This is a genomic window from Paenibacillus sp. FSL H7-0331, assembly GCF_001956045.1.
Genome location: NZ_MRTH01000026.1, coordinates 1 through 57,671 on the forward strand (window position 1 = coordinate 1; position 57,671 = coordinate 57,671).

The window sequence follows — 57,671 nt, forward strand, 5'->3', positions numbered from 1 at the left end:
CCTTTGATAAAAGGCATAAACGCTCATCTCCTTTTATATAGAGATTCGACAAAGACCATTCATTTCCATGCCAACAACAAAGATTTATGAGTAATTGTTAGACAGTCTGACGTATCCTGCTTTCTTTAGGCCGACAAGAGTCTTTCATACCTGTCCCTCAGTTTTATTGGATATCATTTCTATTTATTTCACTTCTTTATGTTTATATATTTTACCTTGATTTAAATCCGTAGCACTCGGTCCTATTTGAACCCATGTCCCTACACCTCTATCTGTATATATGTACACATTATTGGGTTCATCTTTAAATACGACATTTATCGCGTATTTAGGCATTTTTCCATAGTGCCCTTCAATGCTTACGATATCGGAATCCTTATACTGTTTTTCATTAATGAGATAATTCTTCAGGTCCTTTTCTAGTCTATTAACTTGAAATTCAATATAACCGTAAATGCTTAGGGACAATACTAGAATAATAGATAATATACAAATTATTACATTTTTCACATTTTTCACCCTTTTTTAGTTGATTTTTACTAATATTTGGATTATATTACTATTATATCAAAATAAAGGAGAGATGATAGTAGAGATGATAACTAGATTTTCACGACTGTTAGTAATTGCTTTAGCATTAATTATTTTCATTGTCCCCATGTCAGCACAGGCAGCACCAACAAATGAAGCGCCCATTTACCCTAATTTCGTCCCTAATAACAACCCTGAGTTCAGTATCAGTGGCACAAGCAGTATCAGCGCCTCGCCTGTAATGCATGTGGGGGACGTTCTTTACTCAAGTAAAACTTTTGGAGGTTCAACACAAATTGTAGGACATGTTGGGATAGTAGGTCCCGATTATCTTATTTATCACGTAACGCCGGGTGCCAATGGAGGAATTGGTGATACTTTAGAGACCTATATGAACAGGCATGGAGCAGGTGAAACAATTCAAGTTTATAAATACAAAAATGCTTCCGGAGAAAACGCTGCAGCCTGGGCGAAATATAATTATTCTTATGCAAAATCATATGGTATTGAATTTGCAAAATTAAGTGTAATGGATCCGAACTATTGCTCCAAATTTCTCTGGCAAGCATTTTTTTATGGTGAAGGATACGATATGACAGGGAAAAGTCTGAATCCTAGCACTACCACAATTATATATCCTTCCAGTTTCACAGGCAGTGTATATTTTTATTATCAAGGCTCGTTTACGGTATAATCAAATAATTTACTTAAACCCACTCAATTATGAGTGGGTTATTATATTTCATAATAGATCTATGTCCCTCACTCCTTCATTTTAATCAGCAATCCTTGCACGTACTCACCCATCATAATACTGATCCTCGATCTCACTACATCGCGCATAACAGAAAACGGATACTCATAGCCGCGGCAAATATATTTATAGTGCAAGTCATCATCCATGCGGTTATCTTCGAAGACCTTGATTTGTCTGGACCTGAGCTCATTTTTATTTTTGACCATTTCGGCATGAATTCGATTCATTAGGATCTGTGCTGCAGCAATGTAATACCTGCGCAACATGTTGGTGGATAGTTCGAATTCCTTGCCGTTCTTCTCTATCATGGTAAGCATCATGGGCAGCAGCAGCGAGTTGAGTATCATTTCCTGTTCTTCTTCGGTGGGTTTTTGTACAGTCGTCACGCTATCACTCTCCCTGCTGCCGGTTGTACCGCGAGTATGTTGTAGATCCTGAATACCCGCAGCGCTTTCCTTTGCAGGCAATAGGCATTCACATTACCTGATTTGACGGACCTGACTTCGATAAGCCGCTGAGTGATTAGTCCTTCCGCACCTAAGTAAATGATCTCAATAGTTTTGCCGATGTGCTTTATGATTTCCTTTTCCAAAGCAAACACCTCCAAATTATACGAACATATATTCTTATTATATCCATGATAAGCGAACGTATATCCCCATTTCAAGAGGTATTTTTTAGGTCGTTTCTTCAATGTAATTGAATACAGATGAAAATACCCACCAGCAATAGCTAGTGGGTTACAATTTTACTGTGCTGCCATCATTTCCATTTCAGAAATACCGAAATAATTTCCATTTCCATGATTGTCTATTAAATATATTCTCCAATATTTGAAACTATTTGTAGGAGTCCAGGCAAACTCTTGAATCGATGAGTTTGGTAATGCTATTCCTGTATACTGATCTATCCATGATGTGTTATCTGATGACGCTTGTACTTTAAAGTTTTTCATTCCTACACGGTAGTTATCAAATATAGCTGCTTGATAACGCAATTTCGCAATAGCCTTTTCGCTGCCAAAATCAACCTTAATCCATTCATTAGTAAGATGGCCTGAGCTTGTAAAGTATGCATTGACATCATTACCAGCATTCCACACATTATTAAATGCTTTTTCAGGACCTTGTGTGCTCCAATTGGTACTGCTGGAGAATGCAGAGGAAGGCAATCCATCAGTCAAGTCAACAGAATAAGTCTGAGCTAATGTTTTAGCATTAGGGCTATTCGATATGACTGAAATATTAGGAATTTCATCACTTGTTTTAATTGCAAAATAATAAGTTGTATTTGGGTTTAATCCTGTGATCTCCATAGATTGATTGTTACCAGCAATAGCAGGAGCAGGCTCACCACTTACTTGTGTTGCGATTGCCCAATTGGCTTCAGTTATGGGCGAGGTACTGTAACGAATATCGTAGTAAGTAGCCGTTCCTACCGTTCCATCGTTACCTGGAGCAGTCCAGTTTAAAGTGATAGAAGTTAAAGTCGGGCTTCCAGCAGTCAGGTTCATCACGGCAGCGGGCGCAGTTGTGTCAGCAGGCGGACGAGATGTACCCAGGTCATCTTTAACAATGACTCTCTCCGTACCATGCTTACTATCTACCCAACCTCTCGCTAGAATAGTAGAAGTTCCAGATTCGGATACTAATTTTCCTGAATACACTCGTTCCGAACAACTCTGCTGGCTTCCATAATTAATATGATACAATCCCGCTGCATTCTTAGTAAGGGTAGAGATGGTACCCGGTGTCACTGTAGATTCGATCCCATCATACGAAGTTCCGGTTGATGTAAATTCTGTTCCATCCTTTTTATATAAGTGCAAAGTAACATTAGCCGAGGTATCCTTTGTATTAACAAATTCAAAAGAAAACTCAATGGGGTTATTTGGACCGCAGTATGTATTCATGGGAACTTGAAAAGTTAATTCAGTTTGTATTGCCGCTTCAGCACCTACAACTGTGAATGGTAACGATGTACCAACTAAGCTTAACAAAACTAGTGATTTTGTTATTATTGATTTCACTATAATTGCTCCTTTAATGTGCATATATTTGGGATGTAATACTTATGGTGCCGGGGTATACTCATTAACTTCATATAATTCGATCTTATTAAATGCGATATTATCCTTGCGTGTTAGGAAGCTCGCTTTGTTGAACGATTTATTGATCGTATAGACTTCTGCCCCAGTCCCAGCTGCTCGTGCAGCATACCAGGTTGTGAAGCTGTTTACTTCGGTCATGGATAGATCGTATTCTTTTTCAAGACCGCTGACGAGGGTAATAACCAGTAAGGCCCTGTTGCCTGTAGGTGGCGTTACTGTTCCTTGTGGTGTAGCTGAAGCTTCATTTGAATTACCGCTCTCTCCACCTGCATTTAAGGCTGTAACCACGTAATAATAGGTTGTGCCGTTAGTAACGGTAGTATCTGTGTAAGGAGAAGCGTAAACGTTGCTGGCAACCGTTGTGTAAGGGCCACCGGCAGTTGTGGAACGTTTGATGTTATATCCAGTGGCTCCACTAACAGTGGGCCATGAAAGAACGATTTTAGCATTTTCTGAAGCAGCTACTAAACTTGGATTTTGAGGCAGTGGGTTAGATCCAACCACACCAGGGAACACATCAAATTCATTGAAAATGTTCGTCGTTGAATTTACGCAAACAACCTTTCTTACTCCAGTTTTGACCGTAGATATATTATGTTGTACACCATCTCCTGTAGCAGTAAAAGTTGTCCCAATTTGTGTACCATTAGCATCAAAAAATCTTAAGGAACACCTGCTATTGTCGTCCTTATATTTGTAAGAAGAGATTGTTTGATCACTTTGAAATTCGTACCATGTGTATCTGCCGAATCCTCCAGTAACTGAAGTTGATTCATTGTTATCTGTAAGAAGCATTGTTGTGCTATCTATTGTTGTAGGAACAGATGTTGTGTTTGATAAATTGGTTATATTCATTGGCTTTCCATCCAGCAAACCACCAGGATAGGCAAAAACAGATGAAAATGGGACAATCAAAAATAATACTGCGGCGAGCAAAAAAACAGATAAAAAGCTTTTCAAGAAAATCTCTCCCTTATCTACCAAATTTTTATTAATTCAACATTTGATAGATTACAAGATATTCCATGGATTGTCTAAACTTATAATCCCAATTATTGTAATTATAGGCTTGTAAACGGTAATGAATTTGTAAAGTCATGGAAACGAAAAAAGCCTCAGTCCCGAAGGAAGAGAGCTTTTCCTTTATTTCTCATTCAATTCTAATTAAAACATTAGTTAAAATCTTCGGAATCATAGGAAGAAATCTTATCAAATATCACGACTTCATGCCTAGCTAAGAATGGACCTTTTTTCAACGGATTTTCAAATGTGTAACGAGCTGGACCCGTACCAGCGGATTTTGCATCATGCCAAGCAACGAAAGCATTATAGTCAGCTGCAGAGAGGATAAACTCCTCTACCTTGCCGTCTGTTAAGGTAATACTTAAAGCAGTTCCAGCAGTCACTTCTGCTACTTCAGTAGGTGTTCCGCTGCCGCTAATACTATACTCATCGTAATTGAATTTTAAAATCTTGTCGAAGATCAGGCTGTTTTTTCGAGCTAAGAAAGAGCCTTTCAGGTGTTGATTCGTAAATGAATATTTTGCTGGTCCTGTACCTGCTGCTTTGGCGTCAAACCAAGCAAGGAACGTGGTTAACTCCGTTTGGCTGAGGTTGTATTCAAATGTATCGCCATTCGTCATTGTTGTAGTAAGTATTATTCTGCTTGTTCCCATGGGAGTAGCTGAAGCTTCGTTTGAGTTTCCACTCTCACCACTCGCGTCGAGAGCTGTTACTACGTAGTAGTAAGTTATGCCGTTGGTGACTGCAGTGTCGGTGTAGGGCGAACCATAAACGTTATTGGCAACTGTGGTATAAGGCCCGCTTGGTGTCGTCGAACGCTTGATATTGTAGCCGGTAGCTCCGGTTACTGTAGGCCATGTAAGGTTGACTTGGGCATTACCAGCTACTGCTATTAGATTTATAGGAGCATCGGGTGCTGGAACTACAGGTGCTGTGGGTTTTGCAGAAGCTTCGTTTGAGCTGGCGCCTTCTCCTGCGTTATTAACGGCTGAAATTACATAATAATAGGTAGTACCGTTGGTAACAGTTGTGTCGGTATATGGCGATCCCGCAACATTACTTGCAACTGTGGTATAGGGACCGCCTGCTGTTGTAGAACGTTTTACGTTGTAGCCGGTAGCTCCAGTTACATTTGTCCAAGATAAGTCGATTTGTGCATTGCTTGGTGCTGCACTTAACCCTAAAGGCACGGAAGGTATTTGAACAACATTCGAAACATACCACTCTCTTAATGTTCCTGAAGTATTTACATGAGTGGCTACAATTTTTACGTTTGGTACATTTATTGAATGATATGAAGGATCATTTGCAGCAATTGTATATGTAAATAACCTTGTATTACTAGTTCCATCATAAAAAGCTAAAGTTACAGCTTGTGAAGCATAGTATCTTATACTGGTTATTGTGGTCGGTGTGTTACTCACTTTAACGTAATACCAATACGTAGAGCTGATATTATTTGTTGTGGAATCGTTGCCGTCAACATCAGTTTTCCCAGCTGAAATTAAATTACTATATGTCACCGAATAGGGGGTATCTGGTGTTTCAATAATTCCATAGTAGGAATCAATCAGTATATTCCCTGGAATGGGTGCAGCAAAAACAGATGAAACAGGAACCAATAAACATGTAATTATTGCAAAAATTAGAACTGAAAAATACTTCAAACAAATCTCTCCCTTATATTCCAATTTATTATGTATAAGACAAATAGTAGATTACAATATATTCCATGGATTGTCTAAACTTATAATCCCATTTAATGTAATTAAAGGATTGAAAGCGGTGATGATTCTGTAATGTCATGAAAAACAAAAAAAGCCCTCAATTCGAAGGAGCGAGGGCTTTGCTGTATTTTATGGAGCAGGTGTATACTCATTAACTTCGTATAGCTCAATCTTATTAAATGCGATATTATCCTTACGCGTTAGAAAGCTGGCTTTGTTGAACGATTTATTGATCGTGTAGACCTCAGGTCCAGTCCCAGCAGCGCGAGCAGCGTACCAGGTTGTGAAGCTGTTTACTTCGGTTATTGATAGATCGTATTCTTTTTCAAGGCCACTAACAAGGGTGATAACAAGTAGTGCCCTGTTGCCTGTAGGTGGTGTTACTGTTCCTTGAGGCGTAGCTGATGCCTCGTTTGAATTCCCACTCTCTCCGCTTGAGTTCAAGGCTGTGACTACGTAGTAGTATTTAGTTCCGTTTGTAACTGTGGTGTCCGTGTACGGCGAACCGTAGACGTTGCTGGCTATTGTGGTGTAAGGACCACCTGCCGTTGTGGAGCGCTTGATGTTGTAGCCTGTTGCTCCGTCAACTGTTGTCCAATTTAGTGTTACTTGAGCGTTACCAGCGGTTGCTGCGAGGTTTATTGGAGCCACAGGTACTGTTAATGAAGGTGTATATTCATATACAGTGGGGCTATACGTATTCCCAGTCCCGTTATATCCACTTATTACATACAATTTACCATTAACACTAACAGTTGCTTGAAAGCCTTTAACCTCAGGCATATTTGCTTTATTAGTCCAAGTATCTAATAGAGGATCGTATTCATATAGTGTGGAAGTTCCTGAAGCTCCTCCAGCCACATAAATTTTCCCATTCATTGCAGTCGCAGAAGCAGTAAGATATGTTAAAGAATTGATTGGAAGGCTAGCTTTCGTTGAGTAAGTATCTGTGACAGGGTCATAAGCTATAACTTCGTTTGTTGAACTAGCTGATGGCCCCTTTGCACCACCGATAAGGTATATTTTCCCATTAACTACCGCCGTGCCAAAATGATATCTTGCTGTCGACAAATCCGTTTTTGTCGTCCAAGTGTCAGTTGAAGTATCGTAAACTTCAACCTTTATTCCTCCTGTAGTACTATATTGAGTTGTACCGCCGATAGCATAAATTTTCCCGCCAACCTCTGCCAATCCAAGTGAATGCCTTCCTGTCGGCATATTTGTCTTTACCGTCCAGTTATCTGTGGAGGGGTCGTAGACTTGGACACGATTACTAAATCCTAATTCGTTAACTCCTGATTGTCCGCCTATTACATAAATCTTCCCATTAACTGTCAGCGCATTGGTATATGAAGCTGAGTAAGGCATATTTTTTTTCGAAGCCCATGTGTTCAGAACAGGGTCAAACATGTAAGTTAAAGTTGAATATGTAATAGCTGGTGCTGTACCAAATTGCCCACCCATTACGTATACTTTCCCATCAAATCCAGAACCTAATAAATGTCCACTTGCTGTTGGTATATCTGCTTTCTGAACCCATACATCTCCAGCCGCAAATGCTGGCACCACCATCGAAAGTGCCATAAACACCATCAAAACCAACATAGTCAATAACTTAATTCTTCTCAAACAAATCTCTCCCTTAATTTCCATATTTTTATGTATCCAACATTTGATAGATTACAATATATTCCATGGTATGTCTAAACTTTTATTCCCTTTTATTGTAATTTTAGGTTTGTGAACGGTAATGGCTTTGTAAAGTCATGGAAATGGAAAAAGCCCTCAATCCCGAAGGATTGAGGGCTTTGCTATGTCTTGTGCAGAATAGTATTACAAAGTGCTCACATTTACCACATTGCTCTTAATCGATGTATTACCTGATGCATCTATTGCTTTAATAGTGAATGTATAGTTCGTGTTAGGCTCTAAATTATCTACAACAAAAGTAGTTGATTCCGTGCTGCCTATCACAACGTCTCCTTTATAAATTTCATAAGTTACAACACCTTCTGCAGAGGGATTTGCGTTCCATGAAAGTCTTGTGCTAGATGCCGTAATTTCAGAAGTAACCAAGTTAAAAGGAGCACTCGGTGAGAGCAGGTCCAGATTCGGTATTTTTACTGGAACGTTTTTAATGGGAGTAGGTTGTCCACAAGTAGTAGCAGCCGTCCCCCCCCAACAATAGACAGATCCATCGGATTTTAAAGCAACATTTTTATTATTGCTTGCAGCGACTATAATAATATCTGACAGATAGCCCTCTCCCAAGGCTCCTTTAACTTGTAAAGGATACATCGCCATCGAAACCGTTGATCCAGCACCTAGTTGACCATTAGCGTTATATCCCCATGACCATACAGTACCATCAGATTTCACAATAAGTGAATGGCTAGAACTAGCTGCAATGCCAACTACATCTGAGAGATTTCCAACTCCATTTACACCTTTTACTTGAACTGGCGTCGAGCTTCTAATAATAGTTCCATCTCCAAGGGTATAGAAACTATTATTTCCCCAGGCATAGACAGTACCATCACTTTTCAACGCCATTGAATGATCACCACCGGCGGAAATTGCGACTACATCTGTAAGATAGCCAATGCCACCTACATTTTTTACCTGTGCCGGTCGGCTTTTCCCTTGGTTGTTACTGCCAATTGGAGAACCATCTCCGAGTTGGCCCTCCCAATAATCCCCCCAAGACCATACCGTTCCGTCTTGTTTTAAAGCTAGCACATGTTTGGAACCAACAGCTATCGCTACTACATCAGTTAAAAAGCCTATACCGCCTGCTCCTTGGACTTGAATGGGATTATAACGATTCGGAGATACAGCACCCAACTGACCGGTCAAATTCTGTCCCCATGTCCAGACAGTCCCATCTGACTTTAAAGCGGCGTTAAAGTATACTGACGAATCAATTGCGGCAACTCCGTCTAGGTAACCTACCCCTCCAGGACCTACAACCTGAACGGGTGTATTTCTTGTAATAGTCGTTCCGTCTCCCAGTTCACCGAAAAGATTTTGTCCCCATGCCCATACAGTTCCATCAGATTTCACTACGGCATTTTGCAAAAATCCTCCAGAAACTGATTTTATATCCGTTAGATATCCAATACCTCCAGTTCCTTTAACTTGAGTAATCGCACTGTTTCCCCCTGTCCAGACTGTTCCATTTGGTTTCAAAACAATGAATGAATCTCCCCCAGCGTCAATCAAATTAACCTTGATTTTAGAAGTTGGCGTGGCAGATGCTTCATTTGAGTAACCACTTTCTCCTCTCTCGTTAAGTCCTGTCACTATGTAATAATAGGTAATACCGTTTGTAACAGTCGTATCGATATAAGGCGAGCCGTAAACGTTGCTTGCAACTGTTGTGTACGGTCCTCCGGATATTGTAGAACGTTTGATGTTATAGCCTGTTGCTCCGGATGTTGGTGCCCAGGAAAGATCAATTTTTGCATCGCCTCCAACTGCTGTCAAAGCCGGAGTGCTCGGTTGCAATTTTTCCATCATACCAAGTTCATGGACAGTAACTTTAACATTAGTATTCAGTGAACCGTTATTTGCTGATATGTTTATTCTGTATATTTTGTAAGGGGTATTATTGTCAAAAACAAAGCTCTTCTCTTCGTCTTCAGTCCAGCTTGTAATATTAGATTGGGTATCTAAAACAACCCAGTTAGTCCCATTATTAGAACCTTCAAATGTCCAATCCTTAGGATTCATTCCATTATTATAGCCATTAGCTACTGTTTTCCCGTAAGATATTACATATTTAGAGATTGTTTTCTGCGCGGGAAACTCGTAAGCAAGCCAACCTGTCGCTGTAGGTGCACCCCATGCTTCATAACCTTTTTCTGAATTAACATAATAATTTTTGTTTCCATCAAATCCTTTCCACGTGGGGGTACTTGAATAAGCGCTACTTGAAGTCACTTTTCCAGATGGTGTTGTAGCAGAAGTCATTACAGGAATAAGATTTTCTGAATACTTATCTTCTGCAGATGCGGAAGAAATTATGGAAACCATACTCACCATCATCAAAGCAAAAAATAAAACCAACATTTTCTTCAAACAAACCTCTCCCTTATCTTCCAATTTATTATGTATAAGACAAATAGTAGATTATAATATATTCCATGGATTGTCCAAACTTATATTTCCTTTTATTGTAATTAAAGTTTATAAGAGGTGATGGTTTTGTAAAGTCTTAGAAACGAAAGAAGCTCTCAATCCCGAGGGAAGAGAGCCTTTCCTTTATTTCTTATTCTATTCTAATTTAGGTATTAGTTAAAATCTTCGGAATCATAGGAAGAAATCTTATCAAAAATCACGACTTCATGCCGGGCTAAGAAAGGACCTTTTTTCAACGGATTCTCAAATGTGTAACGTGCTGGACCCGTACCACCGGATTTTGCATCATGCCAAGCAACGAAAGCATTATAATCAGCTGCAGACAGGATAAACTCCTCTACCTTGCCGTCTGTTAGAGTAATGCTCAAAGCAGTACCTGCAGTAATTTCAGCTACTTCAGTAGGTGTTCCACTGCCGCTAATGCTGTACTCATCGTAATTAAATTTTAAGATTTTATCGAAGATCAGACTGTTTTTACGAGCTAAGAAAGAACCTTTCAGGTGCTGATTTGTAAATGTATATTTCGCCGGACCTGTGCCTGTTGCTTTAGTATCATACCAATTGAGGAAAGCAGTTAACTCCGTTTGGCTAATGTTATATTCAAAAGTATCTCCATTAGTCATGGTAGTTGTAAGAATAACTCTACTTGATGGGCCAATAGGAGTTGCTGAGGCTTCGTTTGAATTACCACTCTCTCCACCATCATTGACGGCTGTAACTACATAATAGTAGGTTGTACCGGTAGTGACTGTTGCATCCGTATAAGGTGAGCCGTAAACGTTGCTGGCAACTGTTGTGTATGGTCCTCCAGCTGTTGTGGAACGCTTGATATTGTATCCAGTTGCTCCGGTTACGGCAGACCAAGATAGATATACCTGTGTATCTCCTCCTGCAGCGATCAAATTTGTTATTGTGGGTATTGAAGGTACGGCCTCCATCATCTCTAATTCGTGAATATCTAAATTGACGTTCTTTCCTGTTGAACCATTGTGTTCAATGATATTAATTCTGTATTTTTTATAAGCGGTACTGTTATCAAATGTAAATATCTTTGAATCTCCTGTGACCCATTGGGTTATATTGCTACGTGAATCTAATATTGTCCAATTAGAATTATCATTCGTTCCTTCAAACGTCCATTTTTTTGGTGCATCACCAGCATATGTAAGGTTAGAATAAGTACCGAAATCCAGTACATATTTCACAATAGTTTTTGGTGTAGGAAACTCGTAAGCCAGCCAGCCTGACGATGAGTATGTACCCCATGCCCTATAGCTCGTGCCGTCCCAATATGCTTTTTTACCATCAAAAGCTTTCCATGCAGGTAATCCTGAATACTCATCACTAGCAGTCGCTATACCACCTGAGGAATTATTGGTTGTCATAACTGGGATAATATTCGCAGTATATTGATCTGAAGGGGTTTGAGGAAATGCATAAGCTTTATTGGAATCTCCACTTTCACTTGCTGAATTTATTGCAGTAACAACATAATAATACTCCACGCCATTGAGTATAGAAGAATCTAAATAAAAATTCGAATTCACACCAGCAGAAATTTTAGCATACATTCCATTGATTGTATTTGACCTATAGATATTATATCCCGTTGTGCCTGTTATCAAATTCCATGATAAAACTGCCTGATTATTACCCGAAGTTGCTACCAAGTTTGTCGGGACAGTTGGCGCGATATTTGTTAAGTTAAACAAATGGTTAGATAATCCCGATGCAAATGTATAAGTTGCAAATTGATCCCACTTTACATCACTTCTCAATGGATCGCTATTAGAAGTTAGACTGTACAACACAACATCTTTAGCAGCATATGATCCTTGGCTATCATTATATATTTTGACCGAGTCAAAAACTTGTTTACTTTTGATGATAACATATTTAGGATAGGTGCCCGCAAAATCGGCCCCTCTTCCCGAAGGATATCCCAATGTGGTTCCATCAATCAACTTATCAGGCTGCCAGATTAAAGCTGTATCCATAACTGAATTACTTACAATAGACAAATTTGCTTTATCAATTTTAGCTCCTGCATAATAAAATTCCACTTCAGATATCTGAGTATCATTTACATCATAGCCAGACAACATTTCTAATTTAAAATAAAAATTATTTCCTTGAGCAAATATGCTTGATGCCCCAAGTATTGTTAACAATACAAATGCAAATAAACTTAAAATATACCTCTTCAAACAGATCCCTCCCTTAAATACCATTTTTTTATGTATCTAGCAATTGATAGATTACAGATTACAATATATTCCATGGATTGTCTAAACATTAAAAACCATATATTGTAATTATAGGTTTGAAAACGGTAATGATTTTGTAGAGTTAGGATAGCGAAAAAGCCCTCGATCCCGAAGGAAGAGGGCTTAGCTTGAGGTTATGGAGTAGGTTTATATTTTGTTAGTCTCAAAAGTTAACTACAAATTAGGTGCATAATTGGTGTTGAGCAGCATTTGCTTAACAATAAAGATAAGGTCATCATTGTTTACATACTCGTCGCCAGCTTGATCAGCCGTATATATGGCTGGATTGGCGTTTGAGGCGAGCTGACCATAATAGTATCCGTCAATTGCTAAATCCAAAAGCGTATACTCTCCGCTTCTATTCACGTCCTGGTTCTCGACGGTGACTGTATCCTCTCCGCATAAAGGGTCTCCTAAGTCAAATTCGTGATCAATGTCTGCAATTCGACATTTGAGTGCGTCTACTTTGCCAACCCCTACTGCCTTAGCCCGAAGCTTAAGCTTTACAAATGTCTTCTCGCCTGTAATTCCATAGTTCACACCTTGACTCGCAATGATAAATCGAAGGGTGCCGTTTTGATCTGTCGGTTGATTGTAGACTTGATAGCCGGTGACCGACTCGAATCCCAGATAATCAAACTTTGTATTATCGTACTTCACCGTAAAGTCTTCTGCATAAATATTTGCCACATTCTTCAGTTCAACATTGGCTGTAAATTCTTGGCCAACTTTCACCTTTTCTTCCGTAATCACAATATTCAATGTTGGTTCAAGGGCTTGTGGTGTTAATGAAACTTCGTTGGAATTGACACTCGATCCACCTGCATTGGAAGCGGACACTACATAATAGTAGGTTGTACCGTTGACTACTGAAGTGTCAGTATAGGTCGAGTATACATTCGAATATACGCTGCTCGTTATTGTTGTGTACGGGCCAGTTGGAGTTGTCGAGCGTTTAACATCATAGCTTGTAGCCCCTGAGGAAGCTGTCCAAGTCAACGTATTTTGAGCATTGCCAGATTGAGCTGTGAGTATGGGTGTTGTTGGTGCTGCTGGCAATGGCGCTTGCGGTGTAACTGCTACTTGATTAGAATTTGCGCTCTCTCCAGCAGCATTTATTGCCGACACGACATAATAGTAAGTAGTTCCATTGACTACAGAAATGTCCGAATATGTAGCTGTTGCAGTGCTGCTTGAAATCGTGGTGTAGGGTCCACCATTGGTCGTTGATCTTTTAATGTTATATCCCGTTGCCATTGCCGAGATGCTCCATGACAAGCTGACTTGTGAGTTACCAGCTTGTCCAGTTAGGTTGATTGGTGTCGCTGGTAGTGGTGCTTGTGGCGTAGCAGAGACTTGAGTAGAGTTGGTGCTTTCGCCGGCCGCATTGACTGCAGAAACTACGTAATAGTAGGTTATGCCGTTCGTAACGGTTGTATCGGTATAGGATAATCCTGCAACGCTGCTGGCAATTGTGGAGTAAGGACCACCTGCTGTAATGGAGCGTTTAATGTTGTAGCCAGTTGCCCCCATAACGGAATTCCAATTAAGATTGACTTGCGAATTTCCTGTGGTTGTTGTTACACCTATTGGAATCTCCGGATAATCTGTTGTTCCATATAATTGAATTTCAAATAGTGTAAACGCTCCACTATTCTGTTCAACCGTTATTCTTTTCACCCCTTTTACAGCTTTCGGTAGCGTGATTAATGAACCATCTTGTGTCCCAACCGTACTACCATAAATCTGGGCTAATGAGCTATCGTACAACTTAATGTATCCTCCTGCGCCACCAGAAGTCTTAATCCTAATTTTATCAACTTGAACCGTTCCAGGGAAGTCTACTTTCCAATAAGCCAGTGAAGATCCGAAAGACTGAAAAGTCGACTCATTATTATCATTCGGAGCACCTGAAATAGAACTTTCATAATAACCAATTTTTCCGGATAGAAGCCCCCCAGAATAATCTGATGCCGCAAAAACAGAAGAAATTGGAACCATTAAAATAAAAATTACTGTAAACAACAAAAAGGACAAACACTTCTTCAAACAAATCTCTCCCTTATCTTCCAATTTATTATGTATAAGACAAATAATAGATTACAAGGTATTTCATAGATTGTCTAAATTTATATTTCCTTTTATTGTAATTTAAGGGTTGAAAACGGTAACTATTTTGTAAAGTATTGGAAACTAAAAAAAAGCCTTCGATCCCGAAGGAAGAAGGCTATCCGTTATATTGATCTTTCAATTCTAATTAAGACATTAGTTAAAATCTTCGGAATCATAGGAAGAAATCTTATCAAATATCACGACTTCGTGCCTGGCTATGAAAGGCCCTTTTTTCAGTGGGTTTTCAAATGTGTAACGTGCTGGACCCGTACCAGCGGATTTTGCATCATGCCAAGCAACGAAAGCATTATAGTCAGCCGCAGATAGGATAAACTCCTCTACCTTACCGTCTGTTAAGGTAATACTTAAAGCAGTTCCAGCAGTCACTTCTGCTACTTCAGTAGGTGTTCCGATGCCGCTAACACTATACTCATCGTATTTGAATTTTATAATCTTGTCGAAGATTAGGCTGTTTTTGCGAGCTAAGAAAGAACCCTTCAAGTGCTGATTCGTAAATGTATACTTGACCGGACCTGCGACTGCTGCTTTGGTATCATACCAGTTAAGGAAAGTGGTTAATTCCGTTTTACTAAGGTTGTATTCAAACGTATCACCATTAGTCATGGTCGTTGTTAGAATGACTCTTTTTGATCCCATAGGAGTGGCTGATGCTTCGTTAGAGATAACACTTTCTCCAAATGCATTTAAGGCTGTAACCACATAGTAGTAAGTGGTACCATTTGTAACCGAGGTGTCAGAATATGGCGACACGTAGACATTACTAGCAACGGTGCTATAAGGGCCACCTGCTGTCGTGGAACGCTTTAGGCTATAACCAGTTGCTCCTGTTACAGTTCCCCAAGACAGTTCTATACCTCCATCTAATGCTTGCGCAGCTAAATTCAATGGAACTGAAGGCAATGCTGTAATTCCTGTGAAAGGAAGTATTTGTCCAGTACTACTAATATCTATGGTGTCAACGTAAAGAGTGCTGCTAGTAGTAGTAATTTCTACGCTGTGCCTACCATCATACATGGAACTGTCGACATAACTTACTCCATAGGTTGCCGTATTGTTTCCACTGAAACTCCCTTTATCTATATTGTCTATTTTTAAGTTGTAACTGTTTCCTGAGGCTAACCAAGTTCGAATATTTAATTTAGTTCCTGTAAAATCGAATTTCATTTTCGTTCCACTTGCTCCATAAGTTGAATCCGAGTTAATTCTACCTGCATACGTACCTGTGGAAGTAAGAGTTCAAGGCTGTAAAAGGGGGATTAAAAGGCAATGTCGGAAGAATTGAACAAAGAAATACTTGTTGAACTTAAGAAAATAAACCAAAAATTAGATACAATTAACGAGCAAAGAGGAATATCAACTCCTCTTAAATTTATTGCAGTAATAATTGGGTTTATAATTATTGGACCCTTAATTTTATGGTTAATTGGGGTTATTAGCAGTTTTTTCAAATAAGCAAAGTTCTTTTCCAAGCGATTGATTCATGCCCCATGCAAAGGAAAAACCCTCAATCTAAGGAAAGAGGGTTTTAGTCATGTTCATATTAATTACACTTAGTTATAATTCCATTAGGTGAAACGACAAAAGAATTTAACCATAAATACGGTCAAAAAAAACCACCAACAGCAGCTGTCAGCGGTTCAACGATTTCTAAGAAAGCCCGAATAAGGAATACGAATAAAAAATAAATAAAGTGCTGTATGATATATACGAAATCGTGGCCAAGCTTTCTATCTAAAGAGCTAGCTTAATCCTTTTTCTTGTTCGGATTCAATTCTTCCATCAGGTTGGACATATTGTAATTGGACTCGAATGCAACACTCGTGCACAGCTTGTTTTGGCGCATGGCAAATTCGAACGAAATTTCACCGTGCGTCCAGCGTTTGAGCTTTAACGATTCCATTGCGGTATGCCGAAATGTTTGAAGCTCCTCCTCCGACAATCCCAGCTCCATCTTCTGCATTTGGTTCCCCTTGCTCTCTAAAGGGAACGCCCTAACTCCAAATTTCCCAATAACATTGTTGCGAATTTGGACAAAGACCGTTCCTGAAGTGAGAAGAGCCAACTCCTCCTTAATTTCCCGAAACACGATATCAATCTGCCTTGCCAAAGTCACATTTTCTAAAATCATTAACATCCTCCTACCTAATCGGTGTTGTCAGCGTGGTGCTGCAGTCCTATTATATGAAGGATTCACGAATTAATCAACAATATTTTACATTTATACATTTATTACCCACATGTCGTCAGCATACAACAAAAACCGACAAATATCCCCCTCTTGACTCCTACCCAATCTCCCTTACCCGTCATAAACATCGGCATTTAGCTCGATAATATTGCAATCCGGATCCAATATATAGATCTGCGGGAACCCTGCTTTGGCATGAGGGCGAGCATCACAGGGAATCCCCTTCTCCTCCAACCACTTTCTTGTGCCCTCATAGCTGCTGACACGCAAGGCCAAATGCCCATCTCTTGAGTCTATTTTCCCATCCCGCAGCGTTTGTCCTTGATGAACAATCAGGTGCAGCTGCTGCCCGCCATCTGCAACCGCAAACCATGCCCCCTCAAAATCAAACGGCGGCCGTTCCAGCTCCTTCAGACCGAGAACCTCTGTATAAAAAGCTTTCGAGCGCTCCAAATCACGGATAACAAGGCTAACATGATGTATTCCTTCATAGGCAATCATTTCATCGTCTCCTCTTCACTTAGCATTTACTTGCTTTACGTTACTATATCGATTATTATCACAATTTGGCAACCTTCAAATACGACAAAAGAACTATTTTCGACAGTTACCTCTGTTTTTTACGCTGGAATTGATTTGAAGTATAGACCCTGTTACTTTTGGATGATATAATTTGCTCGTAAGTAAGATATTAACATCTGAAGGAGATATGCTAATGAATTGGTTACAGGGCTTATCGTTTAAAAAGAAACTTCAGTTCGGCTGCTACCTGCTGGTGGCTGTTTACTCCATTGCACTTCTGATCATTAGCTTGGAATCACAAAAAAGCTTAATTATGGGTGTTATCTTCTTAATTGTAATGATCGGGCTAAGCTTTCCTTTTATCAACTGGTTTGAGAGAACGCTTACAGAACCGATTAACAACATCTCACGCGTCGCACTCAGCATCTCCAAAGGCGATTTCTCCCAAAAGGTAGAAGTACAGTCCGATGATGCGCTCGGTGAGCTTGGAACTGCTTTTAATAAAATGATGGAACGACTTCGCGAAATTTTACAGGATACCGGTAGTATGTCGAAGCATGTATTCGATTCCAGCCGAGATATTTTTTTCAAAAATGAAAACTTGAAAAATATCCTTGAGCAAGTTGCTGTTTCTTCCAATGAACTGGCTTCCGGTGCCAACCAAATATCCGAAGAAATATCTGATATTTCCGTATCCACCAAAGAAATTGAAAATAAGGTAACTACCTTTACCGCTTCCACCCACGAAATGAATTCAAGGTCCGGGCATATGTTAGCCTTGGTCCAGAATGGTCTGCAGGCCGTTGAAACGCAAAGCGCAGGCATGAAACGCAACGTTGAAGCTACCGCGAATGTGTCAAGAACGATCGACCAGCTGGCCGAACAAGCTAATGGAATTTCCCAGATTACACGGACTATTTCCGAAATTGCCGAGCAAACCAACCTGTTGTCCTTGAATGCATCCATCGAAGCAGCTCGTGCGGGTGAGCATGGCAAAGGGTTTGCTGTCGTTGCACAGGAGGTTCGTAAGCTCGCCGAAGAATCCACTACGTCCACCAAAGAAGTATTCCATCTCGTCAAATCGATCGAGGGCGGCATCCACCAAGCACTCACGCACATTGCACAAAATGAGGAAATTGTTAACAAACAAACTCAACTGATCACGGAAACCGAAAAAATATTTGCCGACATCGTTAGCAGTGTCACCTTTATTTCCGAGCAGATTGCCACCTTTGCGGATGACAGCCAGATGATGCTGGACAGCGCACAACGCATATCCGGCACAATGGAAAGCATTTCCGCCATTACCCAGCAATCCGCTGCCGGAACGGAGGAAGTATCTGCCTCGATGAACGAGCAAATTGTTGCTGTTCAAGAGATCGTAGACAAGTCGGAGCAAATGACCAAGCTGGTCTCTAAATTACAGCAAACGATGCAGCTCTTCAAGCTGTAGCCTGCCTGATTGTTACTCATTTAAACCCTACATATCTACTGACCGTGGCATCCATACCAAGAAGGTTAAGCCTTTACAGGCTTGACTTGCAATTAGCCTATAGATCGTTCCAATAAATGCCGGAGTGACGCACAATATGGTGCAGACACCCCGGCTTTTTGTATTTATTCTGTCAGCTTCAGAAATTCACGCACATCCTGAACAGATAAATCCATTGCATTTTGCCAAAAATCTGCTTGTCGCAGATCGACGCCAAGGTGTTTCTCCGCAAGCTCCTCCACGGTCATTCTCCCGGTATCACGCAGCAATGCCACATATTTATCCTCAAAGGCAGCCCCTTGACGAACCGCTTCCGCATAAATGCCTGCACTAAACATATAGCCAAAGGTATATGGGAAGTTATAAAACGGCACCTCGGTAATATAAAAATGCAGCTTGGACGCCCAAAAATGCGGATGATATTCCGCGAGTGAATCCCTGTAGCCCTGCTTTTGCGCTTCCACCATAAGCTCATTAAGCCGCTCAACGCTGACCAAGCCCTTACTGCGTTCCTCATAAAACTTCGTTTCAAATAGAAAACGCGCATGAATATTCATATAAAAGGCTACCGAGCGTTGAATTTTGTCCTCAAGTAGAGTTAGACGCTCTTCAGCGTTAACGGCGCTTTTCATAGCTGCATCAGACACAATCAACTCAGCAAACGTTGAAGCCGTCTCCGCCACATTCATCGCATAATCCTGCGCCAGCGCCGGCAAATCATTCATCACATGCTGATGATAGCCATGACCCAGCTCATGCGCCAGAGTGGATACATTGGAAGCTGTGCCCGCATACGTCATGAAAATCCGCGTTTGCTCGGCAATCGGGAAGGAGGTGCAGAATCCACCCGGTCTTTTGCCCGGCCGATCCTCGGCTTCGATCCATCCCTTGTCAAAGGCCTGGGCCGAGAAGTCAGCCAGCTTTGGGCTAAAGCGTCGAAATTGATCCACGATCAGCTGCGCACCTTCGTCATAAGTGAAATGCTTGCTGCCTTGACCAACAGGAGCCTCTACATCGTACCAGCTCAGTCGCTCTACACCCAGCAGCTTCGCCTTGCGCTGTAAATATTCGACAAACACATCCTTGCTCTTATCAATCACGCCCCACATGGCATCCAGTGTCTTCTTGGACATCCGGTTGATGGACAGAGGTTCTTTATGTATACCTTCCCAGCCGCGGCGCTCATACAGCTTCAATCGGAATCCAGCCAAATGATTCAGGGCATCGGCGCAATAGTCGGCATGCTCGCCCCATTGCTTCTCCCAGAGACCGAATAACTGCTGACGTACGACACGATCTGGATGATGCATTTTATTCGCCGCCTGACCGGCAGAGAGCTCCAGAATATCCCCGTTTTCTTCGAACTTGATGCGAAATTTACTTACCGTTGTGTTATAGGCTTCGCCCCAGCCATGATAACCGTCAATAGCCAGATCATTGATCAGTGCTTCCTGCTCAGGAGGCAGCTTCTCTGCTGCAAGTGCTCGGCGTTCTGTCAACGGATAGACGATTTCCTTAAGCTCTGGACTCGACAGCAGCCTTTCCCAATCCACCTCGCTGATCTCTGCCAAATACTGATCGAATCGCGTCATGACAGAAGCATAGGTCGCATACGACGTTTTCACACGATCGGCCAAGCCAATAGCAGCCTTATCCGCCTGATTCTCGGCAGCAAGGCAAGCTACAAAAGAGTCGGACTCCCGCAATTTCTTGGCAATGGATTGCAGAAGGTCCAGAATCGGCAGCAATGCTGTTGTATCCACAGGTGTCGGTAAGGACTTTAATCCATCCAACTGAGCCTCTAATTGGGTAATCTCGGTACGCATTCCCTCCAAGAAAGCCAAGAAAGCCGTTGAACTGCTGCCTCCACTGAAAAATGTTTCCAAATCCCATGTTTGCTGTAACGGTTTCAACATATGAGCATCGCACCTTTCCTAATAAATGAAGTATCTTTACCATTAAACCATATTTATGGCTGTAGCCAAAATAGTCCGTCCCCAGATTTTGGTTGAATTGTTACGTACGTTATGTTTAAATGATGACTATAGATCTATTGACAGGAGTTGACCGCAGCATGAAACCTTTACAGATCTCTGCCGAAACGGCGCAAAAACTTGCCAAACAGTTAAATATCCCGTTGGAGCACCTGATGCATATGCCACAGCATATTTTATTGCAAAAGATGGCCGAGCTTGCCAAGCAAATACCAGATCCAGCATCTGATTCAGAAGCAGCAGACAGCAAGAAGCAGGAACCTCATTCATGATTCCTTTTCTCAATACTTGGCCTTATGAGTTGATCCAGCAGGATGTATACTTTCAAGACTGTCCGCTTTGTGGTAAATCCAATGTATTACTGCCATTCAAAAGAAAAGACCTTCCCGAACTCATCAGCGGCGTCAAAAAACTTCTGGTGCTCCCCTGCTGCCTGAACAAGCTCATGATTGTGGGAGCCGATCGTGACTATTTACTTGCTAACCAACCTTTAAGAAATCAACGCTGACAAGCCCCTCAAAGCGATTGCCGGCTCTGTTCAGGAGTGTAAATAAGCATGAACCCTATCGCCTTTACCGATGCTTGCGTACTGATTGCTTTAAGCTATGCCGCTTTAAAATTAAAGCATCGTCTATTTATGGAGCGCTATGAGCTGTGGAGCGCTCCATTGTTAACAGGGTTGGCCTGCATTATTATTATGCTTCAACCCCATTTTGGCGATCCTTTTGCGGCTGTTCTGTATTGTATCCCGATTATTATGGCAGGTCTTCGCTTTGGTTGGATGATCGCATTGCTTTCTACCCTGCCACCAGCTATTTTCCTGCTCATGAGTGAACCTTTCGAAGAAAGCAGCTTTCTTCGAATCCTGCAGGAATTGTTGGCTCCAGCCCTTGTGAGTTCATGGTTTCACAAAAAAGAGAGCGCTTCCGCTTATGCTGAAATTCCTTTTATGGACGGTCTCAAGATTTGCGGAATTCTCGGTCTGACCCGGTTTCTGTTTGGCGGCTACCTATATACGAATACGCATATCGTTGACTATTTCAGTCAGCTGCTGCCGCTTCTGCTGTTCGCACTCGTGATTATTGTGTTGATCGCTATGTACAACGATGATAATCGGACTTGGGTGCTTCAGCACCGATTGGAGATTCAAGCCAATCAGGATAGATTAACAGGGCTCCCCAATCTGCGCAGCTTTATGAATATCGCTCAAAATACAGCCAGACGTCGACCACTTTCCATCATGATGATCGATATTGATAATTTCAAACGTTTTAATGATACATACGGGCATTTGCAGGGCGATCTCCTGTTGTGCGAGGTTGGACAGCTATTAAGCTCCATTATTCATGAGCATGACTACGCCGCCCGTTATGGGGGTGAGGAGTTTATCGTCTTAAGCCATATCACCGATAACGCTCAGCTGTCCGCTTATGCCCATAAGCTGTGTCATGCTGTCTCTGCACATCAATCTCACAGCCAGGAAGGAATAGGCGTTACGATTTCCATCGGGGTTTCGGTTTCTTTCAATCCGCAGGCAGATCTGCTGCGAATTATTTCCGAAGCCGATGAAGCACTATATGCTTCCAAGCATGACGGCAAAAACCGCTTTACACTGCATCCCTCGATCATGGGCATCACAACAAAAAACGCTTAGTGTCAGGGTTTCCATAATAGACCCGAGCACAAAGCGTTTTTTGATAAAATTATAGTTTACAGCGGTTACGATTAATCCAAACTTCCAAGCTCGGCAAGCTCGACCTTATCAGCCAGCATGTCCTCTCTTGTAACAATCCACTGCTCACGGGATGCACGGATCATACCTGCATCATTAATCCGTTTATCGTTGATAACTCTTCCAAACCATTTGACAGCTTCACCATAATGCTTCATTCTACGATTTAATTCTCCAATCAAATACATAAGCCGGGCATTATTCAACTCGCCAGTTTCAGTCTCCAGTACACTCGTGTAGGCATCCAGCGCGAATTGTAAAAAACGTTTCTCCTGCTGCTCATCGTTTTTATAACGGTACAGCCAGGCAATATGATGGAGCAATCCTGCAATTACACGTCCCTTTTCATTACGCAACTGCGCACATACCAAGGCCAGCTTGTACGTATACATTGCATCCTCCCAGCTGCGCTCCGTACCATAGTCCTTGTAAGCCCAATTATGGACAATTCGCTCCTCTACAGCCTGACGCTGCTCGGCAGTAAATTTCGTGATCGAATTCTCCGTACTGGCGTAACCGCAAAAAGGACAAACCCTGACGACGTAATAGTCGGGATTCGTATCTTTGTAATGAATACAAAAATCGGTATCCGTTTTGGTCGCCTTTTTAAAACTCGGCCTTACTCTTGATGTCTGGAAGGAGTTCTCACAATAAGCACAATCCACCTTGACCTGAAATAAAGGTTCAACCATAAACACACTTCCTTTTATGCATTCGTATTTATAAAATGGTGGGCAGGCCCGTTCAGCCTCTCCAGCATAAATTTCTGTAACTCCGGTTTTATTCCCGTTTGTTCCATCGCCTGCTTCATACAGCCAAGCCAGGCCTCAGCCCGCTGCGGCGTGATTTCAAAAGGCAGGTGCCGGGCACGCATCATAGGATGACCGTATTGATCCGAATACAGCGGCGGCCCCCCGAAAAATTGTGTCAAAAACAAAATCTGTTTTTCCATAACCGGTTCAATATGGGCAGGAAACAAAGGCCCAATTAAAGGATTCGCCTGTACCAACGGATAAAAGGCTTCCACAAGACGGCGAATGGTCGCCTCTCCTCCGATGGCTTGATATGGGGTCATGGATTGTTGTGAATCCTGTTGTTCAGACATAGCGCTTCTCACCTATCTATTTGGTGTCATTATATACAAACAAAAAAAGATGCTAATGCCCAGGCAATTAGCATCCGTTACCTAAGAAGGAACCGCTGCATAAGTAGGCTAGCTTTCCAAATCCTCTTCGTTGGAAGCCATTAAGGTTTCCTTGATTACAAAAGTAAACGCACATACGAGAATTCCAGCGATAATGCTCATCATGAGAATCAGCTCCCAATCTCATAGTAGTACAATTGTACCATATTTTTTTTGAAAATTCAGCAATTTAGCTGACTGTTGTATTTTTTTTATGATAGTTTGTCCCCATATTACAGGCATGTCTACCTATTGGGCTACATATGGATAAGAGATGCAGCCTCATAAGCGGGAGGGTTATTAAATGAAGGTTAACAATTTCGCGTTCACTTACGGGATTGGCTTAATGGCAGTTGGCTTATTGGTCTCCATGCTCTTCTTTCCAGCACAAGCTCTTCACGCCTCTCTGAAAGGTTTATCGATATGGTGGGATATTTTGTTTCCAGCATTATTTCCTTTTCTTGTAGTTTCCGAAATGATGCTTGGCCTGGGCATCGTCCATTTCTTTGGAATGCTGCTGGACCCGATCATGCGTCCCGTGTTTCGTATTCCTGGGACAGGCGGTTTTGTGATGGCTATGGGCTTCGCCGCCGGTTATCCGGTCGCTGCCAAGCTCACCTCACAGCTATGGGAACAACGGTTGGTTAATCGTGAAGAGGGGGAACGGCTTGTGGCATTCACAACCACCTCTGATCCCATCTTCCTGATCGGAGCCGTTTCCGTCGGATTTTTCCATGATGTGAGCCTTGCCGTTATTTTGGCAACCGCTCATTACGGTACTGCTATCCTCGTTGGCTTCATGATGAGGTTTCACGGAGGTTCAGCTTCCAAGAAGGTAACGGAACCAGCACCTCAAACTGCCAGCCATACATCGACTCGCCTCTTAACCCGCGCCTTTAAAGCGATGCATCGGGCGAGATTGCTTGATGGAAGGAGTCTTGGCGAGATGCTGAGGCAGGCTGTTCAATCATCTCTACAGTTGGTGATGGTGATTGGTGGTCTCGTGGTGTTTTTTGCTGTCGTCATAGAAATTATGACCTCCATACAGGTGATGCCGATTGTATATAAGGGGATTGATGTTGTGCTTCAATTATTTGGTGTGCCAACCGCACTTTCCGAAGCGGTAGCTGGAGGTATATTCGAGGTCACACTTGGAGCCAAGGCAGCCGGTAGTGCTCCCGCACCGATCAGTTTAATGCACAAAGCGGCTATCGCCGCGTTTATCCTTTCTTGGGCAGGACTATCTGTGCATGCGCAAATCATCTCGATTCTGCATCACACGAATCTGCGCTATTTTCCATTCGTTATGGCAAGACTTATACATGGGCTATTGGCCGCCACTGCCGTAATTCTGTTATGGGAGCCCATGCAGTCGTACCGTGGAGCCACGGCCCTCTCGCTGCCTGTGATGAGTTTATCGACCTCATTACCAACCAAGCCCAGTTCTGTGCTAACATGGATAACAGCAGCGTGTATAGGTGTGCTTTTGGGCCTGCTCATGTTTTATGCTTTGCATCTTGCGGTTAAACAATGTATGAAGTGGTTAAAATGACCAATAAAATTAAAATTTCGGGAAGGTAGGCTAAACGATGAATACCAAGAATCCTTATTCAACTATCGGGTTGCCGCTGGAAATCGAGCGTTTAAGCGAGCTTGCTTATAATTTGTGGTTTAGCTGGAACGATGAGGCCAAGGCCCTATTTTCCCTTATTGATCCCAAGCGATGGGAACAGACTCTGCATAATCCCGTACGCCTGCTGTTGGAAACCGATTCCGAGGTTTGGAGCGCTTTAAGTAAGGACGGTCCTTTTCTTGAGCAATATGAGCGCGTTTGTCAGCAGTGGGATGCTTACCTCAGTGATACCACCTGGTTTCAAAAAAGCTACCCCGAGCATCTCCAGCACCGTATCGCTTACTTTTCCGCCGAGTTCGGTTTTCATGAATCCTTGCAGATTTACTCCGGTGGTCTTGGCATATTGGCTGGAGACCATTGTAAATCGGCAAGTGATCTGGGTATTCCGTTAGTCGGCGTTGGACTTCTATATAAACGCGGTTACTTTATGCAAAAAATCAATCAGAATGGCCAGCAGCAGGCTGAACAGATCGTCTATGATTTTAACCATCTGCCCATCCTTCCCGTATCCAATAACAATGGAGAACAGCTCGTTATCACCATTTCTATTGCTGATCGTACGGTCCATCTTCGAATCTGGCAAGCCCGGATTGGACGCAATTCCGTGTATTTACTCGATTCTGATGTGGAAGGCAACAGTCCCTGGGATCGTGAATTAACTGCTCAGCTGTATGGCGGCGACCAGGATATTCGCATTGCGCAGGAGCTGCTGCTCGGTATGGGTGGTGTTAAGGCACTTCGGGCGCTTGAGCTGCCAACAGCGGTTTATCATATTAATGAGGGCCACGCGGCCTTTCAGGCTTTTGAAAGAATCCGCGAGCAGCTCGAAAATGGCGTTCCCTTCCATATTGCTCTGGAGGTTATTCGCTCCAGCTCCATTTTCACAACGCATACACCTGTTCCTGCTGGCCACGATGCGTTCACCCAAAGTATGGTTGAATATTATTGCAGCAGCTTGTTGAATCGTTGGAACGCCCACAGGCATGAATTCCTGCAGCTCGGCATGGACGAAGCCAAGCAGCTGTTCAACATGACACACCTGGCTCTGAATACAGCCGCATTGCGCAATGGTGTTAGTAAGCTGCACGGTGAAGTATCACGGGATATGTTCCGATCGTTTCACAACAACATTGGCGTTCAGGAGGTACCGATCCATCATATTACCAATGGTGTCCACATGCCGACCTGGCTCGCTCCAGAGCTGAAGGAGCTGTACAGCCGGTTTCTGCCTGGAAGATGGCTGGAGGATCAAACGAGCGGCAACCTCTGGAAGTCATTGGAGCTAATTCCTGCCGAGTCCTTGTGGGAGACTCATGTGGCGCTCAAGGAGCGTATGATCCGGTTTGCCCGCAGCAATCTCCGTGAACAGTTTACTAGAAACGGCCAACCTGCCGAGATCATTGAAGGTGTACATAGCTATCTATCTGCACGAGCGCTAACTATCGGCTTCGCACGCCGGTTTGCCACATACAAGCGGGCCAATCTTATATTTAGCGATTTGGATCGTTTGGACAGGCTGGTCAATGATCCCGAACGTCCGGTGCAATTTCTGTTTGCAGGTAAAGCCCACCCTGCTGATCAGCCTGGCCAGGACATGATTCGCGACATTTATCGCGTGTCCCAAATGAATCGTTTTCGCGGCAAAATTATTTTGCTTGAAAATTACGATATGAATATGGCCCGTCATCTGGTTCAAGGTGTAGATGTTTGGCTCAACAATCCGCGCCGTCCTTACGAAGCAAGCGGCACCAGCGGTCAGAAAGCAGCCATGAACGGTGTCATCAACTTCAGTATTCTGGATGGTTGGTGGGAAGAAGGCTATAACGGCACCAATGGCTGGAGCATCGAAGGTAATAATGAGGCGGATTGGCATACTCAGGAGCTTGAGAACACCGAATCCATCTACCGTCAGCTTGAGCAGGAAATTGTTCCTCTCTACTACAATGAAGGCAAGCTGCCTACGCAATGGGTAGACCGGATGAAGCAATCCATTCAGTCCCTTGCTCCTGTATACAATACCGACCGCATGGTGATGGATTATACCAACAAAGCTTACATGCCTTCTCTAAAGAGAACATTGCAATTTTTGGATAATGACTATGATCTGGTCACCAAAGTCGCGGATTATAAAAGGTTTATCATTTCCAATTGGCACCATGTCCGATTTATTGAAATTCGTGATGATGTCAATGGACAATCTGCCGAATTCGCTGCCAAAGCCTCCAATGACAAGAAACAGGGATTGAAGGAAGTGACTGCAACCCTCTCGTTCGGACCCATTTGGTATAAGGATACGGTCGTTGAAATTGTTTACTATGAGCAGCGCGGCGAGGATTGGTATCCCGTTGTGATTCAGATGGAGCCGAGTCGGGAGCTCGATAACCGTGTTGTCCAGTTTAAGGCTGTCATTGCTTCCCATCTGCAGCATCTGACCCACTACACCATAAGGATCAGGCCGATCAGCCCAAGCTTTGTCAGCTCCTTTGAACTGCCATTGGTCACAACGACTTAATTAGCCTGACGCAACTCCTTCATCTTCACCCGCTTCGCCCTTCAATCGGCATTTAGCTGCTGATCTGAGGGGCGTTTGTACTTTCGTCGCTTGCCGCCATTGTGTTATCCGTCAATATTGATTATGATGGAATTATCGTTTCACAAATAACTGATTAATGGTGATTGAATGAATTGGGATCAAGCTTTAGCGCTGGAAATCGTTGTCCCCAAGATGAGCATAAGTCTTATTATCGTAGGTAAGACCAAGGAAGGCCTGCCCTTCTGCTATGAGGACAATTTCACTTTGCAACAAGTCAATGCTGAGCAGATGGTCACCACTATAGAGTTTCATACCTGGAACCCGCTAGAACAGCTGCAGGATATTGGTTTTATCGAAATCTCGTTCCGTGAACGAGGTATTTTGTATTACGCTTTTGTTGAACTGCTCCACCAATCCGTAAGCCAAGCTGTATGCTCACTAACCTTATCCGTCCCTCATGAATTCCGTACCTTTCAGAATCGCAGAGCTAACCGAATTCAGCTTGATGCCCGCACTCCTCTGACCTGTAGAGTGATCGGAGTACGCAAAACCGCTTCCTATCAAGGCGAAGCCTTTTCCGGATTTATTCACGATATCTCCGCAGTTGGACTTTCTTTTGTAACCAATACGCGAATATTTTATCCTTTGTTTCTTGAGCTTAGCTTTGAACTACCTGATGATCCACATTCCTATGTACTGCACGGTGAAATCGTCAGGGTATCCAATTATGCCCATGACTCCTATCGGTTTGCTGTTGAATTCCGCGATATCCCTGAGGCCACAGCACAGCTCATTAATGAATATTGCTCACGAGCCCAGCTGTAAAAGGCTTGTCCCTTGGACAAGCCCATAGAATATGTAGGACATGCTTACGATGTGGGCTTTCCATTCGGAAAGCCCTTAGGAAATGCTTACGATGATGGCTTTCCATTCGGAAAGCCCTTAGGGTATGCTTACGATGTTGGCTTTCCATTCGGAAAGCCCTTAGGAGGAAATGATTTGAAATATAATGTTATACATCGCGGTGATGATATATCGTTCCGCCTCATGCAGACGTTCCATCAGCTGGTCGAGAAATACGACCTTGTTCATGAAGAGGAGAATCCTGATCTGGTGCTCTCTATCGGAGGCGACGGTACCCTTCTCCACGCTTTTCATCAATATAAGGATCAATTGGAAACGACCGCATTTGTAGGTATTCATACCGGCAGGCTTGGTTTTTTTGCGGATTGGAAGCCGGATGAAGTCGAATTATTAGCCGAGCTGATTGGCGAAAGTGCGGAGCAAAACGATCTTCGTATCGTCAAATATCCGTTGGTAGAAATTCAGATTACGACTCCTCTCGGAATCGAAACGCAGCTGGCGCTGAATGAATTCACGTTGAAGGGCATTGACGCTACGCTGACCGCTCAGCTGCATATCAATGACGAACCGTTGGAAACCTTCCGTGGCGACGGTATCTGTATTTCGACCCCAGCAGGCAGCACGGCGTATAATAAAAGCTTGGGCGGGGCTATTGTCCACCCTTCTCTGGATGCTATTCAGATTGCCGAGATCGCGTCGATCAACAACCGTGTGTATCGTACTCTGGGGTCTGCCATTATTTTGCCTAAGCATCATCACTGCGATATTTACCCTCGGGCGAGCCAAAACATACTACTTTCACTCGATCATGTGTATACCCAGCGTAATGATATTTTATCGATCAGAAGCATGGTAGCGGCAGGCAAAAAGGTTAAGTTCGCGCGTTTTCGTCCATTCCCCTTTTGGAGCCGTGTCCGTGAAGCGTTCATTGGCTACGAATCAGTTCAATAAACTGGTTACAACAACTCATAACTCCGCTATTTTTTGTGAAGTGTCCGATAATGGTGCGGGGTTATGCCCTCATGCTTTTTGAACAGGCGAATAAAGGTCGTTCTGCTATAAATGCCAACCTTTTGCGAGATGTCGCTGATCGTCCAATTCGTTGACAGCAGCAACTCCTTGGCTTTGGTCATGCGGAATTGACTAATGTATGTCGAGAGATGAACGCCTGTTTTCTCATGGAAAGCCCGCGAAATATATTTCGTGGAAACCCCCATTTCATTAGCTATTTTCTCCAAATATAAATCATGATGATAATTGTCCTCAATATAGTGCTTGATCATTGCAGCGAGCGAACTGGATTTTCCCTGCTCCTGATCCTCGGTATACTCAATTACGTTTTCAAAAAAATGAAGCAGCAGCCGTTTCTTTTCTTCAACTCCCAAATAAAGGTCAGACTTTTTATCCAGTGCCGCGTGCTCCTGCTCCGTAATCAAATCGTGTGCATTCAAACCGTTTTCCCCCAGAAAGCGGCATCCGGTATAGTAAATAGCCGATAAAAGTGAAGATACAGCGGCATGTGAAACGTTCAATCTGTTCTTGTGAAGAAGGTCATCGATTTTGTTCGTCAGGCTTTCAAGATTCCGCGTCTTCAGGCAGTTGATGATCATGTTCTCATCAATAAAGGAGTACGCATACTGCGTAACCGCAGGCGGCAGCTGCTGCGCATCGATCATTTGAAAATCCTTCTGCGGGTCCGCTGCTTCCAAGGCATGCACCGCATCCGTATAAGATTTGACCAGCCCCTGCATCCCGGTATGGACGGTTCCTATGCCAATATGAATATAGCAATACTGCGAGTCATAACGAAACGTATCCAGCAGCTGCTTCAGCCCGTCCTTGACCTGCTGCAGACTGTCCTCCATGTCCCGCACATTGATGGCACAAGTGTACAGACACTCCCGCTCCTCCAAAATATAGGCGTTCACATGCGGCTGGATCAGCCCCCATACGATCTTCTTAAGCTTATCCAAAATAATCAGCCGTTCCGTATCCTGAATATCATCATAAAAAGCCGGCTTCAGTCCGAATTGGATGTAACAGCACATGTATGCCGGATGAATGAATTGAACCTGCTCAGCCAGCATTTTATGGAGCTCCTTCTCATTGATTGCTGTACTGCCCTGTACATAATTCAGCAGCGATTGATCCAGGTATTCCGTGGACTTGAGCTCAAGCTCATTTTTGAATTTGTGGTTATATTCGATCAATTGATGAATGCCTCTGCCGATCTGCTCAAACTCGTTGGCCGTCCCCGCTCTGCCTGTCGGTTCTTCTGCGAGCTCACTTTTGCTCATTAAAATATCACGGATGCGTTGAATCGGGTTGTACAGGTTAAAGGTGAAAATGAAGGAAAACAAAATGCCCACCACAACAAGAACGAGACAGATCGTCACAATTAAAGTTACAAAATAGTTGATCTGCTCCTTAAAATCGGATACCGGGGTGATCGCGTAATAGTTCCAGCCGTAGCTTTCAGACTTGATATAATTGACAATATAATGCGTGCTGCCCAGCTTGAATTCACCATACTTGGCGTTGCCGGAGCCGAAATAACCGTTGAGCTCGCTAAGCATACCGGAGTCCTGCATGCTTTTGTCACTGCTTAGAATGACATTGCCGTTATGGTCGCTCAGGATAAACGAGGTTGAAGGCGTGACAGCATGGTTCAGAATCGTCCTCTGCAGCATATCGACCGAAAGCGTCGTGACCAGAATCGCTTTATGACCGTTGACCGTATTCATAAAAACGAGCGGAATTACGCTTGTATGTACACCATTATTGAGCTTCACCTCGGAAACCTGAAGAATCTCAATCGATTTCTCTGTGAGCAGCTTTTGCTTCCAGAATTGCTTATTGTACTGCTGAAAGGAATACCCCTTATCAAAATAATAATCAAAATCATCCAGACCTGCTGCGGTGTACACCTTCTGATTGTCCGCGAACAAAAACAGATTAACACTCAGGGCACTAAGGTTACCGGCGATTTTGGAAAGTGTGTCCGGGATTTCGGCAATGCGTACTCTTTCCTGCAAATTGTATTCATCGTAAGGCAGCAGCAGCGGCCTTTTTTCATAAAAGAAGTTAATGCTGGTTTCCTGAATGGTACGCATATAAATTTCGATCGTATTGGCCGAGGACTGTAAATTCATTTGCACCTTTTGAGTAAATTCATCCTGTAAGCGGTTACTGACATTGATATAAAAAACTGCTCCAATAATAATAATCGGGAGCAGCAAGGAGAGAAAATACAACAGAATGCGAAAAAATAATCGGTTTAATCTGGGCATACGTCTAGTCATCCATCGCATTCGTATCTTCCTCTCCCGCTGCCAAGCAGCCATTCATGATGATTCATATCCGTCAAGCTTATACTAATGCATCCCAAGTACGAATGTAAATGCTTAAAGCTGAGCCGGCTGACGAATGATCCAGATTTCGGCAACGTTCAAACGCTTGAACCCTCTCACGCGCTGGAACGTCAATTTAATTTGTCCGTCGGCTAACGCCTCCTGCGGGATGGATGACTCATGAATCGTCACCATGCCTTCCCGGACATGAATATCCTCCTGAATAACATAACGGTCGTTGACCGTCAAACGTACCCAGCAATCCCGGGACAGCTCGGCGTCTACCGTATCACCCACATAGGCGACTTTGACGGTATAGGCGGAATCCGGGTCCAGATGCTGATAGGTGGCATGAATAGGGGTATCCGCCAGCGCATTCACATGCTGTGCCCAGGCAAGCGGTACGCCGCCCAACGCGCGCTTTTTCTCTTCGTTCATCCTCAGCAAATAAATCGATGGCGCAACCCGTGGTGAGTGCAAATATCCGGGGTCCTCATAACCGCCCATACCCGGATCTACCCGACCTGCACTGCGGTAAGATCCCAAATTGTCGTAGCTGCCGCCGGGACCCGGATTCGTCCGACTCAAGGCCTGACGGATATGAAGCAGCCTTGCCTGCTCATCAGCCAGCCCACGTACCAGCCTGAACTGTGTACGCAGCCAATTGGCATCATTCAGCGGGGCATCGATCGTATCCATGAATGCTCCCCGATCAACCGCAATTGCATAATGACGTTCAACAGTAAGCTGGGAGCCGATATTGGCGAACAGCTCATCAGCGAGCTCGCAGCAGCGCTGCTTGTAGCCTTGAGCAACCGGAGCCGTATTGGCCTGCTCAAGAACCCGCTCGGCTTGCTCCACGGCATTCAAACTGCCCAGTCTGCCAGCGTCGCGCAGCAGATCCTTGGCCTTATGCTCCAGCTCCGTTTCATAAATGAGCCGCCGCTTAACGTAGGCATCATAATAGGCGCGGATCAAGCCCATTTGAAAGCGGTACTGGTTCAGTACCTGTGGCCCTCCCTCCTGCTCCATCTGCATCCACTGCTGTAAGGTCACTTCCACCTGGTCATTGATAATGAGCGGTCCGACCCAATTCTGCTCCAAAGCGAGCAGTCCCTGAGCCACGCCCTCGGCAACCTCGTTGCCAATGAACAGACGGGCAAAGTCGCGAAGTGTTTCAATCACAGGTGTGTCCGGATTCCAGTCCTGGTCGCTCCACACAAATTTGTTCACATCATCGTTAATCCCTTCCGAGTACGATATGTTGCCATCGGCGTATGCAGCAAACTGGTTATGGATATGCTTCTCTGCCAAGGGGCGCGGGTTATACGATTCTCGGGCCGCTGTCATCGCCAGTGCCAAATCCCAATCCGCGACCGGGTACTGGCAGTGGTAATTATGCGTAATATCCTCATAACGGCGAATCTGGTATTTCTGTGGGATCCGTTCCCGGTATACGGGCAGCAGCTCATCGATATGCGGTCCGTACACAACGCCGCCAAGCCATTCAGGCTCTTGATTTACCTGCTCATAAAAGGCCTCAAGCCAAGGTCTTGGCTCATATTTCATCACCTGCGGAGATAGCCATATGCGCGCCTGCGGATGGTAGCGCTGCAGCAGCTCCGATAGTTCCCCAGACCATTCGAACAGCGGAACCGGATGCATTCCGCCCGGATCACTGCCGGGAATCATCACAGCATCGATCCGCGAAAGCTTGCTGAAGATCTCCTCCCGCTCCGCCAACTCCCCTCTGCGAACCTCGGGATCTGAATAATCCTCAGCCATATTGGGATACCAGATCCACACATTCAGGCCATAGGAATCAATAATCGCTGACAGCTGAATCATCATCTGGAGCGGGTCTACCTTCATCAACGGACCTGTCGCATCATCATCGGTGCGCGGCGGTAAAATTTCAATACTGTTCGCTCCGAACAACGCCAGCTCACGAATATACTGTTCATACTGTTCGACGCTCCAAGCGTCATAAGCGTTCGTCTTCGGGCGATAGCCAAGCTGGTGGCCGCGGATCGGAAAGCTTGGGGAGCTCACCATGTGCGTCTGGACGCTCATGCCAATCGATTGCTCGCTCATCACGGCTTTACGCAGAAACCTCCCTACGCCGTACAGAACCCCACGGGCGTCCTTGCCGATGATATACACGATCGTCGTTCCAGCTTGTGCTGCGACATGTACAATGAAGCCTTCAGGCTGTAGACTGCCGATATCCGCCTCCAGCTCACTCCTATGCAGGATAAGGCTATCCAGAGCTGCTGCTGTGCCCGCGATAATCAGCGGCTGCTGTTGCTGCTGAGGCTCGGACGGCAAGCTGTCCAGCTGTGTCCAGGACACTCCTGTTCGCTTCGCGACCTCCTCAATCAGTACCTGTATCGCTTTGGCTTCAGCTCCGCGGGCTGCCGAGGAAGCAACAACGCGAGCTGCGGATAATTCAATAACCGCTTTCATTTATATCCCCTGCTTTTCCTATTGGATTTATATAATTGGGTGCCTTTTATTGCTATGGATTGCTCTTTTTATAACGATCATTGGCCTCATTGTAGATTTTCTCGATCTCGCTCGCACCGCTGTCCTTCAGCTTCTGTGCGAAGCTGTCGAATTCGCTCATTGGGCGTGCTCCCATCACGAACTTGTCAATCTCCTGATTAACGATTGTATCCACCTTGGAGAGAATCGTTTTCAGCTTGTCAATTTCGGAATCGGTAAATGGTGGTGGGGCAACCTCGGATACATAGCCATTTTTCGTCGTAATCATCTCGCTCCATCTGACAAGATCAGGTGATGACATGGTCGCCATCGGATGCTCATCAACATTTAAGGTAAACGTTTGGAAGCCAATTCCGAGCGCATTTTGCATGTTGCGGAAAGGGTCCTTGGCATTGGCAAATTGCTTCATAATACTGTCCATAATGACCGGCTTGCCGCCCTCCAGCTTGAAGTGCTCACCCTCGATACCGTAATTGGTAATCAAAGTGCCTTCATCGCTATACATCCAATCGAGGAATTTCACCGCTGCCTGTGGATTTTTAATTTTGGCATTAATTGTAAAGTGGTGCAGCCAATCCTTTTTGTACATAATATTTCGGGTTTGACCTAAATCATTTTTGAGCGGCAGAAGCAGCTCGAATTGCGCCTTCGGACTAACTGGCTTCAATGATGCATTGAACTGATCGCCAAAGCTGTTATTGTCATAATAGAACAAGGCTCTTCCCGAGCTGAGCTTTTCCTTCATATTGTCAACGGTATTGACGGCGTAATCCGGATCCAGCAGCTTTTCCTTGTACAGCTTATTGAGATATTCGAGCGGTGCCTTAAACTCTGGGCGGGACGGTCCATATACATATTTTCCGCCTTCGACATTCGGATCATAATAAATTTTGAAGCCCGAGCCCATGCCAAAACCCATTGAGGTCAGCAGATTCGCTGCACCCTCACGATTCGTAAAAGGAATTTTATCCGGGTACGCCTCTTTTAATTTTTTAAGCACCTTGTATAGATCGTCGAAGGTTTTGGGAACCTCCAGATTTTGCTCCTTCAAGAGATCCATCCGAATCATCGGAGCCTGCGCCAACTGCAGCTTCCATTGGCCGAGCAGTGGGAACCCGTAGAGCTTGCCGTTGACCTCGCCTTTGCCAATCTCCTTATTTTCCTTCATCAGCCGTTTGATGTTGGGAGCATAATCCAGGTAATCCGAAATCGGCAGAAACATCCCGTTTTTGGCCGCTTCGTTAAAGTACGGCTTCCCGTTAGGAATACGGGTGATGTCAGGCAGGTTATTGGTGGCGATCAGCGTCTGGGCTTTCTGGTCATAATTGGCACTTGGCACTGGCTCCAGCTCGATTTTGACATTCGTTTTATCGAATATATGCTTGAACACTGGCGCATCCTTGACGATTTGTGGTGAGGAATCCACAGTCATTACCTTGAACGTGATCGGCTCCGCCAGCAGCTTGCCGCCAGCCTTTTCCCCACCTGTTCCGGCCGGCGTATTGCCGTTTGCCTGTTTGCCGCCCTGATTGGATGAGCAAGCCGCCGCCCCTAATAGCGTGATACAAAGGCAGGACATCAACATGATTTTCTTTTTGGATTGAAGCTTATTGGATTGCATAAGAACCCCTCCTGATTAATGGTCAAAACCTTCTGTGAAACCGCCAGCAGCTGTCTGCTGCTATCCTTTGAGCGACCCGACCATCGCCCCTTGCACAAAATATTTTTGTATAAACGGATATACCATTATAATTGGAAGAATGGTAACGATGATGACCGCATATTTCATATTCGTCTGGATGGTCGTCAAATCACGGGCCGGATCATTGTTGCCCACACTGCCATCAATCAGCATGCTGCGCATAATAATCTGTACCGGATACAGCTCACTGTCAAACAAATAGATCATCGCCGGGAAAAAGCTGTTCCAATGCCACACCGCATAAAACATCGTCATGGTCGCAATCACCGGCATGGATAATGGTAGCACAATCCGTACAAACACCAGTAAATCATTTGCCCCGTCTATAAAAGCGGATTCATGAATCTCATTGGGGATATTTTGAAAAAAGGTTCTCATGATGATCATATACCATACGTTGATCGCCGGGGGAATCACGATCGCCCAAATGCTGTTGGTCATATTCAAGGTGTTCACAACCAGATACGATGGAATCATCCCACCGTGAAATAGCATCGTGATGATGATCAATAGTGTGAACAGGCCTCTTCCATAGAGCTTGCTGCGCGATAGCGGGTAGGCGCATAGAGCCGTCGCTGCGACATTGATCAGCGTTCCAACCGACGTATACAGCAGGGTATTGCCGTAGGAACGAATAATCGATTTGTCGGAAAGAATCATTTTGTAGGCTTCCAGATTGAAGCCGATCGGAAACCATTTCACCTCTCCCCTGATCACATTCATCCCGTTGCTGACCGATACGACTGCCATGTAATAGATCGGGTAGAGAAAAACCAGAATCATGGCCAGCAGCAGCGCATAGATGACGCAATCGAACAGCAGTGAGCCTGCCGAAAGCTGCTTGAGACCACTCTTCCTGAAGGGTGACAATCCCGCTTTCCCGCCATGCGCCGAATTTGTATTTACCATAAGCTTGTTTCACTCACCTTTCGGGCAAACCGGTTGGCCAGCACGACGAAGCACAGCGCTATCACCGATTGGAACAGCTCAACCGCCGTTGCATAGCTAAAATCATTGCCTAGCAGCCCTCTTCTGTACACATAAGTCGAGATCACATCCGCGGTTTCATAGGTCGGACCTGTGTACAGTAGCAATATTTTCTCATATCCAATCGACATTACGTTGCCGAGATTAAGCAGGAACATGACAGTAATGACGGAAGCAATTCCAGGCAGCGTAATATGGCGGATTTGCTGTATACGGCTGGCTCCGTCCATAGTGGCCGCTTCATAAAGCTGAGGGTCCACGGCAGTTAACGCAGCCAGATATATAATCGAGCCCCAGCCAATACCTTGCCATATTTCAGAGCCAATATAGATGCTACGGAACCAGTTGGCATCCATCAGGAATGAATACGGCTCCAGACCAACAAGCCCGATAAGACGATTGATCATCCCTTCGTTGGATAGAAAGTTGATCACCATCCCGCACACGACCACTGTGGACAGAAAATGCGGCAGGTAGCTGACGGTCTGGGCAAACTTCTTGAACAGTCCGATTCTTGCCTCATTCAACAGCAGTGCCAGTAGAATCGGAGTCGGGAAATAAAAGACCATCATCCATACATTCAGCAGCACCGTATTGCGTACCAGCTTCCAAAAGTATGGATCCGACATAAAATCGCGAAAATGCAGCAGTCCGACCCACTCGCTTCCAAACACCCCCTTGACGAAATTATAGTTTTCAAAAGCAATCAATAAACCAAACATCGAGCCGTACTTGAAAACGATAAAATATACGGCCGGCAGCAGCAGCATTGCATATAAATACTTGCCTTGCCCGATCAGCTTCAGCCGATCCATAATCAGAGCCGAAACTGTTTTTCTGCCTGACTTGTTAACCTTAACCGTCTCTGATAATGCTTTTCCCGCCACTTGTCTTTCCTCCTTTGTCCTTGTTGTGGTGCGGCTGTGCTTTTATACTAACAGCCGTCTGCACCGCTCTGATACATCCAATCCATGCCCAAAAGTTTCATTTTTCTACCCTGTTCCGACTGTTTCAAAAATCCACCTTGTTTCGATTATCGCCCTTGCAGCAGAGGGCGAAATCTGAAACAGTCTGGAAAACTGGACGATTGACGCCACAAGAACACGAACCTACAATCAAGCTATCTTCCGAAGGAGGTTTACTTTTATGAACGCTGTGGAACTGCAAGAGGCTCTGTCCCGTGGAACACGGGTATACGGTACCCTGATTACCTCGAGTTCCCCCAAGCTACCGGGGCACATTGGCAGTCTGGGTATGGATTTTGTATTTATCGATACCGAGCATATCAGTATCGACCGGCATGAGCTGTCATGGATGTGCCAGGCTTATAAAGCGCTCGGTCTTGCTCCGATCGTACGCATTCCCTCTCCTGATCCCTACGCTGCGACGATGGTGCTGGATGGAGGTGCCAACGGCGTTATTGTTCCTTATGTGGAAACGGTAGAACAGGTCCAAGCCTTGCGCGGCGCTGTCAAATACCGTCCGCTGCGTGGGCAAAAGCTGGAAAACATCCTCAATGGAACCGAAGCCTGCGATGGGGAACTGGAACGATATATTCAGGATTACAACAAGCATAACCTGTTGATCATTAATATTGAGAGCAAGCCCGCCATGGAGGCTCTGGACGACATTCTTCAGGTACCGGATATCGATGCGGTTCTGATCGGTCCTCATGACCTGTCCTGCAATCTGAATGTGCCGGAGCAATATGACAATCCTGTTTTCCTGAAGGCGGTCGAAGAGATTATCGACAAGGCACGAAGCCGTGGAATTGGAGCAGGTATTCATTACTGGATCGGAACGGAGCGCCAAATCGAATGGGCCAAACGTGGGTTGAACCTGATCATTCAAAGCTCGGATATCACCACATTTATCGAGTATTTGGGTAAGGATCTGAGCACGATCAAAGCGGCGCTTGGCGATCAGCCGACAGGCGAGACCGAGAGTATTTCTATTTAAAGATGAACAGAGGGGAAAGATACGATGATATTCGATAAAATGAGCCGCGCAGCAAGCTACTACGGGTTGAATCCGGGAATAACCAAGGCGCTGGAATTTCTTCAAAGTGAGGAGGCTGCGGTTCTGAAGCCGGGTAAGTATACGCTTGAGGGTGAGCAGATGTTTGTGCTTGTACAGGAATATGACAGCAGACCGCTCGATGCGGGAGTATGGGAAGCACATCTCCGTTACATCGATGTCCAGTATGTAACCAGCGGAACTGAGCTTATGGGTGTATCACCGATCGATCGCATGGAAGTGTCCCAAGCCTATGACGAGAAGCTGGACTATGCCTTATACAACGGGAACGGCAGCTTTTTCGAGCTGTCCGAGGGCTTCTTTACCATTCTGGCGCCGCAGGACGTCCATATGGCCTGCATATCAGTGCAGGATTCTCTCCCGGTGAGGAAGCTCGTCGTGAAGGTCGCGCTCGATTGGCAATGACAAATTCGTGAAATGAATCACAATTCACACAAAGCAAAAGGCCAACCCTTTATAACGGGTTCCCCTTTGGGGTGCAATGCCCTTGATTGACGATAAAAGAGACATTCAAACTGACCATAGTTTGAATGTCTCTTTTATCCTTATTTATAAAGATTTTCATTAGATTTCCTCGCATTTTGGATTCTATTTTGGCATGATGTTAAGACAATCAATAAAGCTTTTGACACTGAAAAACTCATGTCAATTTCAGTGTCAGTTTTATTGCCAAAATTGTTGTAATATTAATATAAGCCAATTGGAGGTAACGGCTATGGAATTTATCAAACCTATTCAAAAGCTTGGGAGCAAAGTCGCTTGGCAAGTCTCTGATCGAACAAAAGCAATCGTTAAATACTATGCAGAATATACAGGATTCAGCGAAAATGAAGTTGTAGATAGATTCTTGAGCAATATTCTGAAAGACCCCGATTTTAACTTATGGATTAATGGGAAACGCCGTAAAACTCGAATAATGTAACAGTTGTTTCCTGAAAAGGCATCTGAGGTGACGGAAAGTGAGCAAATTTAAACGTCTTGCAAAGATTGATGACAATCTTGTTCAAATTGAAGTACCGATTTCTGATGATGAACTCCAAGAAAGAACAGCAGATTACCTCCTACTTTCACCAAATCAGTTCGCAAAGAAATACCGTTTTCTATTGTTTCAACCTGTTAAGTTGAATTGGAGAGGCAAGTCATTTGAAGTACAACTTAATGCTTGAACAGATCCATACTGTAAGTGGTATGGATTACCACAAAAGAAGTTCGATGATATAAGGAGCAAACCTTCACGATATAAATTATCAAGCCCCAGGAATGGGGTGAGTAGAATTAACTGTAATCTAGACCCGCATCATCCCGACCAAGGGTATATGACTTGGTATTGTTTAATAAACACAATGTCCAACTGGTCTGCTTGTGAGGAGATAGCGAGATTAGAAACGATTGGAAGAATTCAAGATATTGAACCAGAATATGAGTTTCATCGGGATAATTGCACCAACATAGATTCAAAAGATTACGAATGTACTTCCAAAACGAAAACAATCTTTTGGTTATCATCAACAACGTAATGACGTATTACATTCTTTGGCGTTAGCTCTTCTTAACCGAACACCCGTAAAGCGAACATGTGAAATTTTACAAATCGGTTCTAAAACTTACTATACAAAATTGAAATGGCTATATAGGCGTTGTTTAGAATTTTTTGAACGTCATGAAACAAGGACTCTGGCTTCAAAGTCATTTGAATCCATTTGGATAAATACAGACGAGTTGCAATAAATTTGGAAAAATTATCATTTTGCTCTATATTAGATTTAGATATCTATTGAAAGGAGTGTTTAAACCATGTTCAAACTTTATAAAAATAACGTGAGTTATTTCATTGGTGTAAGCTTATTTATAATCCTATTTGACCTTGTTATTGTTAATTCTGTACTGTTTAAAGAGAATGATCAACTCCTGACCATTGGTATTTCGATAGATTTTGTTGTTGTAATACCTTTATTACTTTACTTTCTTATTTATCGAAACTTAAACAAAAAAATCATAGCGATTCTTCCCTTCGCTCTTTTAGGCTATATCGCTTTAGTATTGATTATACCCAGTACAGGTCAAGGAACACTTGAAGTTGTAAAATATACTCTCATACCAATGGAACTTATGTTCCTTTGTTATGAGATTTATAAAATCTATCAAATCATAATTAATTTTAGACGCAATATTACAGTTGGTTCCCACCCGATAGAAACGCTACGGAAAAGTCTTGAAGCAACATTCAGCAATTCCAAAATAACATCTTTACTTGTTCATGATGCATCTGTCATTTACTACGCTTTATTCTCTTGGAGAAAAAAGCCGTATTTACGAACTGCTTCTACTTCATTTAGTTATCATACAAATTCAAGCTGGCTTATAACAATATTGATATTATCTAAGATACTATTAATTGAAGGTGCGTGTGTTCATATTCTTCTTATGCAATGGTCACATACCGTTGCATGGATTCTTTCATTAGGAAATATATATGTCATTATCTTATTAATTTCTGATTACAGAGCTATGTGTTTAAATCCAATCTTAGTTTCAAAACAAGAGATAAGAATTCAGTATGGCATTCAAATGTTATCGTATATTGATATAGATAATATTGAGTCTGTCTCTATGATTAAGTTTGAGAAATTAGCTAAAAAAGATTTGAAAACATCAATTACGCCCCTTGTTATAGAACCCAATGTACTTATTCGTTTGAAAAGTAAGATTACTGTTATCCGTCTGTTTGGAAAGCGACAAATGGTTGATCATGTTAATCTATTCTTAGATAAACCTCATGAATTCCAAGTTGAATGCCATAAATTAATTGGATAAACAAAATAATATTTGATTGTAAAACCAAAAGGACAGCCCATAAAACGCTGTCCTTTTGGTTATTTGTTATTCATTTTCTTACCAAAACAAGTGTCAAAATTTTATTTGCACCTCAAAAGGGAACCCGTTTCTTTATAAAGGCTGGCCTTTTTTCATGATGGTTTTGGATGATTCGATTGGTGGTTCTGATGCTTATTGGAATAAGATTTTCGCTGATGATGCTGGCGCTGCTGGCGAGGAGCAGGTGCCTGAGGGGGTAAGGAATCCTCCTGCTGGTCCTGCGCCAGAACCTCTGATTGTTCAAGACCAGCAGCCACACCGATTTCCCGTTCTTCCGATTCAACATCATCTGTTGGCTGCTGGTTAGGCTGATGCTTGGAAGGTACCTTTTCAATAATGAAATACGCGCAGCCGAAATTACAATATTCATTCAAATAATCCTGAAACGTAGCAATCATCGATTCCTTGGTAGCTTTCGGATGGCTGTCCTTAAAAAAACCGCGCATACGCAGTTGATTGTAGCCCCAATCCCCAACAATATAGTCATAGCGCTCCAGGACTTCACTGAATCGCTCCTTAAAGGCATCTGGCTTCCAGCCATTTTTGTGGTCAACGACCACCTCGTAGGTTTTGTTGGCGATAAAAATCATTTGGTTTTCCCCTCCTTAAAGTTTTGCCGTAGGCAAAACTGACTTCGTAAGCATTTCTCTTAAAGTTTTGCCGTAGGCAAACCTGACTTCGTAAGCATTCTCTTAAAGTTTTGCCGTAGGCAAACCTATATTTGCTGCGCCGATTTAACTTGTTCATGCGCATGATACGAGCTGCGCACCAAGGGTCCGGATTCGACATGGCTGAAGCCGCGCTTCATGCCTTCGATTTTCAACTCTGCAAATTGCTCCGGTGTATAATATTTTTTTACCTTTAAATGTTTGACGGATGGCTGTAAATATTGACCAATTGTCATGATATTGCAGCCTACTGCGCGCAAGTCGTCCATAGTTTGAAGAATCTCGGACCATTCTTCTCCAAGTCCAAGCATGATACTGGCCTTCGTCGGGATTTCCGGTGCAATTTTCTTCGACCTTGCAAGCAGCTCCAAGGTACGGCTGTATTTGGCCTTGGATCGTACTTTATCGGATAGACGCTCCACAGTTTCGATATTATGGTTCAAAATATCCGGTTTGGCGGCCAGCACGGTCCGAAGCGATTCCTCATTACCCAAAAAATCGGGAATCAGCACTTCGACACCACACATCGGCAGCCGTTTACGAATCGCTCTAATGGTAGCAGCAAATATCGAAGAACCTCCGTCAGCCAGATCATCTCTCGCTACAGAAGTAACTACAACGTGTTTAAGCCCCATTTGCTCTGATGCCTCGGCCACACGCTCCGGCTCTTGAAGATCAAGCTCAGTCGGCAAACCTGAATTAACAGCACAAAAACGGCATGCGCGTGTGCAAATATCACCAAGTATCATAAAAGTGGCCGTGCGATTCGCCCAGCACTCATGAATATTCGGACATTTGGCTTCTTCACAAACCGTATGTAGTGTTTTGTCGCGCATCATATTTTTTAATTCTTTAAAATTCTCACCTGTAGTCAGTTTAATTTTTAACCAATCGGGCTTACGTTCAACTGGTGTAGACATTGTGTCGTCCCTGCTTTCCGTGGCATATTCCAAGCTTATGAAGCTATTATATCACGAAAGAGCTAACAATCCACATTCGCTTTTATTTGTGTTAAACTGGATAAGGACAACAATTAACGGGCAGAGCTCAACTGTCACTTTGGAGGCATAGGCTTTATATGATAAATCTGGAATCCATACTTAAACACGTTCGTTCCGGAGATTTGGACGTTGCAGAAGCGCAAAAGCATCTCGAGGAATTCATGAGTAAACAAAGTCAGGCAAGCGATCGTATCGAGGATCTTGGCTATGCACAGCTGGATATCGATAGGGAACGCAGGACCGGCTTTCCTGAGGTTATTTACGGGGAAAATAAATCGGCTGAGCAAGTCACGGCGATCTTTCTTAAGATGATGGACCATTTGGACCGCGTGCTGGCAACACGTGTAAGCAAGGAAAAGGCGGATTTTGTGCAGCAGGCGATTCCCGGGATTACCTATCACGAGGATGCTCGTGTACTGACATGGTATAAGGATCAGGCTGCGCGTATGCCCAAGACCGAAGGTTATATTGCAGTCGTATGCGCTGGAACCTCCGATCTCTTCGTTGCCGAGGAAGCTGCTTTGACAGCTGAAAATATGGGCTGCCGCGTGGAGCGGGTGTATGATGTAGGTGTTGCCGGTATACATAGACTATTCCGTAAGCTTGACGTTATTCGCGGAGCCAATGCCATCGTCGTTGCAGCAGGTATGGAAGGCGCTCTGGTCAGTGTTCTTGGCGGTCTCGTTTCCAAGCCCGTTATTGCCGTTCCTACGAGTGTAGGCTACGGTGCCAGCTTTCATGGCGTGGCTGCACTTCTGGCTATGCTTAATTCCTGCGCACCAGGCGTATCCGTAGTCAATATTGATAACGGCTTTGGTGCCGGTTATAATGCGGCATTAATACATAAAAATACGACAAAGAGGGATTAACGATGAAAATAGCATTTTTTGACTGCTTTTCAGGGATCAGTGGAGATATGAGCCTGGCAGCCCTCGTCGATGCGGGTGCTGATCGTCATTATATCGAGGAGGAATTGAGCAAGATTCAGATCGAGCCTTTTTCTCTGGAGTGGAAGCGTGTTAATAAAAAAGGAATTTCAGCGTTAAAAATGGACGTTATCCTCGATCCCCATTCACCGCCGACCTACCATCGGCATTATTCGGAAATTGTAAAAATCATTAACAGCTGCGGCTTTAACGATCGTGTTGTCGCTTTAAGCTCAGCTATATTTGAGAAAATTGCTATTGCCGAAGCCAAAATCCATAATATCCCGATTGAAACCGTTCATTTTCATGAGGTCGGCGCCATCGATTCTATCGTGGATGTGATCGGTGTTGCACTTGCCTTGGATTCGTTAGAGGTCGAGAAAATATGGTCCTCTCCAGTACCTCTGGGCTCAGGAACGGTTAATTGCGACCACGGGATCTATCCGGTTCCGGCACCTGCAACCTTGGAAATGATGCGTGGGCTTCCTATCGCTCCAACCGCTTACAGCATGGAAATGACAACACCAACAGGTGCCGGCATCATTGCTGGCATAGTGGATGAATTCTCCAAAGGTTTTCCTTCGATGATTGTTGAAACCATCGGATATGGTGCTGGTACCCGAGACTTGCCGAACCAACCGAACGTGCTTCGTGTCGTGATTGGAAAAACCGACCCTTTTATTCCTAAATACCAAGTCCCGCATCAAGAAATCCAAAAACATGGACACTTGCATGAACACGAGCAGCATCATAAGGACCATGGTCATGAGCATAGTCACGACCACGGGCACAGTCATGGACACGATCATTCCCATGATCACGAGCATAGTCACGGACATGACCATTCCCACGATCACGGGCATAGTCATGGACATGAGCATTCCCATGATCACAGTCATGAGCAGGAGCACAGTCACTTGCGTAACCAGGATCAAGGACGCTTTCGTATGATTGAGCAGCCTCATAGCCATTCCCATGATCACTCACATACTCATTCCCATAATGATCTTGATTCCGATCACGATCATCAGAATCATAAACATGATCCTTCCATTCATGGTGAGTGTACGGATATTCCTCCAGACCTCAAGCAATAAACCAGACAGCTTAGACAAAAAGGACACCAAAAGGAAGAAACTTTTCCTCAGGTGTCCTTTTTCCTTTTAGTTCTTTTCCATACCTATCCTATTCCTCACTTTGTACAGTTAACCCCTCGTTTTCTCGCCTGCCTCTATGTAGAAACTGCCGTTTTACCTCTTCATAAACCTGTTTCAAAGGGATGCCATGTGCGAGCGCAGCCTGCTCACATTCTTTGAATTCCGGGGCAAATTGAACCATTTCGCCGCGGTGATAGCCGATTTTAACATTTATCATGCCCCACGGTGTGGAAACCTGCTCAAATGCCCGTCCCAGCCTATGGCAGGATGCCCGCAAATAACGAAGACCAATCGTTGTTGTTTCACTAAAAATCACTTCTTCTATCGATTGCAGCTTCCGTTCATCTATAAGCACATTCAACATCATACCGGGTCGGCCTTTTTTCATAATAATCGGTATCCAGTACACATCATTTGCTCCTGCATCAAATAAACGATCGGTAACATAAGGACAAATCTCCGGATTCATATCGTCAATATTGGCCTGAATGAGCAGCATATCTTCATCTATGTGCTCTTCACGGTGTTCAAATCCCATCCTGCATCCCTCTTTCTTCAGTACCAGGTCCCCTACCCAACGATCAAGGTAAGTTCTGCTCTTAACCTTGATTCTACCAAAAATAAGCTGTGCTGAGAATCTGTACCTCAAGTTTGTATGCGCGGATAAAAGCAGCACTTCCAACATAACCTACTAACACCAATTTGAGCGGACGTACACAGCCATCATGTCCGGATATGGAGGAAAACATCATGAAAGCAATCGGGATACGTGGGTTCCTTAAAGTATTCATGTGCGGAAGCATACTGCTAGGGACGTCTTTTCCGATATATGCAGCAGCAATTCCACCCTCTCAGCCTGCCGCAGAGCCCAAGAGCCTTAGCGCTGTATTCGCCGAAAGAAAAGATTTATTCGATAAAATCAGTACCGTAACCGGAATACCCTGGTACATATTCGCAGGTATAGACCAATATGAGCGTACCATTCAACTCACACGTAAACGCCCGAATAGCGACGGACTGATCGCTCTCACCTTTACAGAGCTGCAGTGGTGCGGCATGATGAATCCTGATCACTCGGACACCAATGAATCCAGTATTGCTTTGTTTGACGGAATCGGCAAGGATGGCTCTGGTGATGGAAAAGCAGACCGCTTGAACGAGCTGGACAGGCTGTATGCCATAGCCAACTATTTGTTAAAGCAAGGCTCTGGCGACGAGGACCTGCGAATTGGATTGTGGGAGTATTATCAAAATACACGTAGTGTGGAGCGCATCGAGCAGTTTGCAAGGCTGTATGCAGAATTCGAAACGCTTGATTTGCACGAACACACCTTTGTCATGCCGCTGAACGCCGACTATTCATACCGCAGTACTTGGGGAGCCAGCCGTGGCTGGGGCGGTTATCGCATCCATGAAGGTACCGACCTATTTGCGGGCTATGGAGTTCCAGTGCGCAGTGCTGCTTATGGGATTGTCGAGGTTATGGGCTGGAATGTATACGGGGGCTGGAGAGTTGGCATCCGCGATTTAAATAATGTGTATCATTACTATGCACATTTATCAGGCTTCAACAAAGAGGTCAAGGAAGGAGATATCGTCAAGGCTGGTCAGATTATAGGTTGGGTAGGCAGCTCAGGGTATGGCAAGCAGGGTACATCCGGTAAATTTCCTTCGCATTTACATTATGGACTTTACCGCGATAACGGCTTGACGGATTGGTCATTCGATCCCTACCCCCATCTACGTAAATGGGAGCGCGAGGAACGAATTCGTAAAAAGAAATGAGCACATGTAATTCATCATGGCTTGACTACGCTGCCAGCTTCCCCTGCCTCATGGGGAGCGGATTCCTTGGAAGGGACCAATGGCAGCTTGGGAAGCGATAAGCCCGAGGGCAGCGCCGGAGCCTGAGAGCTGTTCACCTGGTTCCCTTTGCCGTCAAAATAATAAGTCGGTACATCACCCACTACAAGTGCATACGAAATCGGCACCTCAGTTTCCACCACTTCCGGTACGGTGTCCATCGGGATAATAATGGTCACCTCGGCGATAATGCGAAGGTACACCTCTACGAGCAGCATGTTAATGCCTGCATTTTGATAGCGTGTGCTTAAATCGACCTTAACGGCACCAGCAGGCACAAATTTTATAGGAATATTGGGGCCGAACGAAGCTAGAATCGGACTGTTTAGTGCTTGACCTAAAGGGATATGCTCTGGAAAAGCCTGCAGATTGGTAAGCTGACTCTGTACGGTTTTGATCGTATCGGCAGTTATTTTCATATGCTCGGAATAGTTCAGCATAAACCCGGTAATTTTACCGTTATTGTCTGTCCGCCAATCAATCAGCTTTTCAAAATTGGTGCTCTGTGCAATCCTGTCGGAAATGGCTGAATTGATGGATTGCGTAGCGATCTGTTTCACCCGAATTTTGGCCAGACTGGCCAGCGGAGGCTTTAAGTTCTTTTCAATATAAATAAACATTTGCAAGGTGAATAGCAGCACAATGAGAGCAATTATGATCAGATTGCGTTTTAATTTTTTGGTGCCAACGGGTTTGCTTCTCCATCTTCGCTTCAGCACCAGCATGGCAGGGACCTCCTAAAAGTTTTGTACAGCAAAACTGGCTTTATAAGGCTCGCTCTAATTAGCATGTACTTCCCTAAAGCCTATGCCGCTGCCAACTGAAAAAGAAGAAAAGGATTTGTTCCCGATGACATCACTAAACCTGTGAGTATGCTGGACGTTGTTGACTTCATTCAATCCAGGCCAAAAAGAGCCGCTATAGTTACACGGCTCTTGCTCTACTCTTATTTACAATTTACAGCCTAACCCCGCTGCTTAAGAACAAAATCACGGGCATCGCTCGTGTAGGGCTCCTGGGCATTTTCCAGCGTTACATAGGATAGCGGCTTATATTGGTTCAGCAGCTCGATGAACATCGGATAGTTTAATATACCTTGTCCCGAGGAAACGGTTTGCAGCTTGCCGTCGGAATCCAGCTTGATATCCTTCGAATGTGCGCTGACCACACGATGACCCAACAGGTGGAACGCTTCCTGCATAATTTCATGCTGACGCTCATAGTTATCCTGGGTCATTAGATTACACGGATCCATCACCACGCCGATATTGGAAGAAGGTACCTCATCAATCAACTGTGCCAAATCTCCCGCTGTACCTACGATGTGACTTGAAGCGACCTCCATTCCGACCATGATACCGAATTTTTCCGCTTCCTCAGCCATTTCCTCAACCGCTGAACGCAAACGCCGCCAATTTCGATCCTGATCTTGAATTACAGGTACACCCGTTTCGGTAGCAACAATCGAGGCACCGAACTGGCGTGCATAACGCAAATGCTCCTTGAAGCGGTCTACGTTATGCCGCCACTTCGTATCGTCAAGTTCAATCAAGTCCATATAACAGCCCAATACAGGTATGCCTACACCCTGTTTATCAAAGGCCTCTCCTATTGCATTGGCCAAACCGGGGCTAAGCTTGCCCAAGCTGCAATCGACATCTGTGATGGCCTTGGACAGCGCCAGCTGCACATAGTTAAAGCGATAAGATGCGACCTTGGCTGCGAGCTGCGCGAAGGGTTGAGGACCTACATTATGAGCCAATATTCCAACTGACATTTCTATACACTCCATTTCCATATATCAAAGTAAATGATTGCGGGATCACAGACTGGTTTAACTTGCAAACGTTCACAAGACTCCTTAGTGATCGTGGGCTTCTGGTTCACATGATACCAGTTTTTCGGACAGCTATAAAGCGCAAACAATCCCTTGATGGCACAAGAGATTGTTTACATACGCCCTTTCAGTGTGCAGCCTTTCAAAATCGTTATTTTTTCTTATTGGTTTTCTCGTAATCGGCTTTGTACTCCTCAATAATTTTGGAGCCACCGGCCTTCTTCCACTTTTCAATCTCGGCCTGCCAGCCTGTATCGTCAAGCTTGCCCATAATGTATTTGGTTTGTGCATCCCAAATCATCTGCTCCAGCTCTTTCCCGCGCTCCGTATAAGTCTCTGAATTCAGCGTAAGCGCCGGATTGGCGATCGAATACTTCGTATTTTCCTTCGCAACCGCAATCCCCTTCTCACCGATCGGGATGTCCTTCAGCGGTAAGCTGTTATAGCCCTCGATGTAAGGAAGATTATCTCGAAAAGGCTTGACTTCCCTCTGGTAAGCAGTCAGATCGGTAAACTCCGCCTGGTTATCGGCCGTTTTCACATAATGCTTGCCTTCGATACCGCGCTGCAGAACCGTAGTGGCTTCAGGGTTCATGACGTTATCCAGAAACGTTAACAGCTTCCTGACTTCAGCTTCGGTTTTTACTGTTGATTTGGGAATGACGTAGATGCCCGAATTACCCGTTTGTCCTGCAACACGAATTCCCTTTGGACCATCCAAAGGCTCTACATCAACGATTCCTTTGGGATCTGCTTTAGATAAACGATCCTGCTGGCTTTTGGCAGTTTGAGCAACCGCTATTTTGATACCAGCCCGACCGGAGTCAAACAGCTTATCGGCTTCAGTTGCATCAAAAACGGCAAAGTCCTGATTAATCAGCTTTTCCTCGTATAGTCGTTTGAACAGCTTTAACACATCATTATATTCCTTGGAGATGAACTCCGGCTCAAAGCTGCCATTCAATAACGACCATTTATTAGGTCCACCCAATCCTACGGCGAATCGAGTCAGCAGCGAGGCCTGGCCTTCATTATATTTTTTGAACAGCACCATCCCATACGTGTCGTTCTTCCCATTTTTATCGGGGTCATTCAATGTCATCGCTTTGATCACCTGGTACCAGTCATCCGTGGTTTTGGGTAGCTTGAGCCCGAGACCATCCAGCCAATCCTTCCGGTACACTATCGCCGCACGTGCAATTTCCGAGAAAATAGGAACCCCGTACATTTTTCCATCGACCCTAATATTATCGAAAAACTGCTCGCTCTGCGCTGACAAATTTTTATAATCCTTCAAATACGGACCTACTTCCCAAAACAGTCCCGACTGCATGAAACTGATGGTGCTGGGTGTGTACTGTATTTTGAGCAGCTGCGGCATTTCGTTGGATGCAATCATCACGTTTACCTTATCATCGTATGCGGCGTTCGGAATCCACTGAATATTCAACTTGGTATTCGTGTATTTCTCGATCAATTGCTCCACTTCGCTGTTTTTGTTCGGAATATCGCCAACCTGGGCAAGTGCAATATTAATCGTCATTGGTGTTTGACTTTCTTTATCGCCTGCAGGCTGTTTATTAACTGAAGCACCACCACCGCCACAAGCCGTTAGCGATGTCGTTACTACGAGCGCGCCTGCCAGCAGCTTCAATCCGGAATTTATTTTCGACTTTGGCTGTTTGTCTCGCTTTTCGCTTGGCTTCATCAGCTTCTCCTTTACGATTAACTTTATCCTTTAACCGATCCGAGCATGACTCCCTTGGCAAAATGCTTTTGCAAAAACGGATAAACAGCCAGTATAGGCAAAGTGGCAAACACGATGACTGCCATCCGAATCGTTAACGGTTGAATTTCGGTTTCATCGAAGCCTGTATCCCCAATCCGGCTTTGTGCCAAAATAACGATCTCGCGCAGCAGCACCTGCACCGGCCATTTGTTGTTATCATTAATGTACATGATCGCACTGAAAAATTGATTCCAATGCGTAACCGCATAGAACATACCGAAGGTAGCCATCGCAGGCATCGATAAAGGCAGCACAATCCGGAACAAAACACCAACATCGCTGCACCCGTCGATTCGGGCAGAATCCTCAAGCCCATCGGGGATTTGCTGGAAAAAGTTTTTCAGCACGATCAGATTAAATGCGCTAATTGCATTGGGAATCATCAATGACCATAAGGAATTCGTTAAACCCATCGCCTTAACTACAAAATACGTTGGAATCAAACCGCCGCTGAACAGCATCGTAAACAAAACTGCCATCAAAATAATTTGACGACCACGAAGCGTCTGCCGTGCCAATGGATAAGCCATTAAGGAGGTCAGCAGGAGGTTGATGAAGGTTCCTACGACTGTAATGTAAACGGATACAAGCAAACTCCGAATTAAAGTATCTGTAGAGAAAATATACTTGTAGGCAGACAGCGAAAATTCCTTGGGAAACAGGATAAAGCCGCCTTTGGCTACCTCATGAGGACTTGTAAACGACACAGCTAAAATGTAAATAAAAGGAAGTATAGTTGCGAGGCTGATCAGTGCGAGAAGCACGTAATTCACGCCGTCGAAAATTTTATTACCTACTGTACGATCATGATTCATCGGGTTGTTCCTCCTTCAAGTTTTCGTAGAAAACTTTCTTCGTAAGCATCTACCTTGTTTGCAGAGCAAACTTTCTTCGTAAGCATCTGCCTTGTTCAATTAGTATACGCCTTCTTCACCGAATTTCTTGGCCATCCAGTTAGCTCCCATGACCAATACCAGACCAATCGCCGATTTGAATAATCCGACTGCGGCACTGTAGCTGAACTGTGATTGTGTTAAGCCCTTCACATATACGTAGGTGTCAAATACTTCCCCTACCTCGCGATTCGTTGACGTCAGCATAAGGAAAATGTGCTCAAATCCGGAATCCATAAAAGAACCGAGGCGTAATATAAGCAGGATAACAATCGTTCCCCGGATGGCAGGCAGTGTAATGTGCCACACTTGTCTCCAGCGATTCGCTCCATCCATCCGTGCAGCTTCATACAATTGCAGATCGACTCCAGACAGCGCAGCTAAGAAAATAATCGTTCCCCAGCCTACCTCTTTCCATATCGATTGCGTTACGATCATTGTCCTAAACCATTCGGGCTCGAGCAAAAATGCGATTTTAACACCAGTTACAAGAAACAGCAATTCATTAATGATACCGCCCTCTGTTGTAAGCAGCATATAAAATACACCAACTACAACGACCCATGAGACAAAATGCGGCACATAGATCAAAGTCTGCACCCATCTTTTGAAGCGTTCTCTTCTGACTTCATTCATCATTAACGATAACACAATCGGCAGCGGGAAAAAGAAGGCCAGGTTATACACTGCCAGCAGTGCCGTATTCCGAAACAACTCCCAAAACTGTGGTTCACTGAAAAAGCGTTCAAAATGCTTCATGCCGACCCAACTGCTATTTAACATACCGAGATGAGGCTTATAATCCTGAAAAGCAATAATGACTCCATACATCGGTACATACCTAAAAATAATAAAATAAATCACTCCTGGCAGCAGCATAAAGTACATCCATTTGTCCCTGATTAAATCCTTCAAGAGAGGACTACGCCTGATCGATCTAGTCCTGCTTCTAATTGCATCTGCTTCAATCTGTGAATTCATAAGTTGTCCTCCTGACCATTATTGTTCAGCTTGCTTGTTGATCTCATTATGTTTCGATTTGCCGTAACATGCTATAGTTTGAATTTAACTTATTGTCTGAAACCAATGTTTAGCCCTCTAAATGTACGATTCTGCATGCCAATATCCCAATTAAAGATTTATTCAACTAGATATTACCTGTAATTATCTAAATTAAAAGCAGCTGGCTGTTATACAAGCTGCTTTTTGCTTTTCTTACTTTTTACTCGATTTAGCAAACGATTCTTCATATTCCTTGATCACTTTATCCCCGCCGCTTTTTTTCCATTTTTCAATTTCTGCTTGGAAGCCTGCGTCATCAATTTTGCCCACAATATATTTGGTTTCTGCATCTCTGATCAACAGATCAAGTTCATTACCACGCTCTGAGTACGTAGCTGAAGATAAAGTTAATGCAGGATTTGGCACCGCATATTTGATATCCTCACGTGCCAGTTTGGTACCTTTTTCTGCAATGGGAATATCCTTCAGATCGGCGACATTGTAACCTTCAATATTCAGTAAAGCATCGCGATAAGGTTTAACTTCCCTTTGAAAGGAACTAAAATCCTTATATTCCGTTTTATTTCCATCAATTTTGGTATAGTGCTTTCCTTCTATCCCTCGCATTTGAAGCGTGGACATCGACTCGTCCATCAATTTATCCATGAAGGTCAAAACCTTTTTGAGTTCAGCCTCTGTTTTTACGGATGATTTGGGAATCGCGAGAAAACCAAAATTTCCTGGCTCTCCTGCAATGCGAATACCGCTTGGACCTTTGAAGGGCTCGACATCCCATACAGCGGAAGGATTGGTTTTGGACATGGCAACCTGATACCCCTGTCCGTTCTGAGCAGAAACATTCAGTCGGATGCCGACACGTCCGTCGTACATCATTTTATCCGCTTCAGTTACATCAAAGGCAGGGAAATCCTGGTTAATGAGCTTTTCATCGTATAGTTTTCTGAATAATTTTAACGTATCCAAATAAGGCTGTGTCATAAATTCAGGCGTAAATTTCCCTTTATCTTCACCCCATCTATTGACACCGCCGACACTGACTGCAAGTCTGGTGATAACCGGCTGCGTCCCGGAATTATAGCTCTTGAATAAGACCGTACCATAGGTATCATTTTTTCCGTTTTTATCTGGATCACCCAATGTGAACGTTTTCATAACGTTGTACCAATCATCCAGTGTGACCGGAAGCTTCAAACCTGTCGCGTCAAACCAATCCTTACGAAAAACGATAGCAGCACGGCCAATGTCACGATAATTGGGAATTCCATAAATTTTGTTCTCGACCTTGATATTGTCGTAATATTGCTGATTCTGGGCGGCTAAATTTTTGTAATCCTTAATATAAGGACCAAGCTCCCAAAAAACCCCATCTTTTGCTGCGTTAATAATGCTTGGAACGTAATTTACCTTGATGATCTTGGGTAATTCATTGGAGGCGATCATGATGTTCACCTTATCATCAAAAGCAGCCTGCGGAATCCACTGTATGGATAATTTGGTATTCGTATATTTCTCGATAGCTGTCTCGACTTCATTTCCTTTGGTCGGGATATCCCCGACCTGACGAAGCCCTATCGTCAACTCATAGGGCTTGCTATCCTTTTCTTCAACTGCAGGTGTGTTTGCTTTCTCCGTATTACTGCATCCTGCTGCTACACTTGCAGCTAATAAAACCGTACACGTACCGGCCACCCAACGTTTGCTTATCATTTGTATTCATCCTCTGCTGTCGAATTATCGTTAAAAAATCCGTCTATTACGATTTGGTTTGTGCGGTACGGTCCTGCAGTTGATGGACGGATATGGTGCCCCAGCTCAGATCGGGAACCCGGTACTTCTCAATTAAGTCCCAGTCCAGCTCCATCCCGAGTCCCGGTACATCACGACCGGGAACCAACAAGTAACCGTTCTCATACTTCACCGGGTTTTTGACAATATCACCGATGTATAATTCAGGTCCGGTAGGATCCGAGGTATAATTCAGATTGATTAAAGAGCTGCCCAGATGCGCCATCGCTGCGGTTCCAATCGATAGTTCCTGAGTCGTACCCATCAGGCAGCCTTTGCCTGCAACCTCTGCTGCGGCCGCTGCTTTTCTGGCGCTCGTCAATCCACCAATAAAAATAGGTGAAATGTTGAAAATATCTACGGAATCGTGACGAATCATTTCGTATTGCTGGCGGAAGCTCCATACATGCTCACTGACCAAATGCTCGCATTTCATCCGGAAATGATGCAGTCCGTCAAAATCATTTTGAACGGCAGGACTTTCGACCATTTGAAAATCATATTGGGATAGGCGCTTAACCGCCCGCAATGCCAGCTTCCAATCCAGCAAATGGCTGAAGTCGAGCGACTTTATCGTCACCTTGGAGCCGAATTCACTTTTCACACCATCGAGGAAAGCTTCATCTGCATCGAGATTTTTACCGACATACAGGCGGTACGTATCAAACCCCTGGGCAAAGCGCTTCCTGACGACCTCTAGGTTTTCCTCAACCTCTTCCATGAAGCGATGTCTAAAGATCGGAAAGCAAACCTTGATTTTATCCTGAATGCGGCCTCCGATGAAATCAGCAACGGAAATATTCAAAGCCTTCGCGCACAGATCATGCAGCGCCGCGTCAACGCCGTTACGGATAAAATTACCTTTTTCATAATAAAACATCGCTTCGGGGAAATTAGCTGTCAATTCTTTATTGATTAACGAGATATCAAATGGATTTTTGCCTAGTACAATATCTTTCAGGGAGTGTGTCAAATCATCAACATTCAGCGAATAGTGGGGGAGATGCGAGAAATCCGACATCTCACCGATTCCAGTCACACCCTCGTCGGTCATTAGCTCAACAATCACATGCTTACTCACAAATCCTGTAGTTCTTGGAATGCCGACTACCGTTAAACGAATATCTGAAATTTTCATCTTGTTAGCTCCTTTATGAACAATTTTAGTATGATTTTAATTTCCATAATTTCAAAATTTCTGTAACTCTGCTTTTTTCACTGTCCTGCAGCAGAGCAATCGGAGGGCGAACTGCACTATTGGATATGAGACCCAGCTGGTACATCGCTTCCTTCACAACACTGACATTATTGCCGTTTTTATTCGTTTCACGCAGCTCTTCAAATGGTAATATATCCGTCCACACGTCCATCGCCTGCTTATAGTTACCTGCCTGAAGCGCTTCCAGCATGGCAAAAGAACGCTCAGTATCGACATTGACCATACCTGAGGTGAATCCTTCAGCTCCAGCCGCATAAAAGGAAGGTGCCCACATTTCAGCCGTCCCGCAGATCCAGACAATATCCTTCTTCACCGCCTCCACGGCTTTTCTAAAGGATGGGGGATTGTTCACAGCATATTTGACCGCAATCACATTCGGCAGCTCTGCAACCTCTGCCAATACCTCCGAGGTAATCTGCTCACTGCGTACATACAAGATCATCGGCAGCTTGGTCGATGCAGCAATTTGCTTGTAGTAGGCGATCAAGCCCGCAGACAGCAAGTAGGGATGCACAGGCTGATGAACCATAATACCGTCTGCCCCTGCCTGCTCCGCGTGCGCTGCCAATTCGCTGGCTGTTTTCGCATCGTATCCAACGCCTGCAATCACAAGGCTGCGTTTGGCTATTGCCTCGGTAACGAAGGTTGTAACCTCCTTGGCTTCTTGCAGCGTTAACGCATAAAATTCACCGGTATTGCCGCATGGGTAGATCGCCTGAATACCGCGATCCAGCAAAAAGTTCACATTTCGCTTCAAGGATTCCCAATCGATCTCCAACTGATTATCAAACGGAGTTACATTAATTGCGTTAATACCTTTGAGCCTGGACTGTATCGAGGTTGTCATGGCCACTTTCGCCTTCTTTCTAGTAGTTATAGATTATTTGAATTATTCAGCAGGTTGAGCATTTCCCTTAATAAATACAATCGTACGCCGGATGTGGGAAATCATCGCGTGCTCAGCCCCATCTGCGTTTCTTGCGCAAATTTGCCTGTAAATCTGCACATGCTCCTGAAAGCCTCTCTCCAGCTCTTCTTCATGAGACAATGCCTTCCTGCGGAAAGATCGGTCGAACGAATGGATCGCTTCAATTTGTTGAAAAATATAGTTGTTCTTCGCACACGTGCGAATCAGTTTGTGAAAATCCGCATTGAGTATCAGCAACTTCTCAGCGTCTTTACTTTCCGTGAACTGCTTCATTTGATCGACAACAGCTCCAAGCTGG

Annotated in this window: 51 protein-coding genes (1 of these 51 running past the window's edge); 18 read left to right on the plus strand and 33 right to left on the minus strand. The window is 44.1% G+C overall.

The genetic code is table 11. From position 1 onward, the window contains the following. Positions 1-183: 183 nt before the first annotated feature. Positions 184-510: a DUF3139 domain-containing protein gene (locus BK127_RS28665; RefSeq protein ID WP_179097643.1), complete on the minus strand. Its 327-nt coding sequence runs from the start codon at positions 508-510 to the stop codon at positions 184-186. A 73-nt stretch (positions 511-583) separates the two neighbouring features. Here BK127_RS28665 and BK127_RS28670 point away from each other — a divergent pair, with 73 nt between their 5' ends. Beyond that, on the plus strand, positions 584-1,225 hold the full coding sequence (locus BK127_RS28670) for a C40 family peptidase (protein ID WP_144026587.1): 642 nt from the start codon (positions 584-586) through the stop codon (positions 1,223-1,225). A gap of 68 nt (positions 1,226-1,293) precedes the next feature. Here BK127_RS28670 and BK127_RS28675 read toward each other — a convergent pair whose 3' ends face one another. The 10 genes from BK127_RS28675 to BK127_RS28720 form a co-directional block, all read right to left on the minus strand. Next, positions 1,294-1,674 (minus strand): YhjD family protein, encoded by a 381-nt coding sequence (locus BK127_RS28675; protein ID WP_083689672.1) that lies wholly within the window; start codon positions 1,672-1,674, stop codon positions 1,294-1,296. Further along, complete coding sequence (locus tag BK127_RS28680; protein ID WP_179097644.1) at positions 1,671-1,880, minus strand: hypothetical protein; 210 nt, start codon at positions 1,878-1,880, stop codon at positions 1,671-1,673. The genes BK127_RS28675 and BK127_RS28680 overlap by 4 nt, the downstream gene beginning before the upstream one ends. Positions 1,881-2,036: 156 nt before the next feature. Beyond that, positions 2,037-3,317: a discoidin domain-containing protein gene (locus BK127_RS28685; protein ID WP_076235538.1), complete on the minus strand. Its 1,281-nt coding sequence runs from the start codon at positions 3,315-3,317 to the stop codon at positions 2,037-2,039. A 42-nt stretch (positions 3,318-3,359) separates the two neighbouring features. Next, positions 3,360-4,358, minus strand: coding sequence for a fibronectin type III domain-containing protein (locus tag BK127_RS28690; RefSeq protein WP_076235539.1), 999 nt, complete (start codon positions 4,356-4,358; stop codon positions 3,360-3,362). A gap of 212 nt (positions 4,359-4,570) precedes the next feature. Beyond that, positions 4,571-6,088, minus strand: coding sequence for a fibronectin type III domain-containing protein (locus tag BK127_RS28695; protein WP_076235540.1), 1,518 nt, complete (start codon positions 6,086-6,088; stop codon positions 4,571-4,573). Positions 6,089-6,277: 189 nt separating this feature from the next. Continuing rightward, entirely contained in the window at positions 6,278-7,801 is a 1,524-nt protein-coding gene (locus BK127_RS28700; RefSeq protein WP_083689674.1) for a Kelch repeat-containing protein, read from the minus strand. A gap of 180 nt (positions 7,802-7,981) precedes the next feature. Continuing rightward, positions 7,982-10,219 carry an RCC1 domain-containing protein gene (locus BK127_RS28705; protein ID WP_256711498.1) on the minus strand — a complete coding sequence of 746 codons (2,238 nt, stop codon included), beginning with the start codon at positions 10,217-10,219 and terminating at the stop codon, positions 7,982-7,984. A gap of 221 nt (positions 10,220-10,440) precedes the next feature. Continuing rightward, positions 10,441-12,495, minus strand: a complete 2,055-nt coding sequence (locus BK127_RS28710; protein WP_076235543.1) for a hypothetical protein — start codon at positions 12,493-12,495, stop codon at positions 10,441-10,443. A gap of 234 nt (positions 12,496-12,729) precedes the next feature. Next, positions 12,730-14,604 carry a cohesin domain-containing protein gene (locus BK127_RS28715; RefSeq protein WP_076235544.1) on the minus strand — a complete coding sequence of 625 codons (1,875 nt, stop codon included), beginning with the start codon at positions 14,602-14,604 and terminating at the stop codon, positions 12,730-12,732. A 216-nt stretch (positions 14,605-14,820) separates the two neighbouring features. Beyond that, positions 14,821-15,852 carry a phage tail protein gene (locus tag BK127_RS28720; RefSeq protein ID WP_076235545.1) on the minus strand — a complete coding sequence of 344 codons (1,032 nt, stop codon included), beginning with the start codon at positions 15,850-15,852 and terminating at the stop codon, positions 14,821-14,823. Positions 15,853-15,954: 102 nt separating this feature from the next. Here BK127_RS28720 and BK127_RS28725 point away from each other — a divergent pair, with 102 nt between their 5' ends. Beyond that, entirely contained in the window at positions 15,955-16,140 is a 186-nt protein-coding gene (locus BK127_RS28725; RefSeq protein ID WP_076235546.1) for a hypothetical protein, read from the plus strand. A gap of 292 nt (positions 16,141-16,432) precedes the next feature. On the opposite strand, the gene BK127_RS28730 is transcribed toward BK127_RS28725, so the two are convergent. Beyond that, entirely contained in the window at positions 16,433-16,816 is a 384-nt protein-coding gene (locus BK127_RS28730) for an NUDIX hydrolase (RefSeq protein WP_076235547.1), read from the minus strand. A 171-nt stretch (positions 16,817-16,987) separates the two neighbouring features. Beyond that, complete coding sequence (locus BK127_RS28735; RefSeq protein ID WP_076235548.1) at positions 16,988-17,377, minus strand: VOC family protein; 390 nt, start codon at positions 17,375-17,377, stop codon at positions 16,988-16,990. A 214-nt stretch (positions 17,378-17,591) separates the two neighbouring features. Between BK127_RS28735 and BK127_RS28740 the strand changes: the two genes are divergently transcribed. Continuing rightward, positions 17,592-18,851 carry a methyl-accepting chemotaxis protein gene (locus BK127_RS28740; protein ID WP_083689675.1) on the plus strand — a complete coding sequence of 420 codons (1,260 nt, stop codon included), beginning with the start codon at positions 17,592-17,594 and terminating at the stop codon, positions 18,849-18,851. 164 nt (positions 18,852-19,015) lie between these two features. On the opposite strand, the gene BK127_RS28745 is transcribed toward BK127_RS28740, so the two are convergent. Beyond that, positions 19,016-20,806: a M3 family oligoendopeptidase gene (locus tag BK127_RS28745; RefSeq protein ID WP_076235550.1), complete on the minus strand. Its 1,791-nt coding sequence runs from the start codon at positions 20,804-20,806 to the stop codon at positions 19,016-19,018. A 158-nt stretch (positions 20,807-20,964) separates the two neighbouring features. Between BK127_RS28745 and BK127_RS28750 the strand changes: the two genes are divergently transcribed. From BK127_RS28750 to BK127_RS28760, 3 genes are read left to right on the plus strand one after another with little or no spacing between them, the layout of a single operon-like run. Then, the gene (locus BK127_RS28750; protein WP_076235551.1) at positions 20,965-21,156 is read left to right on the plus strand and encodes a YycC family protein; all 192 of its coding nucleotides are present in this window, start codon (positions 20,965-20,967) and stop codon (positions 21,154-21,156) included. Then, positions 21,153-21,392, plus strand: a complete 240-nt coding sequence (locus BK127_RS28755) for a hypothetical protein (RefSeq protein ID WP_076235552.1) — start codon at positions 21,153-21,155, stop codon at positions 21,390-21,392. The genes BK127_RS28750 and BK127_RS28755 overlap by 4 nt, the downstream gene beginning before the upstream one ends. Before the next feature lie 48 nt (positions 21,393-21,440). After that, positions 21,441-22,538, plus strand: a complete 1,098-nt coding sequence (locus BK127_RS28760; protein WP_083689676.1) for a GGDEF domain-containing protein — start codon at positions 21,441-21,443, stop codon at positions 22,536-22,538. 71 nt (positions 22,539-22,609) lie between these two features. Here the strand turns inward: BK127_RS28760 and BK127_RS28765 are convergent, their stop codons facing one another. Both BK127_RS28765 and BK127_RS28770 read right to left on the minus strand, forming a co-directional pair. After that, positions 22,610-23,308 (minus strand): DUF2225 domain-containing protein, encoded by a 699-nt coding sequence (locus BK127_RS28765; protein WP_076235554.1) that lies wholly within the window; start codon positions 23,306-23,308, stop codon positions 22,610-22,612. Between the two features lie 14 nt (positions 23,309-23,322). Continuing rightward, the gene (locus BK127_RS28770; RefSeq protein ID WP_076235555.1) at positions 23,323-23,721 is read right to left on the minus strand and encodes a globin domain-containing protein; all 399 of its coding nucleotides are present in this window, start codon (positions 23,719-23,721) and stop codon (positions 23,323-23,325) included. A 382-nt stretch (positions 23,722-24,103) separates the two neighbouring features. Between BK127_RS28770 and ylbJ the strand changes: the two genes are divergently transcribed. From ylbJ to BK127_RS28790, 4 genes are all read left to right on the plus strand, one after another. After that, on the plus strand, positions 24,104-25,351 hold the full coding sequence (gene ylbJ, locus BK127_RS28775) for a sporulation integral membrane protein YlbJ (protein ID WP_076235556.1): 1,248 nt from the start codon (positions 24,104-24,106) through the stop codon (positions 25,349-25,351). Positions 25,352-25,388: 37 nt separating this feature from the next. Continuing rightward, positions 25,389-27,944, plus strand: coding sequence for an alpha-glucan family phosphorylase (gene glgP / locus BK127_RS28780; protein ID WP_076235557.1), 2,556 nt, complete (start codon positions 25,389-25,391; stop codon positions 27,942-27,944). 213 nt (positions 27,945-28,157) lie between these two features. Then, entirely contained in the window at positions 28,158-28,790 is a 633-nt protein-coding gene (locus tag BK127_RS28785) for a PilZ domain-containing protein (RefSeq protein WP_256711492.1), read from the plus strand. A gap of 174 nt (positions 28,791-28,964) precedes the next feature. Next, positions 28,965-29,780, plus strand: a complete 816-nt coding sequence (locus BK127_RS28790) for an NAD kinase (RefSeq protein ID WP_076235605.1) — start codon at positions 28,965-28,967, stop codon at positions 29,778-29,780. A 26-nt stretch (positions 29,781-29,806) separates the two neighbouring features. Here the strand turns inward: BK127_RS28790 and BK127_RS28795 are convergent, their stop codons facing one another. The 5 genes from BK127_RS28795 to BK127_RS28815 all read right to left on the minus strand — a co-directional run bounded on the left by BK127_RS28795 (position 29,807) and on the right by BK127_RS28815 (position 38,260). Further along, positions 29,807-32,131 (minus strand): helix-turn-helix domain-containing protein, encoded by a 2,325-nt coding sequence (locus BK127_RS28795; RefSeq protein WP_179097645.1) that lies wholly within the window; start codon positions 32,129-32,131, stop codon positions 29,807-29,809. A gap of 102 nt (positions 32,132-32,233) precedes the next feature. Continuing rightward, positions 32,234-34,645, minus strand: coding sequence for an alpha-glucuronidase family glycosyl hydrolase (locus BK127_RS28800; RefSeq protein ID WP_076235560.1), 2,412 nt, complete (start codon positions 34,643-34,645; stop codon positions 32,234-32,236). 52 nt (positions 34,646-34,697) lie between these two features. Beyond that, a complete protein-coding gene (locus tag BK127_RS28805) occupies positions 34,698-36,305 on the minus strand; it encodes an extracellular solute-binding protein (protein ID WP_076235561.1) in 1,608 nt (535 codons plus the stop codon). Between the two features lie 60 nt (positions 36,306-36,365). Next, a complete protein-coding gene (locus tag BK127_RS28810) occupies positions 36,366-37,295 on the minus strand; it encodes a carbohydrate ABC transporter permease (RefSeq protein WP_083689678.1) in 930 nt (309 codons plus the stop codon). Continuing rightward, a complete protein-coding gene (locus BK127_RS28815) occupies positions 37,289-38,260 on the minus strand; it encodes an ABC transporter permease (RefSeq protein WP_256711493.1) in 972 nt (323 codons plus the stop codon). Before BK127_RS28815 ends, BK127_RS28810 begins: the two co-directional genes overlap by 7 nt. A 259-nt stretch (positions 38,261-38,519) precedes the next feature. Here BK127_RS28815 and BK127_RS28820 point away from each other — a divergent pair, with 259 nt between their 5' ends. The 5 genes from BK127_RS28820 (at position 38,520) to BK127_RS28840 (ending at position 42,224) form a co-directional block, all read left to right on the plus strand. Then, complete coding sequence (locus tag BK127_RS28820; protein WP_076235562.1) at positions 38,520-39,332, plus strand: HpcH/HpaI aldolase family protein; 813 nt, start codon at positions 38,520-38,522, stop codon at positions 39,330-39,332. A 24-nt stretch (positions 39,333-39,356) separates the two neighbouring features. Beyond that, the gene (locus tag BK127_RS28825) at positions 39,357-39,815 is read left to right on the plus strand and encodes a NanQ anomerase/TabA/YiaL family protein (protein ID WP_076235563.1); all 459 of its coding nucleotides are present in this window, start codon (positions 39,357-39,359) and stop codon (positions 39,813-39,815) included. 310 nt (positions 39,816-40,125) lie between these two features. After that, a complete protein-coding gene (locus BK127_RS28830; RefSeq protein WP_076235564.1) occupies positions 40,126-40,332 on the plus strand; it encodes a hypothetical protein in 207 nt (68 codons plus the stop codon). A 37-nt stretch (positions 40,333-40,369) separates the two neighbouring features. Continuing rightward, entirely contained in the window at positions 40,370-40,576 is a 207-nt protein-coding gene (locus BK127_RS28835; RefSeq protein ID WP_076235565.1) for a hypothetical protein, read from the plus strand. Positions 40,577-41,204: 628 nt separating this feature from the next. After that, positions 41,205-42,224 (plus strand): hypothetical protein, encoded by a 1,020-nt coding sequence (locus BK127_RS28840; RefSeq protein ID WP_076235566.1) that lies wholly within the window; start codon positions 41,205-41,207, stop codon positions 42,222-42,224. A gap of 152 nt (positions 42,225-42,376) precedes the next feature. Here BK127_RS28840 and BK127_RS45010 read toward each other — a convergent pair whose 3' ends face one another. Next, positions 42,377-42,874: a YutD family protein gene (locus BK127_RS45010; RefSeq protein WP_076235567.1), complete on the minus strand. Its 498-nt coding sequence runs from the start codon at positions 42,872-42,874 to the stop codon at positions 42,377-42,379. Positions 42,875-42,999: 125 nt separating this feature from the next. Beyond that, positions 43,000-43,905: a lipoyl synthase gene (lipA, locus tag BK127_RS28850; protein ID WP_256711494.1), complete on the minus strand. Its 906-nt coding sequence runs from the start codon at positions 43,903-43,905 to the stop codon at positions 43,000-43,002. Between the two features lie 125 nt (positions 43,906-44,030). On the opposite strand from lipA, the gene larB reads away from it, so the two are divergent. Beyond that, the gene (gene larB / locus BK127_RS28855; protein ID WP_076235569.1) at positions 44,031-44,822 is read left to right on the plus strand and encodes a nickel pincer cofactor biosynthesis protein LarB; all 792 of its coding nucleotides are present in this window, start codon (positions 44,031-44,033) and stop codon (positions 44,820-44,822) included. 2 nt (positions 44,823-44,824) lie between these two features. Then, positions 44,825-45,976: a nickel pincer cofactor biosynthesis protein LarC gene (gene larC / locus BK127_RS28860; RefSeq protein ID WP_076235570.1), complete on the plus strand. Its 1,152-nt coding sequence runs from the start codon at positions 44,825-44,827 to the stop codon at positions 45,974-45,976. An 88-nt stretch (positions 45,977-46,064) separates the two neighbouring features. Here the strand turns inward: larC and larC2 are convergent, their stop codons facing one another. Beyond that, complete coding sequence (gene larC2 / locus BK127_RS28865) at positions 46,065-46,574, minus strand: nickel pincer cofactor biosynthesis protein LarC2 (RefSeq protein ID WP_076235608.1); 510 nt, start codon at positions 46,572-46,574, stop codon at positions 46,065-46,067. A gap of 212 nt (positions 46,575-46,786) precedes the next feature. Here larC2 and BK127_RS28870 point away from each other — a divergent pair, with 212 nt between their 5' ends. Then, positions 46,787-47,821, plus strand: a complete 1,035-nt coding sequence (locus BK127_RS28870; RefSeq protein ID WP_076235571.1) for a M23 family metallopeptidase — start codon at positions 46,787-46,789, stop codon at positions 47,819-47,821. A 14-nt stretch (positions 47,822-47,835) separates the two neighbouring features. On the opposite strand, the gene yunB is transcribed toward BK127_RS28870, so the two are convergent. From yunB to BK127_RS28915, 9 genes are all read right to left on the minus strand, one after another. Beyond that, positions 47,836-48,624, minus strand: a complete 789-nt coding sequence (gene yunB, locus BK127_RS28875) for a sporulation protein YunB (protein WP_256711495.1) — start codon at positions 48,622-48,624, stop codon at positions 47,836-47,838. Positions 48,625-48,863: 239 nt separating this feature from the next. Continuing rightward, positions 48,864-49,676 (minus strand): sugar phosphate isomerase/epimerase family protein, encoded by an 813-nt coding sequence (locus BK127_RS28880; RefSeq protein ID WP_076235572.1) that lies wholly within the window; start codon positions 49,674-49,676, stop codon positions 48,864-48,866. Positions 49,677-49,887: 211 nt separating this feature from the next. After that, positions 49,888-51,444, minus strand: a complete 1,557-nt coding sequence (locus BK127_RS28885) for an extracellular solute-binding protein (RefSeq protein ID WP_083689679.1) — start codon at positions 51,442-51,444, stop codon at positions 49,888-49,890. Between the two features lie 23 nt (positions 51,445-51,467). Continuing rightward, positions 51,468-52,340, minus strand: a complete 873-nt coding sequence (locus BK127_RS28890; RefSeq protein WP_076235573.1) for a carbohydrate ABC transporter permease — start codon at positions 52,338-52,340, stop codon at positions 51,468-51,470. 99 nt (positions 52,341-52,439) lie between these two features. Beyond that, positions 52,440-53,399: an ABC transporter permease gene (locus BK127_RS28895; protein WP_076235574.1), complete on the minus strand. Its 960-nt coding sequence runs from the start codon at positions 53,397-53,399 to the stop codon at positions 52,440-52,442. Between the two features lie 234 nt (positions 53,400-53,633). After that, a complete protein-coding gene (locus tag BK127_RS28900; RefSeq protein WP_076235575.1) occupies positions 53,634-55,148 on the minus strand; it encodes an extracellular solute-binding protein in 1,515 nt (504 codons plus the stop codon). A 46-nt stretch (positions 55,149-55,194) separates the two neighbouring features. Continuing rightward, positions 55,195-56,364 (minus strand): mandelate racemase/muconate lactonizing enzyme family protein, encoded by a 1,170-nt coding sequence (locus BK127_RS28905; RefSeq protein ID WP_076235576.1) that lies wholly within the window; start codon positions 56,362-56,364, stop codon positions 55,195-55,197. A 25-nt stretch (positions 56,365-56,389) separates the two neighbouring features. After that, positions 56,390-57,292: a dihydrodipicolinate synthase family protein gene (locus BK127_RS28910; protein WP_076235577.1), complete on the minus strand. Its 903-nt coding sequence runs from the start codon at positions 57,290-57,292 to the stop codon at positions 56,390-56,392. 42 nt (positions 57,293-57,334) lie between these two features. Beyond that, on the minus strand, positions 57,335-57,671 hold the end of the coding sequence (locus BK127_RS28915; RefSeq protein WP_076235578.1) for a GntR family transcriptional regulator. The gene runs 344 nt beyond the window's last position; only the last 337 of its 681 coding nucleotides appear in the window; its start codon lies off the right edge, out of view — the gene reads right to left on this strand; the stop codon is at positions 57,335-57,337.

Bases quoted from the DNA above. Each gene is read 5' to 3' on its own strand.
- BK127_RS28720 (WP_076235545.1), bottom strand. From the start codon at position 15,852: ATGAAATTCGATTTTACAGGAACTAAATTAAATATTCGAACTTGGTTA.
- BK127_RS28700 (WP_083689674.1), bottom strand. From the start codon at position 7,801: ATGGAAATTAAGGGAGAGATTTGTTTGAGAAGAATTAAGTTATTGACT.
- BK127_RS45010 (WP_076235567.1), bottom strand. From the start codon at position 42,874: ATGATTTTTATCGCCAACAAAACCTACGAGGTGGTCGTTGACCACAAA.
- larC2 (WP_076235608.1), bottom strand. From the start codon at position 46,574: ATGGGATTTGAACACCGTGAAGAGCACATAGATGAAGATATGCTGCTC.
- BK127_RS28825 (WP_076235563.1), top strand. From the start codon at position 39,357: ATGATATTCGATAAAATGAGCCGCGCAGCAAGCTACTACGGGTTGAAT.
- BK127_RS28880 (WP_076235572.1), bottom strand. From the start codon at position 49,676: ATGTCAGTTGGAATATTGGCTCATAATGTAGGTCCTCAACCCTTCGCG.
- BK127_RS28740 (WP_083689675.1), top strand. From the start codon at position 17,592: ATGAATTGGTTACAGGGCTTATCGTTTAAAAAGAAACTTCAGTTCGGC.
- BK127_RS28800 (WP_076235560.1), bottom strand. From the start codon at position 34,645: ATGAAAGCGGTTATTGAATTATCCGCAGCTCGCGTTGTTGCTTCCTCG.
- larC (WP_076235570.1), top strand. From the start codon at position 44,825: ATGAAAATAGCATTTTTTGACTGCTTTTCAGGGATCAGTGGAGATATG.
- BK127_RS28900 (WP_076235575.1), bottom strand. From the start codon at position 55,148: ATGATAAGCAAACGTTGGGTGGCCGGTACGTGTACGGTTTTATTAGCT.
- BK127_RS28670 (WP_144026587.1), top strand. From the start codon at position 584: ATGATAGTAGAGATGATAACTAGATTTTCACGACTGTTAGTAATTGCT.
- yunB (WP_256711495.1), bottom strand. From the start codon at position 48,624: ATGCTGGTGCTGAAGCGAAGATGGAGAAGCAAACCCGTTGGCACCAAA.
- BK127_RS28745 (WP_076235550.1), bottom strand. From the start codon at position 20,806: ATGTTGAAACCGTTACAGCAAACATGGGATTTGGAAACATTTTTCAGT.
- BK127_RS28890 (WP_076235573.1), bottom strand. From the start codon at position 52,340: ATGAATCATGATCGTACAGTAGGTAATAAAATTTTCGACGGCGTGAAT.
- BK127_RS28795 (WP_179097645.1), bottom strand. From the start codon at position 32,131: ATGACTAGACGTATGCCCAGATTAAACCGATTATTTTTTCGCATTCTG.
- BK127_RS28805 (WP_076235561.1), bottom strand. From the start codon at position 36,305: ATGCAATCCAATAAGCTTCAATCCAAAAAGAAAATCATGTTGATGTCC.
- BK127_RS28735 (WP_076235548.1), bottom strand. From the start codon at position 17,377: ATGATTGCCTATGAAGGAATACATCATGTTAGCCTTGTTATCCGTGAT.
- BK127_RS28760 (WP_083689676.1), top strand. From the start codon at position 21,441: ATGAACCCTATCGCCTTTACCGATGCTTGCGTACTGATTGCTTTAAGC.
- BK127_RS28730 (WP_076235547.1), bottom strand. From the start codon at position 16,816: ATGATTTTAGAAAATGTGACTTTGGCAAGGCAGATTGATATCGTGTTT.
- BK127_RS28770 (WP_076235555.1), bottom strand. From the start codon at position 23,721: ATGTCTGAACAACAGGATTCACAACAATCCATGACCCCATATCAAGCC.
- BK127_RS28755 (WP_076235552.1), top strand. From the start codon at position 21,153: ATGATTCCTTTTCTCAATACTTGGCCTTATGAGTTGATCCAGCAGGAT.
- BK127_RS28885 (WP_083689679.1), bottom strand. From the start codon at position 51,444: ATGAAGCCAAGCGAAAAGCGAGACAAACAGCCAAAGTCGAAAATAAAT.
- larB (WP_076235569.1), top strand. From the start codon at position 44,031: ATGATAAATCTGGAATCCATACTTAAACACGTTCGTTCCGGAGATTTG.
- BK127_RS28820 (WP_076235562.1), top strand. From the start codon at position 38,520: ATGAACGCTGTGGAACTGCAAGAGGCTCTGTCCCGTGGAACACGGGTA.
- BK127_RS28905 (WP_076235576.1), bottom strand. From the start codon at position 56,364: ATGAAAATTTCAGATATTCGTTTAACGGTAGTCGGCATTCCAAGAACT.
- BK127_RS28870 (WP_076235571.1), top strand. From the start codon at position 46,787: ATGAAAGCAATCGGGATACGTGGGTTCCTTAAAGTATTCATGTGCGGA.
- BK127_RS28895 (WP_076235574.1), bottom strand. From the start codon at position 53,399: ATGAATTCACAGATTGAAGCAGATGCAATTAGAAGCAGGACTAGATCG.
- BK127_RS28830 (WP_076235564.1), top strand. From the start codon at position 40,126: ATGGAATTTATCAAACCTATTCAAAAGCTTGGGAGCAAAGTCGCTTGG.
- BK127_RS28785 (WP_256711492.1), top strand. From the start codon at position 28,158: ATGAGCATAAGTCTTATTATCGTAGGTAAGACCAAGGAAGGCCTGCCC.
- ylbJ (WP_076235556.1), top strand. From the start codon at position 24,104: ATGAAGGTTAACAATTTCGCGTTCACTTACGGGATTGGCTTAATGGCA.
- BK127_RS28910 (WP_076235577.1), bottom strand. From the start codon at position 57,292: ATGACAACCTCGATACAGTCCAGGCTCAAAGGTATTAACGCAATTAAT.
- BK127_RS28725 (WP_076235546.1), top strand. From the start codon at position 15,955: ATGTCGGAAGAATTGAACAAAGAAATACTTGTTGAACTTAAGAAAATA.
- BK127_RS28705 (WP_256711498.1), bottom strand. From the start codon at position 10,219: ATGTTGGTTTTATTTTTTGCTTTGATGATGGTGAGTATGGTTTCCATA.
- glgP (WP_076235557.1), top strand. From the start codon at position 25,389: ATGAATACCAAGAATCCTTATTCAACTATCGGGTTGCCGCTGGAAATC.
- BK127_RS28750 (WP_076235551.1), top strand. From the start codon at position 20,965: ATGAAACCTTTACAGATCTCTGCCGAAACGGCGCAAAAACTTGCCAAA.
- BK127_RS28765 (WP_076235554.1), bottom strand. From the start codon at position 23,308: ATGGTTGAACCTTTATTTCAGGTCAAGGTGGATTGTGCTTATTGTGAG.
- BK127_RS28810 (WP_083689678.1), bottom strand. From the start codon at position 37,295: ATGGTAAATACAAATTCGGCGCATGGCGGGAAAGCGGGATTGTCACCC.
- BK127_RS28840 (WP_076235566.1), top strand. From the start codon at position 41,205: ATGTTCAAACTTTATAAAAATAACGTGAGTTATTTCATTGGTGTAAGC.